38 protein-coding genes (1 of these 38 running past the window's edge) are annotated in these 57,671 nt (G+C 56.9%); 27 read left to right on the top strand and 11 right to left on the bottom strand.

Annotation, left to right across the window (positions count from 1 at the left end):
* Positions 1-204: 204 nt before the first annotated feature.
* Positions 205-1,674 (bottom strand): protein adenylyltransferase SelO, encoded by a 1,470-nt coding sequence (locus C5L39_RS03235; protein ID WP_123047439.1) that lies wholly within the window; start codon positions 1,672-1,674, stop codon positions 205-207.
* 63 nt (positions 1,675-1,737) lie between these two features.
* On the opposite strand from C5L39_RS03235, the gene cobA reads away from it, so the two are divergent.
* From cobA to C5L39_RS03200, 7 genes are all read left to right on the top strand, one after another.
* A complete protein-coding gene (cobA, locus tag C5L39_RS03230) occupies positions 1,738-2,499 on the top strand; it encodes a uroporphyrinogen-III C-methyltransferase (RefSeq protein ID WP_123047438.1) in 762 nt (253 codons plus the stop codon).
* Positions 2,496-4,007 carry an MFS transporter gene (locus C5L39_RS03225; protein WP_245974860.1) on the top strand — a complete coding sequence of 504 codons (1,512 nt, stop codon included), beginning with the start codon at positions 2,496-2,498 and terminating at the stop codon, positions 4,005-4,007. The genes cobA and C5L39_RS03225 overlap by 4 nt, the downstream gene beginning before the upstream one ends.
* Before the next feature lie 86 nt (positions 4,008-4,093).
* The gene (locus C5L39_RS03220) at positions 4,094-5,338 is read left to right on the top strand and encodes a multidrug effflux MFS transporter (protein WP_123047437.1); all 1,245 of its coding nucleotides are present in this window, start codon (positions 4,094-4,096) and stop codon (positions 5,336-5,338) included.
* 690 nt (positions 5,339-6,028) lie between these two features.
* On the top strand, positions 6,029-7,972 hold the full coding sequence (locus tag C5L39_RS03215; protein ID WP_126268721.1) for a hypothetical protein: 1,944 nt from the start codon (positions 6,029-6,031) through the stop codon (positions 7,970-7,972).
* 1 nt (position 7,973) lies between these two features.
* A complete protein-coding gene (locus C5L39_RS03210) occupies positions 7,974-9,494 on the top strand; it encodes a hypothetical protein (protein ID WP_126268720.1) in 1,521 nt (506 codons plus the stop codon).
* Complete coding sequence (locus C5L39_RS03205; RefSeq protein WP_123047434.1) at positions 9,487-10,932, top strand: glycosyltransferase; 1,446 nt, start codon at positions 9,487-9,489, stop codon at positions 10,930-10,932. Before C5L39_RS03210 ends, C5L39_RS03205 begins: the two co-directional genes overlap by 8 nt.
* Before the next feature lie 89 nt (positions 10,933-11,021).
* Positions 11,022-12,635: a glycosyltransferase family 39 protein gene (locus C5L39_RS03200; RefSeq protein ID WP_165857961.1), complete on the top strand. Its 1,614-nt coding sequence runs from the start codon at positions 11,022-11,024 to the stop codon at positions 12,633-12,635.
* 48 nt (positions 12,636-12,683) lie between these two features.
* On the opposite strand, the gene yaaA is transcribed toward C5L39_RS03200, so the two are convergent.
* Positions 12,684-13,412 (bottom strand): peroxide stress protein YaaA, encoded by a 729-nt coding sequence (gene yaaA, locus C5L39_RS03195; protein WP_123047432.1) that lies wholly within the window; start codon positions 13,410-13,412, stop codon positions 12,684-12,686.
* A gap of 32 nt (positions 13,413-13,444) precedes the next feature.
* Between yaaA and C5L39_RS03190 the strand changes: the two genes are divergently transcribed.
* Positions 13,445-15,202, top strand: a complete 1,758-nt coding sequence (locus C5L39_RS03190; RefSeq protein ID WP_123047431.1) for a proline--tRNA ligase — start codon at positions 13,445-13,447, stop codon at positions 15,200-15,202.
* 83 nt (positions 15,203-15,285) lie between these two features.
* Here the strand turns inward: C5L39_RS03190 and C5L39_RS03185 are convergent, their stop codons facing one another.
* Together C5L39_RS03185 and C5L39_RS03180 are read right to left on the bottom strand one after the other, a co-directional pair.
* Positions 15,286-17,262, bottom strand: a complete 1,977-nt coding sequence (locus tag C5L39_RS03185) for an MMPL family transporter (RefSeq protein WP_123047430.1) — start codon at positions 17,260-17,262, stop codon at positions 15,286-15,288.
* 49 nt (positions 17,263-17,311) lie between these two features.
* A complete protein-coding gene (locus C5L39_RS03180; RefSeq protein ID WP_123047429.1) occupies positions 17,312-18,160 on the bottom strand; it encodes a DUF4439 domain-containing protein in 849 nt (282 codons plus the stop codon).
* 38 nt (positions 18,161-18,198) lie between these two features.
* Here C5L39_RS03180 and rimP point away from each other — a divergent pair, with 38 nt between their 5' ends.
* The 10 genes from rimP to C5L39_RS03130 all read left to right on the top strand — a co-directional run bounded on the left by rimP (position 18,199) and on the right by C5L39_RS03130 (position 28,313).
* Positions 18,199-18,753: a ribosome maturation factor RimP gene (gene rimP / locus C5L39_RS03175; protein ID WP_123047428.1), complete on the top strand. Its 555-nt coding sequence runs from the start codon at positions 18,199-18,201 to the stop codon at positions 18,751-18,753.
* Positions 18,750-19,742, top strand: a complete 993-nt coding sequence (gene nusA, locus C5L39_RS03170) for a transcription termination factor NusA (protein ID WP_123047427.1) — start codon at positions 18,750-18,752, stop codon at positions 19,740-19,742. The genes rimP and nusA overlap by 4 nt, the downstream gene beginning before the upstream one ends.
* Positions 19,743-19,883: 141 nt before the next feature.
* Positions 19,884-20,222: a YlxR family protein gene (locus tag C5L39_RS03165; RefSeq protein WP_123047426.1), complete on the top strand. Its 339-nt coding sequence runs from the start codon at positions 19,884-19,886 to the stop codon at positions 20,220-20,222.
* 108 nt (positions 20,223-20,330) lie between these two features.
* Positions 20,331-23,285: a translation initiation factor IF-2 gene (gene infB, locus C5L39_RS03160; RefSeq protein WP_123047425.1), complete on the top strand. Its 2,955-nt coding sequence runs from the start codon at positions 20,331-20,333 to the stop codon at positions 23,283-23,285.
* Position 23,286: 1 nt separating this feature from the next.
* The gene (locus tag C5L39_RS03155; protein ID WP_123047424.1) at positions 23,287-24,081 is read left to right on the top strand and encodes a metallophosphoesterase family protein; all 795 of its coding nucleotides are present in this window, start codon (positions 23,287-23,289) and stop codon (positions 24,079-24,081) included.
* Between the two features lie 59 nt (positions 24,082-24,140).
* A complete protein-coding gene (rbfA, locus tag C5L39_RS03150) occupies positions 24,141-24,578 on the top strand; it encodes a 30S ribosome-binding factor RbfA (protein ID WP_123047423.1) in 438 nt (145 codons plus the stop codon).
* The gene (locus C5L39_RS03145; RefSeq protein ID WP_123047422.1) at positions 24,578-25,531 is read left to right on the top strand and encodes a DHH family phosphoesterase; all 954 of its coding nucleotides are present in this window, start codon (positions 24,578-24,580) and stop codon (positions 25,529-25,531) included. Before rbfA ends, C5L39_RS03145 begins: the two co-directional genes overlap by 1 nt.
* Positions 25,528-26,814 (top strand): MATE family efflux transporter, encoded by a 1,287-nt coding sequence (locus tag C5L39_RS03140; protein WP_123047421.1) that lies wholly within the window; start codon positions 25,528-25,530, stop codon positions 26,812-26,814. Before C5L39_RS03145 ends, C5L39_RS03140 begins: the two co-directional genes overlap by 4 nt.
* 40 nt (positions 26,815-26,854) lie before the next feature.
* Positions 26,855-27,664, top strand: a complete 810-nt coding sequence (locus C5L39_RS03135) for a metallophosphoesterase family protein (RefSeq protein WP_123047420.1) — start codon at positions 26,855-26,857, stop codon at positions 27,662-27,664.
* Positions 27,657-28,313, top strand: coding sequence for a 4'-phosphopantetheinyl transferase family protein (locus C5L39_RS03130; protein ID WP_123047419.1), 657 nt, complete (start codon positions 27,657-27,659; stop codon positions 28,311-28,313). The genes C5L39_RS03135 and C5L39_RS03130 overlap by 8 nt, the downstream gene beginning before the upstream one ends.
* 29 nt (positions 28,314-28,342) lie before the next feature.
* Here C5L39_RS03130 and truB read toward each other — a convergent pair whose 3' ends face one another.
* Positions 28,343-29,236 carry a tRNA pseudouridine(55) synthase TruB gene (truB, locus tag C5L39_RS03125; protein ID WP_123047418.1) on the bottom strand — a complete coding sequence of 298 codons (894 nt, stop codon included), beginning with the start codon at positions 29,234-29,236 and terminating at the stop codon, positions 28,343-28,345.
* Positions 29,237-29,265: 29 nt separating this feature from the next.
* On the opposite strand from truB, the gene C5L39_RS03120 reads away from it, so the two are divergent.
* The gene (locus C5L39_RS03120; protein WP_123047417.1) at positions 29,266-30,231 is read left to right on the top strand and encodes a bifunctional riboflavin kinase/FAD synthetase; all 966 of its coding nucleotides are present in this window, start codon (positions 29,266-29,268) and stop codon (positions 30,229-30,231) included.
* 15 nt (positions 30,232-30,246) lie between these two features.
* Positions 30,247-31,224: a nucleoside hydrolase gene (locus C5L39_RS03115; RefSeq protein WP_123047416.1), complete on the top strand. Its 978-nt coding sequence runs from the start codon at positions 30,247-30,249 to the stop codon at positions 31,222-31,224.
* Here the strand turns inward: C5L39_RS03115 and C5L39_RS03110 are convergent.
* The 5 genes from C5L39_RS03110 to C5L39_RS03090 form a co-directional block, all read right to left on the bottom strand.
* A complete protein-coding gene (locus C5L39_RS03110) occupies positions 31,217-32,728 on the bottom strand; it encodes an HNH endonuclease signature motif containing protein (protein WP_123047415.1) in 1,512 nt (503 codons plus the stop codon). The two genes, C5L39_RS03115 and C5L39_RS03110, sit on opposite strands and share 8 nt — an antisense overlap.
* A gap of 134 nt (positions 32,729-32,862) precedes the next feature.
* The gene (locus C5L39_RS03105) at positions 32,863-35,151 is read right to left on the bottom strand and encodes a 3'-5' exonuclease (protein WP_245974859.1); all 2,289 of its coding nucleotides are present in this window, start codon (positions 35,149-35,151) and stop codon (positions 32,863-32,865) included.
* Positions 35,152-35,217: 66 nt separating this feature from the next.
* Positions 35,218-41,820, bottom strand: coding sequence for a DEAD/DEAH box helicase (locus C5L39_RS03100; RefSeq protein ID WP_123047413.1), 6,603 nt, complete (start codon positions 41,818-41,820; stop codon positions 35,218-35,220).
* Positions 41,821-41,824: 4 nt separating this feature from the next.
* A complete protein-coding gene (locus C5L39_RS03095; RefSeq protein WP_123047412.1) occupies positions 41,825-46,435 on the bottom strand; it encodes an Eco57I restriction-modification methylase domain-containing protein in 4,611 nt (1,536 codons plus the stop codon).
* Between the two features lie 6 nt (positions 46,436-46,441).
* Positions 46,442-49,372 (bottom strand): DEAD/DEAH box helicase, encoded by a 2,931-nt coding sequence (locus tag C5L39_RS03090; RefSeq protein WP_123047797.1) that lies wholly within the window; start codon positions 49,370-49,372, stop codon positions 46,442-46,444.
* A gap of 96 nt (positions 49,373-49,468) precedes the next feature.
* On the opposite strand from C5L39_RS03090, the gene C5L39_RS03085 reads away from it, so the two are divergent.
* The 3 genes from C5L39_RS03085 to C5L39_RS03075 all read left to right on the top strand — a co-directional run bounded on the left by C5L39_RS03085 (position 49,469) and on the right by C5L39_RS03075 (position 53,078).
* The gene (locus C5L39_RS03085) at positions 49,469-50,128 is read left to right on the top strand and encodes a hypothetical protein (protein WP_123047411.1); all 660 of its coding nucleotides are present in this window, start codon (positions 49,469-49,471) and stop codon (positions 50,126-50,128) included.
* Between the two features lie 182 nt (positions 50,129-50,310).
* Positions 50,311-50,580: a 30S ribosomal protein S15 gene (rpsO, locus tag C5L39_RS03080; protein ID WP_123047410.1), complete on the top strand. Its 270-nt coding sequence runs from the start codon at positions 50,311-50,313 to the stop codon at positions 50,578-50,580.
* 251 nt (positions 50,581-50,831) lie between these two features.
* Positions 50,832-53,078, top strand: a complete 2,247-nt coding sequence (locus C5L39_RS03075; RefSeq protein ID WP_123047409.1) for a polyribonucleotide nucleotidyltransferase — start codon at positions 50,832-50,834, stop codon at positions 53,076-53,078.
* 125 nt (positions 53,079-53,203) lie between these two features.
* Here C5L39_RS03075 and C5L39_RS03070 read toward each other — a convergent pair whose 3' ends face one another.
* A complete protein-coding gene (locus C5L39_RS03070; protein WP_123047408.1) occupies positions 53,204-53,893 on the bottom strand; it encodes an AMIN-like domain-containing (lipo)protein in 690 nt (229 codons plus the stop codon).
* Between the two features lie 170 nt (positions 53,894-54,063).
* On the opposite strand from C5L39_RS03070, the gene dapB reads away from it, so the two are divergent.
* The 4 genes from dapB to C5L39_RS03050 all read left to right on the top strand — a co-directional run.
* Positions 54,064-54,810 (top strand): 4-hydroxy-tetrahydrodipicolinate reductase, encoded by a 747-nt coding sequence (gene dapB, locus C5L39_RS03065; RefSeq protein WP_123047407.1) that lies wholly within the window; start codon positions 54,064-54,066, stop codon positions 54,808-54,810.
* Positions 54,811-54,812: 2 nt separating this feature from the next.
* The gene (gene thyX / locus C5L39_RS03060) at positions 54,813-55,571 is read left to right on the top strand and encodes an FAD-dependent thymidylate synthase (protein ID WP_123047406.1); all 759 of its coding nucleotides are present in this window, start codon (positions 54,813-54,815) and stop codon (positions 55,569-55,571) included.
* Between the two features lie 89 nt (positions 55,572-55,660).
* Positions 55,661-56,569: a 4-hydroxy-tetrahydrodipicolinate synthase gene (gene dapA / locus C5L39_RS03055; RefSeq protein ID WP_123047405.1), complete on the top strand. Its 909-nt coding sequence runs from the start codon at positions 55,661-55,663 to the stop codon at positions 56,567-56,569.
* A 2-nt stretch (positions 56,570-56,571) separates the two neighbouring features.
* Positions 56,572-57,671 carry the 5' portion of a ribonuclease J gene (locus C5L39_RS03050; protein ID WP_123047404.1) on the top strand. 1,096 nt of this gene lie beyond the right edge of the window, so only the first 1,100 of its 2,196 coding nucleotides appear in the window; its start codon is at positions 56,572-56,574; its stop codon lies beyond the right edge, outside the window.

Genomic DNA, 57,671 nt, shown 5'->3' with positions numbered 1-57,671 from the left:
GTGGAACCGCCACCCATCGTGTGCTGCATGCTAACGAATAGAGAGCAATCCGAAATCCCTATTTGCAACAGCACCTCAGAGGTCATGATGCTCGAGGCTCCTGCCTAACGAGGTAAACACCGCCAAGAAACCCTCGGCAGATCTGACTGCTTGATTCTAAGCTAGATTCTCCCTCAATCTTCGGCGTGGAATCCTCATCGGCGATTAGGTGCCACAGAAGGTCCGATAAGGGCCGAAATCTGCCGGTGCTGGGTGCGCGTATCGGGTCAGGCTCAGCTGCTCATCGAAAGGGTGGGTCACTACCTCCAGCAGCTGATGGAAGGCTGAGAGATCGCCCTCCTGGGCCAGAGACAAGGCTTCCTCCACCAGATGATTGCGCGGGATATAGCTGGGATGAATGCCACCCAACCGTGTGGCTGAGGGGGAGTAGGTCAACCAGCTGTTTAACCACTGATCTACCTGCTCTTCTGTGCCCGCCGTGTCTTTGGTATCCGCTGCGAGCAGTTCTTTCAGCTGGGTATCTTCTCCTGCCGCAGCAGTAACCAAGCTGCGCTGAAAGCGCGTGAGATCAAGGTTGCCGCCAGAATGGGCAGCCAGCAGCGCTTGGTAGCCGGCGATCACCTCGCGGGCATCTTCTGGGACATCTAGGGCAAAGGCCAACTCACGGCTAGCGGCTGCTTGGCTGCGACTATCGAAGCTATCTAGTAGATCCTGAGCGATACTGAGCGCTTGGTCGGGATCCTCATGGAAAAGCGGGAGCATTGATTCCGCCAGCCGGGCGAGATTCCATCCCAACACCCCAGGCTGATTGCCGAAGGCATAGCGGCCTTGCTGATCAATGGAACTATAAACCTCCGCCAGATCATAGGAATCGAGGAAAGCACAGGGCCCGTAGTCGATGGTTTCCCCCGACAAGGTGGTGTTATCGGTATTCATCACTCCATGGACAAAGCCCAAGCGCATCCATCTGGCCACCGTGGCAGTCTGGGTATCCATAATTGCCCCGGCCAAGGCCAGATACTTGTCTTCGCGCTGCGCCAATTCCGGATAATGGCGATCAATTACTTGATCGGCCAACCGAGCCAGTAGGTCATTGTCCCCATCGAGCATGCGCGCATATTGCATCGTGCCCACCCGCAGATGACTATCAGCCACTCGTACCAAGACCGCGCCGGGCACGACCTGCCCGCGTTGAATTCGCCGGCCGGTAGTTACTACCGCTAAAGCTCTGGTCGTGGGCACTCCGAGCGCTGCCATGGCCTCACTGAGCAGATATTCACGCAGCATCGGCCCCACCGCTCCGCGGCCATCGCCCCCGCGGGAGAAGGGAGTGGGACCGGAACCTTTGAGGTGAAGATCGTGTAGCTGGCCCTCGACGTCGGTGATTTCGCCGAGTAGGAGAGCGCGACCGTCGCCAAGCCGGGGTGAGAACTGGCCGAATTGATGGCCGGAATAGGCCATCGCCACCGGCTGCGCATCCTCGGGCAGTCTATGTCCCAGCAGGAATTCCAGGCCTTCAGTGCTGCGCAGCCAATCGACATCTAAGCCCAGATGCTGGGCGAGCGGCTCATTGAGTACTAAAAGCTGCGGCGACGGGGCGGACTCTGCCTGCCAAGGCACTGTCAGCTCCGGTAGCTGATCGGCGAACATATGTGACAGGTTCGGGGTATCCATGTGCCCAGGCTAATCAAAGGCGGCTGTCGTCGGGATGGCGCGCACCGCCTAGACTGGTCGAGCATGAGCGCAGCTAGCCCGGAGACATCCGAGAATTCTGACCTGCCCGGCGTCACCCTCGTGGGGGGCGGGCCAGGTGCCTGGGATCTGATCACGGTTCGAGGGATGAATGCCCTCCGAAGCGCGGATGTCATCCTCACTGACCATCTTGGCCCCACTGACCAGCTAGAAAAGCTGGTGGAGGTGGCAGACAAAGAGATCATTGATGTCTCCAAGCTGCCCTATAAACGCCAGGTCTCTCAAGATAAGACCAATGAACTGATTGTGGCCCACGCCCTAGCTGGCAAGCGGGTAGTCCGGCTCAAAGGCGGGGATCCTTATGTCTTCGGCCGTGGCTTTGAAGAATTGGCCCATTGCCGCGCCGCGGGCATTTCCTGCGAGGTCGTGCCTGGGGTCACTAGTGCGGTCTCGGTACCGGCTGCCGTTGATATTCCCATTACTCAACGCGGGATGGTGCATTCGTTCACGGTTGTCTCTGGCCATCTACCGCCTGGACATCCGAATTCCTTGGTCGATTGGTCAGCCTTGGCGCGCACCGGTGGGACGCTCTCGGTGATCATGGGGGTGCGCAATGTTGCCGCGATTACTGCCGCGCTTATCGACGCCGATTTAGACCCGCAGACCCCTGCGGCCGTCATCCAGGAGGGCACCACCGAAGGTCAGCGCCAAGTGCGCTGCCCGCTGGGGGAGCTAGCCCAAACGATGGCCGAACACGACATTCAAGCCCCGGCTGTCTATGTCATCGGCGAGGTGGCTGGACTATGAGCGCTCCAATGCCCCACGCGGGTGAACACCGCTATCCAGTAACCGGATCTGCCTTTGGCCTGCCGTTGATGGTGCTGTGTGCGCTGCAGCTGATGGTGGTACTTGATGGCACAGTGGTCAACCTGGCACTAGCGCGGATTCAGGTGGAATTGGGATTAACCGATGCCATGCGTTCGTGGGTAGTGACCTCCTACGCTTTGGCCTATGGCGGTTTGTTGCTGCTGGGTGGCCGCATCGGTGATGTCTTTGGGCGCCGTCGGGCCTTCCTTGGCGGCGTGGCTATTTTTACTCTGGCCTCCCTAGCCTGCGGTCTGGCCACCACTCCTGAAGTGCTGATCGTGGCCCGAATTGCCCAAGGCATTGGTGCGGCCATTGCTTCTCCTACTGCCATGGCCTTGATCGTGGTCACCTTCGCACCAGGTCGACCTCGTAACCAAGCCTTTACGGTCTTTGCTGCAATGTCAGGTTTGGGTTCGGTGATGGGGCTCGTCGTTGGCGGCGCCCTGACCGAGGCCAGCTGGCGCTGGATCTTTTTGATCAACGTCCCCATTGGGCTAGCGATTATGGCCGCAGGTTTGAAAGCACTGACAGTGGTGGGACCGACGGAACGGCTCGCGCTCGATGTCCGAGGTGCAATTTTGGCCACGGCGGCGTCGACACTGTTGGTTTTTGGCCTGGCTGGTGGTGGTGCTGGAGCAGATATCGTAGTGGTTGCCGCCCTGGTCATCGGTGTGGTGCTGTTGCTCGCGTTTTTCTACTCGCAGCGCACGGCGGTCAACCCGGTGCTACCGCTGCATATGTTTGCCAATCGCTCGCGAGCAGCGGTATTTATCTGCCTACTGCTTGTCGGTGCTCTGATGATGGCGATGACCGTGCAGGTGGCGTTGTTCGTCCAAGAAGTGGTTGGCTATGGCCCTTTGCAGGCTGGCTTAGCGTTTATCCCCTTCGCTTTCGCACTTGGTCTGGGGACATTTGCCGCAGGATCCCTGGCAGAGCGGACACAACCCAGGTGGATTATCACTGCGGGTGGATTGATCCTAGTCGCCGGATTCGTCTATGCCTCCCAGCTGGGGGAGGACATCGGCTATGTGCCTGAATTGCTCATCGGCATCCTGGCGATCGGTTTTGGTATCGGCATGGTCTTGATCCCATTAACTCTCTCGGTGGTGGCAGGAGTGGCCCCCGCTGATGTCGGGCCGCTAACCGCTACTGCGTTGGTATCGCAGACTCTCGGTGGGCCACTGGGGCTAGCCGCAGTGACAGCTTTTGGTGAAGCGCGTGCTCGCTCGATCGTCGGAGATGGTTTCGACTCGATTAACCGTGAGGCACTGACTGGTCTGGAACGCACGGCTTTGGCTGCGGGATATACCGATTCTTTGTTGATCTGCGCGGGGCTTTCGGCCCTAGTGGTGGTTATCGCGGTGGTGTTTGTGCGCTTTACTGCCGATGACATTCGGGAAGGCAAAAAGGCTGAGGCTGCCGCCAACACCAATCGGGATAACGCCTAGCGCTGGCAATATATACCGCACTAGGTATGTGGACTATGGTTACTCATCTTAGTTGCTGAAAACCAGAGTCAATAACGAAAGAAGCTATGAGCGCGAGCGTTCCCACCAGCACCCCGAAGGCTCTCATTCCTCCCATGGTCCTGGGAGTCTTGGCATTGTCATCGATGGTGGCACCCCTATCGATCAACATGTACCTCTCTGGCCTGCCACAACTGGGCCGAGATCTGGGGTTGAGTCAATCCGGCGCCCAGCTCACCTTGACCTTCTTCCTGGCTGGCATGGCCATTGGGCAGCTGGTGGTGGGGTCACTCTCTGATACCAGGGGCCGTCGTGGCCTCTACGTGGCTGGCACGATCTTGCTGGTTATAGCGACCATCGCCTCCGCGTTGGCCCCGCACGCCTGGATCCTATTCGCAGCTCGCTTTATTCAGGGCCTAGCTGGTGGTACTGCGGTGGTGTTGGCTCGCGCAGTGGCTACCGACCTAGCTCGAGGCCCAGAATTGGCTCGAGTATTTTCCCTGTTGATGCTCCTTGGCGGAATCGCCCCGGTCATTGGCCCCGTCATTGGCGGGCTGATCGTGGATTCAGTCGGTTGGCGAGGTGTGTTTTGGTTGCTGGCGGTGATCAACCTCGCTATCGCATTAGGCGTGTGGAAACTCGTACCCGAGACTCTGCCGCCAGAAAAGCGTCAAGAAAAGGGTCTGGCCCCCATCCTGAAAAACATGGGTTCACTCCTGCGTGATCCTGGTTATGTGGGTTTCGCCGTAGGATTCATCTTCTCTTTTTCTACGATGTTCGCCTACGTGGCCGCTTCCCCGTTCATTCTGCAGGAATATTACGGCTTCACCCCGGTGCAGTTCTCGATCATCTTCGCAGTCAATACCACCGGCATGTTCATCGTCGCGCTGATCAACGCCAAGATCGTTCGCAGGCTTGGCCCCTTGGTACTAGTGAAAGTGGGAAATACCGTGTTGGCGCTGGCGGCCACTGGCTTGGTTTTGGCTGCGCTTGTCGACGCTAACCGCTGGGTCATCCTGGTCGGGCTGTTCCTGGTGGTCTCGTCCAATGGAATCAACTACGCCAATAACTCAGCCCTGGCGATCTCTAGGGCCGGAGATATTGCGGGCTCTGCTTCTGCCTTTATTGGCTCCGGACAATTTCTCATTGGCGGCATCCTGAGCCCGATTGTCGGTCTAGCAGCTGCCGCAGGGATGTCGCAGCCAGTGGCTATGACCGCCGTGATGTTTGTGACCTCATTGATCGCTGCGCTAGGTGTCCGCAGTGGTGCCCGTGTGCTGGAACGGGAACAGGCGACAGCCAGTCAATCCTGATCAACTCAGCAGATGCAGTTCCTCAACGGATCGAATATCCAGTAGTGACGATTACGGCAATGCGCTGGCACACTGCGGACGGCCAATCTCAACGACCTCGGTGGTAGCGGCCTGGTGTGTTCCTTTGGCTATCTCAGCCGCTACCTTGCAGACGTGTATAGAACTACTGCTTTGGCAGCGACCGAATGGCCAATAGTGTGGTGGGTATTTCGCTGGTATTGATCAGTCTGTGTTGCCTTAGAACTGCCGTCTTTGACCGCGCGCCCACTTAGCTTGCAGTGTCAGGGTGTCAGGAATTCTCACAAGCGCTCGCTAGCGTCGATCACTTCAGCCCGATAGGGCTGCCGCTAGCTTCTAGATGCCAATACTCTTGAGCTGTAACCTAGAGGTTGCTTTCTGCAAGTAAGAATTTTTGTTGGCAAGAATATTGAATGCGTCGATGTTAAGGTACCACTATAACTGGATAGGGAGGAAGCCTGATGTCTTGAGGACCGTCTCTCATTCCCCTGCGTAGTGGTGCCGCGTGGATCTATGTTGGTTCCCAGAACAGGTTTTTCTCGTTCAGATAGATTCTCTATGATTGTCGAACGGGAAACTAGAGCAGTTCTTGAAATGAAGAACAATATCCCTGAACTAGTTTATCGACTTCTTCCTATCTATCACGTGGAAAACTAATAAGATAGGAGCATTATGCGTTCGATATCCAAAATGGCATTAGCAACAACAGTACTTGTTGGTATTTTCCAGATGCCTATGGCAAACGCGCAGGAGAGCTCAGAATTAGATTTCCCTACCCTCGGCCTTAACGAGAACATCTCAATGGCCGGACGTACCGCGACCACAATCTTAACTCTTCCCGTCCCCTCTGGCACTACACCAGAAACATTGACAGGGTCAATGCAAGCTCCCTCAGGATATAATGGTGGGAATATAAAGATCTATCAAGATGAGCAACTGTTAGCTATCACAGAATTAGAAATAGTCGATGGATTAGCTGAGTTTGCGATACCCATCTTGGACTTGAACGTCGTTGGTCAAGAAGCAACTATACAAGTCCGTACTTCTTTAGAATACTCGGACAGTAACTGGTGTCATGATGACTGGGATGATCCAGCAACACTAACAAATCTCTCTATGACCTACGCTGGAGAGCCAGCGCTACCCATGGTCATTTCGGAGTACCTGCCATCGGTGCTAGATCGAATTAGTATCTATATACCGCAGGAACCATCAGAATCAGAATCAGCAGCAGCTATCGAACTATCATCAGCGCTGTCGGCGCAGTACCGTACTCAGAACCCCGAGATAGATTTGATCAGTTTAGCTGCCGGGGAGTCTAGTCCTCGTGCATCGGCAGACGCCTTCGAGCGAAAGTTTGTCATTAGTGATCAAGAAGACTCAGAGGTTGTGCTAGAAAATCCAGGAGCAGATAGCATGTTCTTGCGGATTAGTGGTCAAGGGAATGCTCTGGTTGATCAGGCGCGACTGTTGAGTAGCGAGCTACTACCGCTAGTTAACACAAACTCTGCAGAACTTGCGTCCCACGCTGAGATTCCGCAGTTAGAACCAAGATCGATGACGGTGGAAGAATTAGGTAACTTCACCCTAGAGACAGAGGGAATTGGAAGAACCAGTGTAAACATCGGATTTGATCAGTCGAGAATGGGATCATTCCCGACTGAGTTAGAGGTAAATCTCAGCGGAGGGTATGTGCCACTTCCCGCAGATATGAATGGACAACTGATTTTTCACATCGGAGATACCGTGATTGATCAATTGCCCCTCAATCAAGGCGGAGAGTTTAATCATACTCTGTTGATTCCACAAGATTTATTCTCTCGATTCCCTCAACTTGAAGTTGAACTTCGCAGCACCGGTACCGTCGAGTGCAATGTCACTCAACCTTTGAGTTTGTGGATTGATCCTAAAAGCACGGTGAACACTGAGCTATCGGATACACCAGAAAACGCAGGATTCCTTTCTCTGCCACAAGGATTCATTCCTACTGTCAATGTTGCGCTAGCTGAAGGGGACTTCGCTGATGTGCAGCGGGCAGTGAGCATCATTGATGGTGTTCAAATGTTGGGAACTACCCGGTTACGTCCCGAGCTGGTGTCTTGGGAAGACGCAATAGTGAGCCAGCAGCCGGCGGTGCTCATTGATGCTGGGGGCGAATCCTCAACGGATTTATCGCTTCCAGTAGAAACAGAAAATGGAGTCCTTACGGTTGAAGGAAGCGAAGATGTTATCAACCTGGATCAACTTGAATACGGGGGAATAGAGACTTTCTGGGATGAGGAAAACAGCCGTATGCTGCTGGTCGCTAGCTCAGCGGGTGATCCGGCTGAACTTGATAGAGTCCTAAATTGGCTTGACCAGGACCAAGACCGTTGGTATGAACTCAGCGGCCAGGCTCTCCTGCAATCAGTGGGAAACCTAGGCGATCCTATGGAAGTGACCGTCTCCGCAGCGCAACTAGATCAACAGCCTAGTACCGATAAAACTGCTTGGATTGTAGGAGCTGTACTACTCAGTCTTCTTACCGTCGGAGTAATAGCAATCGTGCTACGTAGCCGTGCACGTAGCCGGGCATCAAAGGCTGAGGGCGACGATCTAAACTTGGAACAACGATGATATGAGTCTTTCCACGTTGTTAAAGCCAACTACCCCCAGTGTGAAGCAGCCGCGCCGCAGCATACGCTACGCGCTGCGTTGGTTAGTGGCTATTGTGCTGGGACTCGTTGCCTTCAACCAATCTGTTGAACGGACAGTGGAATATTTCCACTACGGGGCAGCTGCCTACAGTCTGACCATGCTATTGGCTGTACTAGTTCTGCTAGTTGGTATTGATCGGCAACGAGTTAAACAGTTACCGATTCATGATCGCGAAGTCGACTATATAATTGGCAGCATTGCCATCATCATCTCGATGACCATCGAATGGCAGCTAGTAGCTAGATTTGCTGATTGGTACTTTCTCTTACGTTTTGATCTTTTAGCAGTAGTGGTGTGGACTTTTGGTGCATCGGTTCTATTGTTTGGCACACGTGCAACTCTTCAATATTCACGAATATGGCTACTGCTCCTGGTCTTTAACCCGCCGGTTTTTTTGTTTATCGGACTGATCGCTGGAGGAAATTGGTGGGGTAGCGTCATTGCTAGTGCCATTATTCTGTCAGTTGCTGGTTTTTTGGCTATCGGTGGCAAAACACTCCTGCGACTAGCTTTTGGTCTAGCGGTATTCATTGGCAATATTTTAGTCGCTTTTCCAGTAGTGGTAATCTTGCCAGAGAAGCCAATTCAGACGGCACAGATTCCTGCAGTGATTGTCGTGGTTTTCCTTTTGTTCCTCTCCAATTGGAAATTATTTTCTCGGATAGCCTCTAGGTCAGCTACCAAAGCAACGGCAGGTCACCCAGAAAAGTCAGCGCCGCTTATTTCTCCTACGGTCAAAGATACGAAAATAGCTATTGCGATACTGGCAGTCAGCTCAATCGTTATCGCGGCGTATCCACTTCCTAAGGTGCAGTTCGAGGAGATACCTTCTGGTCCAATTTACAGTTCTACTCCTGGCATCGATGTGCCTGCTGGTTGGGTGCAGCTAGAAGAAGACAATATGAGTTGGGCTAGCACTTTCTTTGGAGAGGGCTCGACTTTGATACATCAGGAGATTGAATCTGATTTTGGGTTAGTTGATAATGATGGAATTAATGCAGAACATCGAGTAGTTGTAGATACTCTTCATTCGGATAGCATCTATCGCATTGAGATGTTCAATAAGCAAATGCTCTATAGCACTATCAATGGTAGGCAGTCTAGACCTATTCAAGTAGACCTCGGTCATGGAGTGACCGGTAGTGTCTACACAATTGTCGATGAAGATAAGTACCAAACGTCCACTAGGTTGGATTTTGATTGGAATCGCGAAGGTGATGTGATTGAATCAGTTTCAATAATCACAGTGGATGAAGCAGTGGACTATTCCTCGTTTCCACAATTAAGCCCATCGTTTAGTAACGTTCTTCTGCGAATAGTGACTATCTTCTTAAGGGGAAATGCTGTCACGGTTGATGAAAGTTCGACGTATCGAAATCTTGAAGTAGTGAGTTCCGTTGGGCGCAGCATCGTTGAGGAAACGTGGAGGGACCATGACTAGCAATATTTTGGCAATTGATGCTCCAGAAGAGCAGAAACGTGCGGCACTTGAAGATGCCATTGATGGTCTCCGTACGCGAGATCCACTAGTTTCCGCGGCGATTGCTTTCACCGGACGGCAGAAGATTCTATTCGCGTCGCTAGCGGTGCTAACTCTTCTCGGACTCATTTTGGCGACTAATTGGATGCTGGTTTTCATCTCGGGAACGATGATTGCAGTTTATGTACTAACCTTGGTAGATCGCATGGTTATGTTTTATCGCGGGCTGGATCAGAACGCTATCCTTCGAGTCAGTGATGAAGAGGCCCTGGCGATACCTGATGAGGATTTGCCAGCCTACACAGTGCTGGTTCCCGCATATGGTGAGCCAGAGGTGATTGGGCAGCTACTAGCTTCAATGCGCTCTATTAATTATCCTGCTGAGAAACTACAGGTTCTTCTTCTGCTTGAAGCGGATGATGAGCCGACCATCCTTGCTGCGGAAGACGCTGGAGTGGATGAAATATCTACTATTTTGAAAGTTCCGGATGCGCAACCACGGACTAAGCCAAAAGCATGTAATTATGGTTTACATTTTGCAACGGGTGAAATAGTTACTATTTTTGATGCCGAGGATATTCCCGACCCACTTCAACTGCGTAAAGTGGTGATTGCTTTCAATAGTCTTCCAGATACTGTTGCCTGTGTTCAATCTCGCTTATCGTATCGGAATCCTCGTCAGAATCTTCTCACAGCTTGGTTTACTATCGAGTATGACGTGTGGTTCAATTTTCTACTTCCGGGAATTATGCGGATGAACGCGCCGGTTCCATTAGGCGGGACTTCGAACCATTTGAAAGCTCCAGTCATTCGGGCTTTGGGGGCATGGGATCCCTACAATGTCACCGAGGATGCAGATTTGGGTGTCCGGATTAAGGCCTTTGGTCATTCCACTGCGGTACTCGATTCAGTGACGTGGGAGGAGGCAAATAGCGACACGATTAACTGGCTTCGACAACGTTCTCGTTGGTATAAAGGATATTTGCAGACATGGTTGGTCTATATGCGCCGACCTGGCTGGCTAGTGAGGGAAATTGGTCTGGTGCCGGCTATCCGTTTCACTGTTCTAATGGCAGGAACGCCGATTATTGCAGTGCTCAACCTAGTTTTTTGGTATCTATCATTGACTTGGATTTTGGGGCAGTCGTCTTTTATCGCCATGATTTTCCCTCCGCTGGTTTACTATCCTGCTTTGGTATCTCTTATTGTTGGCAATGCGGCAATCATGTATATGAATTTAATTGGCTGCCGAGAAGAACGTGATCCGTTTCTGGTTATCGGAGTGTTGCTCTTTCCCCTTTATTGGCTGTTAATGGCAATTGCTGCGGTGAAGGGGACATGGCAGCTTTTGTTTCGGCCTTCCTATTGGGAAAAGACTGCACATGGGCTGGACTCATAATGACTATATTAAGCAAGTCGGAGTCTTTGAGCACCGACAAGACTGCCCCCACTTCAAGCCGAAAAGCTGGCATAGTCCTGTTTTGGAGTATGGCATTGATCTATTTTGGGGCTGGAGCGTGGGTCGCCCTATCTATGAAGTTCTTCCTCGGCGATTCCTTGGGGCGCGTCCAGGAAGCGCAATCGGTGCTATTTGGACGTGACCCGTCTCTTTCCGCAATGGGGTTTGTTTTTACGCCGTTATCTACGCTGGCTGAGATACCATTGGTCGCTGCTACTCCTTTGATCCCAGAAATGACTAGATATGCTCTTGCCGCAGTAGTGGTTTCTGCCTTGTTTATGGCCGGCGCCTGCTACCAGTTATGGAAGATGGCAATCGAGCGTGGAGTTCCGCTCTGGTTTAGCTACGCGGTCGTATTACTGTTCGCGCTGAATCCAATGATTATTTTTTATGGTGCTACAGGCATGAGCGAGGCGCCATTTCTATTCGCTATGCTATGGGCTTGTCGGCGCTTACTTCGTTGGCTTGAGACTGATGATGTTCATGATCTAGCTGCAGCTGGTGTTGCTCTAGCAGTGGCTTTTTTAGCGAGATATGATGCTTTGGTGGTCAGTGTTGCCACCGCCATAGTCGTGGGGATGATCACGTGGAAGCGACGCTCCCACATCACCGCTGGGCTATACAAAGGTTATGCGTTAGTCGATGTGCTGGTTTTCCTTGCTCCGGTGAGCCTGGCTTTCCTGGTGTGGACTATCTCCGGATGGCTTATTACAGGCGACTTAGTTTCCCAGCTATCTTCTAGTTATGGCAACGAAGCTATTATTGAGCAATTAGGAGGCCTGGAAGGTGGAGCAGAGGCATTTTCCAATTCGCTAGTCAGAATACTAATTCTGGCACCATTATTGCCTCTGCTGTTACTAGTTAGTTTGATGTTGTCCATTAGACGGGGTTCGTGGGAGATGGTCCTGCCCGTAGTCTTGATGGGCTCAGCTCTTGCATTTCAAGTGTTCTCGGCGACCACGGGGACAACGTTTGAATTCTTGCGCTTTTTTCTGGTCGCAATCGGGTTGAATGCTGTGCTGCTATTGCTATGTGCACCGGCTTCGGCAACGTTTCGAGCTCGACGTCCGGGGCGCGCGGCTGTCCTCAGTGCCAAACAACCAGCGGTTAGCCCCGGCATTCTTGGAGTGCTAGTGGCTGCATCAGCCGCGAGTATCGCCCTGACCTTTCCTGTATTGGGATCAGACGATTGGGCTCCTCAAGAATATGCACTGCAGCAAGAGCTATCTGGAAACCGAGGCACCAGTTTGGACCAGATCCAACAGCAATCGAGTGAGTTGCGAACATTCGGAACTGAACGACGACTAGCTGATTATCTAGACGTGCTCAATTTGGCAGACGGGGCCGTATTGGTGGACTCTACCTATGGCTTCGCGGTGGTAGTGGCTTCAAATAATCCACGTCAGTTCACAATTCCATCGGACTCCGATTTTATTGATCGATTGGAAGAACCTGCTGAGCAAGGGGTGGAATATATCCTGGCGGTGCCTTCGGAAGGGCGAGGAGCGCAAGATCCCATTAACCTGAGATACCCAACGTTCTATGCAGATGGCGCGGATATTGCCACTTTAGAATTGATCGCTGTCAACGATGGACGTCCTGAGCAGCCTGATTGGCGGCTCTACCGAGTAAGACAACAGTGATGCGATTAGGCCAGATCTAATGGACTCCGGTTTCTGTAGGTCTAGTGGCTAGACCACCAGCGTCAACGCGGTGGGCGAGGTCATCTCCATCTCCAAGCCGGCCTCCGCGGCGATGTCCACCACCTCTGCTGCCGAACTGGCTTCCTGCGGTGATAACGCCAGCACACGGGCAAGTGTTCCCTTGTACTGCTTATTAAAGTGGCTGACCACCTTCCGGCTACCATCCGGGCGCACCGACTCCACGCGCACCACCACCGCATCTGGAACCTTGCCTAATTGTTGGTAAGCACCGGAACGTAAATCAACCACCAACTCCTCGCGCGCTAACTCTTCCGAGATCACCTTCCCCCAGCGCGCTTTCATCGTCGGCGTGGCACCGGTTGTGCTCGGCAATTTGGTTCCCCCAGAGAGCCGATAGCGGGGGATGAGATCCTCAGCTCGAACGAGACCGAACAAAGCAGAACCGACCACCAGGCGCGGCAATGCGGCAGCAGGCAGCGAGGCGGCATCGAGGGCGTCGAAAAGCACACCGGTATAGCGAAAAATAGCGGGCATAGTCGGGCTGGTTATTAGCTCCTGATTAGCCTGCGCATCGCCGCGCAGCTTCTCTGAAATCCCCAGTACACCCAGAGCCTCATTCACCGGTAGTGCAGAGAGATCCGCCAGAATAGATTCGCGCACGGCATTGAGCGCAGGAAAGGCTAATGAGCCCAAATCGAGCGGTCCACAAGACCCGCCTTGAGCTTTGGTTTCAGAAGGTGGCAGCACAATCATCATAGCGATCAGGCTACCGGGTAGAGTTACTTTTTATGATCACACGCCTGTCCTCGCTTTTCCTGCGCACGCTGCGCGAAGACCCCGCTGAGGCCGAGGTCCCCAGCCACAAGTTGCTGCTGCGCGCCGGCTATATTCGCCGTGCCGCCCCGGGCGTGTATTCCTGGTTGCCGCTGGGGCTGCGCACGATGCGCAAGATCGAGACTGTGGTCCGCGAGGAAATGGACGCCATCGGCGGCCAAGAGCTGCTCTTTCCGGCGCTACTGCCGCGAGATCCCTATGAAAAGACCAACCGCTGGACCGAATACGGCCCCTCCCTGTTTCGTCTAAAAGACCGCAAGGGCAACGACATGCTGCTCGGTCCGACTCATGAGGAAATGTTCGTCTCTGCGGTCAAGGACATGTACTCCTCGTACAAAGATTTCCCCGTCACCCTCTACCAGGTTCAAACCAAGTACCGCGATGAAGAGCGTCCCCGCGCCGGGATCCTGCGCGGTCGCGAGTTTGTGATGAAGGACTCCTACTCCTTCGATATGTCTGATGAAGGCCTAGAGGTCTCCTATGCGGCGCATCGCGCTGCCTACCAGAAGATCTTTGACCGCCTAGGCGTGGACTACGCCATCTGTGAAGCCACCTCCGGTGCTATGGGCGGCTCTGCTTCTGAGGAGTTCTTGGCCATCAGCGCCAACGGCGAAGACACTTTCGTCAGCGCTACTGAGGGCGATTATGCCGCCAATGTTGAGGCCGTGGTGACCCAGCCTGGCATTTCTCGACCCATCGAAGGCCAGCCGGAGGCGGTAGAACACGAGACCCCCGATGCCGAGACCATCACCGCACTGGTGGACTGGGCTAATCAGGCAGGCGTGCAGGTCGCCGGCCATGAGGTCACTGCTGCCGATACCCTCAAGTCCATCGTGCTCACCGTGTTGGAGCCAGGCGCAGAAGAACGTGAACTGCTCGGCGTGCTGATTCCGGGCGACCGTGAGGTAGACCTCAAGCGCCTCGAAGCTGCTCTGGAGCCGGCCGAGGTGGCCTTGGCTGAGGACGCTGATTTCCGCAAGAATCCCTTCCTGGTCAAGGGCTATGTCGGCCCGCGGAGCCTGGCAGCCAATGGTGTCCGCGTGCTCGCCGATCCGCGCGTGGTCAGTGGTACTTCTTGGATTACCGGTGCCGATGCTAAAAACCACCACCTGGTGGGCCTAGTTGCCGGCCGTGACTTCGAGATTGACGGATTCATCGAGGCCGCTGAGGTCCGCGAGGGCGATCCCGCGCCGGAAGGCCAGGGCACCTTACAGCTTGAGCGCGGCATTGAGATTGGCCATATCTTCCAGCTCGGCCGCAAGTACACCAAGGCTTTTGACCTGCAGATCCTGGATATTAACGGCAAGCGTGCCGTCCCAACCATGGGTTCCTATGGCATCGGTGTCTCGCGTTTGATGGCGGTGCTCGCGGAGCAGCGCCATGATGAGAAGGGTCTTAATTGGCCCGTCGAGATTGCTCCCTACCAAGTACACGTGGTCGTAGCGAACAAGGATGCCGCTGCCGTTGAGGCCGCTGGCAATATCGCTGCGGAGCTTGATGGTGCAGGCCTCGAGGTGCTATTCGACGACCGTCTCAAGGTCAGCCCCGGCGTGAAGTTTAAGGATGCTGAACTGCTGGGGATGCCCTTCGTGGTGATCTTGGGTCGTTCGTTTGCCGATGGCGTCATCGAGCTGCGGATCCGCGGCGAGCAGACCCTAGAGATCCCAGCCGATGAGGCAGTAACTCGGCTCCTGGAGCTGGTGCGCGGTTAGTGGCGCTGCTTGTTAGCTAGAAAAATCTCCCCCTTTGCCGCGCTGGCAAAGGGGGAGATTTTTCTAAGGCAGTGAGTAGGGGATTAGACCTTCAAGGACTCATCCTCAGAGACTTCATTGGCAGGGATATTGCTATCGAGCTTGGCTGGCCACCAGAATTTCTCGCCCAATATTTGGACTAGGGCGGGGATCAAGATTGTGCGCACCAAGAGGGTGTCCAACAAGACACCGACGAAGATGACGATGCCCAACTGGGCCAACACCACCAGCGGCAGCACGCCCAAGGCGGCGAATACCGAAGCCAGCAAGATACCGGCGGAGGTGATCACACCACCGGTGGCCGAAAGCGAACGCAGCACGCCCTCCTTCGTGCCGACGATCTTGGCTTCCTCCTTAGCCCTGGTGATCAGGAAGATGGAGTAGTCGATACCCAAGGCAACCAGGAACACGAAGGCATACAGCGGGGTCGAGCCGTCGAAACGCTCGAAGCCGAAGATACCGACTGAGATCCACCAGCCCACGCCCAAAGCAGCGACGTTAGTTAGGACCACGGTGGCAGTCATGATCAGCGGCGCCACCACCGAACGCAGCAGCACCATCAGCGTTACCAAGATCAGCGCGAGGATGACTGGGAAAATAACCTGCCGGTCAGCGGCATTGGAGATCTCTGCGTCATAGAGCTGAGCATCGGTGCCACCGACGAGGGCATCGGTGCCGGTGAGCAGTTCGCGCAACTCCGCGGTATCCGGTCCAGCGATCTGGAGAATATCCCAGTCCCCAGCGGGTTCTTGGGGAGTAACCGTAGCGCCGTCTTCTTCCAATGAAGTAGTGACCATCTCTGCCTGTTGGGTGGCCACGATCGCCGGAGTGGCATCTTGATCAGGGAAGGCTTCCTCAAGGTCGGTAGCCGCTGAGATGGACTCGGGGGTATCGATGAACTGATCAGACCTAGTCAGGCCGGTTTCTAGTTGGAAAGCACCGATGGAGGCCGCACCGAGGATCAACAGTGAAACTAAGACCACCGGGATCGGACGGCCCCGGACGAACTCGCCGATCCGGTCCCAGAACTTATGGTTGACGCTATCGCCGAGCTTGGGCACCTTGGGCCAGAAGACCCACCGGCCGAAGAACACGAGGATGCCGGGCAGAACAAACATGGCGAAAATAAAGGCCACGATGATGCCGAATACTGAGGCCATGCCCAAGCCGCGGGTGGTCGGTATGGCAGAAAGTAGCAGACAGGCCACACCAATGACCACGGTCGCACCAGAGGCAAAGACCGTCTTAATGGTCGGCCCCCACGTAGCGGCCATGGCATCGAAGCGACTCTCGTGATTATGGAGTTCATCCCGGTAGCGAGAGATCAGCAGCAAGGCGTAGTTGGTGCCGGCGCCAAACACTAGAACCGACAGGATGCCGGAGGTGGATTCGTTCCAAGCGCCGCCAACAGCATCAAGGATCCACGTGTAACCAGTGGCAGCGACGCGATCGGCGACACCAATTACTAGCAGAGGCAAGATCCACAGAATAGGGGAGCGGTAAGTCACGATCAGCAAGAAGGCCACGATCAAGCCGGTTACTGCCAGCAAGATGAAGTTGGCACCTTCAAACACGCCTGAAAGGTCAGCGTTGATGGCAGCAGGTCCAGTGACCTGGGAGGTGACGTTGTCAGGGAGCCCTTCAGCAGCCTCCGCGCGGATGTCGGTGACCAAGTCGACGTTGTCAGTCAGACCCTCTGCGGGTACCTCAATGGGCACAATCGCGGCGGTCATATCCTCGCTGGGGATCAGCGGGCCACCTAGTTGTTCAGCACGCTGACCAAGATCGGCCATATCGATGGTCGATTCATCAGTGGTGCTGAAAAAGACGATGGCAGCACTGGTGTCTTCGCCAGGGCGTTGTTCGAGGATCTCAGCGACCCTAGTGGATTCAGCATCATCGGGGAGCATATCGGTGGAATTGGAGGGTTGCTCCGCAGCCCCGAGGGCGATTACGCCGATCCCGAATGCAATTAAAAGAAGGGCAAGCCATCGGAAGGCTTTAGCAGTTGAGGCAGTCACGGGATGAGACCTTCCGGAACAGAAGTTGTGGACACCTCAGCATAGACCCTTAATTGCCTGTGAGGAATGCCTCAGTAGCTAGCTCCGAGTGCGCAGTGGCAGCTACCAGCCATTCACGCCAATCTGGCGACTGCGCATCAACGGCAGCAGCGAGCCAATCTTGGGCGAGATCGCTCTCGATCCGGTCGACAAAAGCCTCGGCTTCTTTCGCGGTGCTCAGTTCGTCGATCCCGTTGAACTCATAGCCAGCCTCAGCGACCGGTATCTCACTGTCGCCGTCACTATCATTGTCGTTGGCGATGACAAGGGCCTCACGCAGCGCAGAGATCCGTTGCACATGTGTCTGTGCCAGAGCATCGAGTGCGTCTAAGCGATCGAAGGAGATAAACGCTCGGGCCACACCGAGCCCGTAGACGACGGCGTACTCGCGCTCTAAGAGCAGGCGCGCATCTGCACTACTTCGTTCCGGATCAACTGCGACAGGTAGCTCGGAGGGGGCTTCCACACGGGCTAGATCGACGGCTTGGCGGGTCACCAACGCCACGGATTCCTCAGGCACATCTTCGGCGGCTTCCAGCGTTAGGGCCAAAGATTGCTCAAGATCGATGCCGGTGGCCTGGGTTGGATCGGGAACAAATTCACAAGATTCGGGAATGGTGCCATTGGGAAATACCCCACACAAGCGGATGATCTCAGCTGAGAGCTCATCGGTGTGGCGTTGACGCAGCTCGGAAACTGCGCCGAACTGTTCGGTGTCGAGTGTGGCTTGATCTGCCAAGCTCGCCAATTCCTGGTTTGGCTTGGGGCCAAAGAAATCGAGGGTGTCCTCGATAGTGCAGGAGGCCAACAGCGGCGATACCGCCAGAGCGATGGCGATGGTGGCGAGACGACGGTTCACGAAAACTCACCCTACCGGTCCGGGATAGGCTAAGCGGTATGGCATTCCCCAGCGTCGAAGAACTCAGTCACCTGATCGCTCCTGTCGTCTCCTCTCATGGGCTCGACATCGAAGCAATCAAGATCACTAGAGCAGGCAAGAAATCAGTAGTCTCTATCCGGCTTGATGCCGATGATCGGCCGGACCTCGACAAGATCGAGGTCTTGGCCCAAGAGATCTCCGAGCTTCTCGACGCCGCCGAGGCCGCCAACGAAGTCAATCTCGGCGCCGGCTACACCCTGGAGGTCTCCACCCCAGGGGTTGACCTTCCGTTGACAGCACCGCGGCATTGGCGCCGCAACCGTCATCGCCTGGTCACCCTCTCCCAGGATGGCCAGTCCAGCACCTGGCGCATTGGCGCACTATCGGCCGAGGAAGATTCGGTCATCCTCGTGCGCACCGAAAAGAAACAACGGCTGGTAGAGGTGCACGAATTGGCAGATCCGGTATCTGCAGTGGTAGAAATTGAGTTCGCTAAAACTCCGGAAGCCGAGCTCGAGCTGACCGGACTCGACTTTGAACTGGCCATGACATGGCGAGAGGACCACAAGTGAATATTGATATCCGGGCGCTTGAAGCGATCGAGAAGGATCAGGGAATCGGCGTTGACGATCTCCTCCAGACCATCGCCGGGGCACTGTTGCATGCATACCGCGAGCATCGCGGACCCGCAGAAAACTCCCGGGCTCGCGTGGATTTCGACAAGACCACCGGCTCAGTGACCATCATCGTCTCCGAGCTCGATGAAAACGACGAAGTTGTCTCCGAGTTTGATGACACCCCCAGCAACTTTTCCCGGATCGGCGCGCAAGCAGTCCGTGACGCCATCATTCGCCGCATGCGTGAGGCTGAAGCTGGCCGTGCTTTCGATGCTTACCAAGGCTATGAAGGCCAGGTTGTCTCCGGTGTCGTTCAGCGTGACTCCGCCGCTAACTCCCGTGGCATGGTCGTGGTTCAGCTGGGTACTGAGGCCGACCATCAGGATGGTATTTTGCTGCCCGCTGAGCAGATCCCCGGCGAAAAGCTCGAGCACGGCGATCGTGTTAAGGCATTCATCGTCGGAGTGAACCGAGGCACCCGCAACATCCAGATCAACCTCTCACGCACCCACCCCGAGCTAGTTCGTGGCCTGTTCGAGTTGGAAATCCCCGAAGTTGCTGACGGTTCTGTCGAGATCATCTCCATTGCTCGCGAAGCAGGGCATCGTTCCAAGATCGCGGTTATCGGCCGAGTCAAGGGACTCAATGCCAAGGGTGCTTGCATCGGCCCGCGTGGACAGCGCGTGACCAATATTATGAACGAACTGGGTGGCGAAAAGCTCGATATCATCGACTTCTCCGAGGACCCAGCCGTCTATGTTGGTAACGCTTTGGCCCCGTCCAAGGTCGTCAACGTGGAGATCACCGATGCAGAAGCTCAAGCTGCCCAGGTGACGGTTCCCGATTATCAGCTCTCGCTGGCCATCGGTAAAGAAGGCCAGAATGCGCGCCTGGCAGCTCGCCTAACCGGTTGGAAGATTGACATCCACTCTGACGCTGATTAGAGCTAAATGATCCTCCGGGCAGAGAAAAACTGCGCGGAAGTTCAAATTCAGGTGAAAATGGCGTAAACTCTCACGTGGCCTATGTGAGATCATGCCGTCGAGCCTCGACGGCAGTCTGAGCCAGTCACTATGAGGAGACGAATGACGGAAATCCGCGAACGTGCCACTGGTACATCCCGCGAGATCCGTGTCCGTACCTGTATAGCGACTAGGGAGCGCAGACCCGACACAGAGTTGCTCCGAGTGGTCCTCGATCCCGAGGATCCCACTCGTACCAGGCTCTTGCCGGATCCCTCTCGAAAACTCCCCGGTCGGGGAGCTTGGATTACACCTGATGTGGTCGCATTAGAGCTAGCGGAACAACGCCGCGCCTTTGGGCGGGCGTTCCGGATGTCCACGGCCGTGGATTCAGGTCACGTACGTACGTACCTCGCAGCACCCGTTGCCGGAACCGACATTACAAGGAAGACCGAACACTGATGAGCACATCACAATGAAGCATCAGCGATGAACGTCACAGACATCATCTAGAGGCCGAGAAACCCCTTTCCGGGGCACTCGTCCTCTAGGGAAATCAAGAGGAGAGAAGTGCCCGGAAAGTTACGTGTACATGAGCTTGCAAAACAGCTCGGTGTCACCAGCAAGGATTTGCTCGTCGCGCTCAAAGAGCAAGGCGAATTCGTCAAGACCGCATCATCGACCATCGAACCCCCGGTGGTAAAGAAGATGCGTAGCCACTACGAGAAGAGCACCGGTGCTGCTAAGCCCGCTGCTGCTACTTCAGGTGCCCCGAAGCCCGGTGCCCCTAAACCCGGCGCTCCCAAGCCCGGTGCCCCTAAACCCGGCGCTCCGAAGCCCGGCGCCCCTAAGCCTGCCGCTAAGCCCGGTGCTCCTAAGCCTGCTGCTAAGCCTGCTGCTGCAAAGCCGGCTCCAGCCAAGCCTGCTGCCGCGAAGCCTGCTGCTGCAAAGCCGGCTCCAGCCAAGCCTGCTGCCGCGAAGCCTGCTGCTGCAAAGCCTGCTCCAGCCAAGCCTGCTGGCGCTAAGCCCGCAGCTGCAAAGCCTGCTGCAGCGAAACCGGCTGCTGCCAAGCCGGGCGCACCTAAGCCTGCCGCTGCAAAGCCGGGAGCTCCGGCTCCCAAGCCCGGCGGAGAGCGTCCGAACCCCGCCAACGCCATGCCGCGCCCCATGCCCAAGCCGGGCGGACGGTCCCCGCGAGTGGCCAACAACCCCTTCTCATCCGGTGGCGGAAGCAATCGCCCCGGCCCGCGTCCAGGTGGACGCCCGCAGCAGGGCGGACGCCCCCAGCAGGGTGGCGGACCTCGTCCCGGTGGCTCCTCATCCGGCCCGCGCCCCGGTGGCGCACAAGGCGGAGCCAAGGGCGGCCGCGGCCAGGGCGGTCAGCGCCCCAATGCTGATCGTCCCGGTGCAGATCGCCCGGCACAGGGCGGCGGACGTCGTCCGAGCCCAGCTATGATGCCGACTCATCCGAGCCCCGGTGCAATGCCCCAGAAGTCGGCCGGCGCAGGTCGCGGTCGTGGCGGCTCCGGTGGCGGCAACCAAGGTGGCGGCTTCCGTCCCGGTGGTGGCCCCGGTGGCGGAAACCGTGGCGGTCGTCGTGGCGGTACCGCGGGTGCCTTCGGGCGTCCGGGTGGCGCACCTCGTCGTGGACGCAAGTCCAAGCGCCAGAAGCGGAATGAATACGAGTCCATGCAGGCTCCGAACGTCGTTGGCGGCGTTCGTTTCCCCGACGGTCGCGGCGCGAGCATTCGCCTGCGTCGTGGCGCATCCCTGTCTGACTTCGCTGACAAGATCAACGCCGATGCGGCCGCACTGGTCCAGGCCTTGTTCAACCTCGGCGAAATGGTCACCGCTACTGCTTCAGTCTCGGAAGAGACCCTGAAGCTGCTGGGTTCGGAGATCAACTACGAGGTTGAGGTCGTCTCTCCGGAAGACGAAGATCGTGAGCTGCTCGAGTCCTTCGACCTGCAGTTCGGCGAGGATGAGGGCGATGAAGACGCACTCATGAAGCGTCCTCCAGTGGTCACTGTCATGGGTCACGTTGACCACGGTAAGACCCGTTTGCTCGATACCATCCGTTCGGCCAACGTCGGTTCCGGCGAGGCCGGTGGCATCACTCAGGGCATTGGTGCCTACCAGGTGCCGCTCGTGATCGAAGATCGTGAACGTCGCATTACCTTCCTGGACACCCCGGGTCACGAGGCGTTTACCGCCATGCGTGCTCGTGGTGCCAAGTCCACTGACCTGGCAATCTTGGTCGTGGCTGCCGATGACGGCGTCATGCCCCAGACCATTGAGGCCATCAACCACGCCAAGGCCGCCAATATCCCGGTCGTGGTGGCGGTCAACAAGATCGATAAGCCAGAGGCTTCCCCGGAGAGGATCCGTGGCCAGCTCACCGAGTACGGCTTGATTCCTGAGGAGTACGGCGGCGACACCATGTTCGTCGACATCTCCGCCAAGCAGGGCATCAACATCGAGGAACTGCTCGAAGCTGTGGTCCTGACCGCAGATGCCTCCCTGGATCTGCGCGCCAACCCGGACATGGACGCTCAGGGCGTTGCTATTGAAGCTCACCTGGACCGCGGTCGCGGCCCGGTGGCTACTGTCCTAGTCCAGCGCGGTACCTTGCGCGTCGGCGACTCCATCGTCGTCGGTGGCAACTATGGCCGTGTGCGTCGCATGATCGATGAGCACGGTGCCGATGTCGCAGAAGCTGGCCCGTCTCGTCCGGTCCAGATGCAGGGACTCAATGGCGTCCCCGGCGCCGGCGATAACCTGCTGGTAGTCGAGGATGACCGTCTGGCACGACAGATCGCTGCTCAGCGAGATGCTCGTCGCCGCTCGGCCATGCAGGCTAAGTCCCGCAAGCGCGTTTCCCTCGAGGACCTGGATTCGGTCCTCAAGGAGACTTCGGTGCTCAACCTCATCCTCAAGGGCGACAACGCCGGCTCCGTCGAGGCGCTGGAAGAATCGCTGCTCAAGATCGAGATGGACGACGAGGTCGAGCTCAACATCATCGACCGCGGTGTCGGTGCGGTTACCCAGACCAACGTGTCCCTGGCCGCGGCGTCCAACGCTGTGATCATCGCCTTCAACGTTCGCGCTGAGGGTAAGGCCACCGAGGAAGCCAACTCCGAGGGCGTCGATATCCGTTACTACACGGTTATCTACCGCGCCATCGAAGAAGTCGAGCAGGCTCTCAAGGGCATGCTCAAGCCGATTTACGAAGAGCGCGAGGTCGGCGTTGCCGAAATCCGCGCGATCTTCAAGGCGTCCTCTGTCGGCCTCATCGCCGGTTGTATGGTCAGCTCCGGCAAGGTCCGCCGCAACGCGACCGCTCGGATCACCCGTGACAACGCCGTCATCGCGGAGAAGGCGACCATCCAGTCGCTGCGCCGTGAGAAGGACGATGCCACTGAGGTCTCCGCCGGTTACGAGTGCGGTATGGTCTTGTCCTACCCGAACATTCAGGTAGGCGACAAGATCGAGGTCTTCGAACAGGTCGAGGTCCCGCGCGACTAGCATGAGTCGCACCCTCTGGGTGGTCTCAGACCTCCATGTCACCTGGTCCGCAAACCGTAAGCGCGTTGAGCGCTTGCACCCTGCGGACCCGGGGGACTGGCTGATCGTCGCTGGAGATGTAGCTGAGGATATCGACGTCGTTGTTGATACCCTCGCCACTCTCCGGCGGCGATTTTCGCGTGTCATCTTCACCCCAGGCAACCACGAACTCTTTGCCAAGCGACACGATCGCTTTCGCGGACGTGAGCGCTACCGAGTGCTCGTGGAACTACTCCGAGCGGTCGGGGTTGATACCCCAGAAGATCCGTACCCGGTATTTGGTGGCGTCACTATCGCACCACTGTTTACTCTCTATGACTACAGCTTCCGCGATCCAGGCCATACCGCCACTCAAGCCATGAACGCCGCCCGAACAGCACGCGCGATGCTCGATGACACTCTCTATATTGAGCCCTTCGTCGATGTTGCCACCTGGTGTCAGGAACGAGTGGCCTACTCGCGAAAGCGCCTCGAACAGATCGATGGCCCGACCTTGCTGGTCAATCACTGGCCCCTAGTCGTGGAACCAACCCACGCGCTACGGCAACCGGAGTTGGCGTTGTGGTGCGGGGCTACCAGTACCCGGGATTTTGCTACCCGCTACCAAGCAGTGGCGGTAATTCACGGTCATCTGCACATGCCGCGAGAACTCATCGTCGAGGGAATCCCGCATGTGGATGTCTCTCTCGGCTACCCCTTTGAACAGCGCTATCAGCACCCGCGCGCTTGGCCGCTGCCGGGGCTGCGAATTGCCTGAGCCTAAGCCGGGGTAGACTTTTGCTTTCGAGGAATATTGACGACAAGGAGCCCCCAGACATGGCTGATCATGCCCGCGCTGCCCGCATGGCTAAACGAATCCAGACCATCGTGGCTTCGGCCATCGAAAGCCAAGTCAAGGACCAGCGCTTTGAGCTGGTCACGGTCACTGATGCTCGGGTTACCGGTGACCTGCACGATGCCACTATCTTTTACACCGTCCGCGGTCGCACCATTGAAGAAAAGCCGGACCTAGATGCTGCCGCCGAGGCTTTCCACCGTGCTCGAGGCCAGCTGCGCAAGATCGTCGGCTCGGAATTGGGAGTGCGATTCACCCCGACGCTGGCCTTCCAATATGACGATGTGCCGGAGGCTTCCGCTCACATGGAGCAGCTATTGGCCAGAGCCAAAGCACGCGATGCTGAGCTGGCCAAGCTCAAGGAAAACGCACAGCCGGCCGGTGACGCTAACCCTTACAAGACTGCAGACGAGGAATAATGTCTCTCTACCGGGATGCCATTGAGTTAATTACCCAGGCTGACTCCATCGCCGTAGTAGGCCATGTGCGCCCTGATGCCGATGCCATCGGCTCAGTGTGTGCGATGGTCGCGGGTTTGAAACAACGAGGCAAACACGCGGTGGGCATGATCGGTCAAAACGCCGAGTTTGCCGCCAATCTACTGACTATTCCCGGTGCCGAGGACATCCAACTGACCACAGAACTTGGCCAGGTTGATCTAGTGATCACCGTCGACTGTGGCTCACTTGATCGCACGGGCGCATTAGCTACCCAGATCCAGGAGGGCAGCAACGCCGTCTTGGTCATCGATCATCACTCGTCCAACCCTGGGTTTGGCGATGTCAATCTCCTTGACCTCAAAGCAGAGTCGACCACCACGATCATCGGTCGGCTTTTCGATGAGCTGGAGATCCAGATCGGTAGCAAGATTGCGCATGCCCTTTATGCTGGCCTGCTCACCGATACTGGCAGCTTCCGCTGGGGTAGCTCGGCGATGCACTCCTTTGCCGCCAAATTGATGGCTACCGGCATTGACGTTCGTGAGATCGCCGTGGACATGCTTGATTCTGGCTCGATTGCAGATTTACAGATGATCGGACAAGCACTCTCCGGGGTGAAAGTACACCACGCCGGTAGGCATCAGGTCGCGGTCATTATCGCCGACAATGCGCTGCTCCAGCGTGGTTCGCTCGCAGCGGTGGAGGGCTTGGTGGATGCTGTTCGTTCACTCGATGGCACTGATATTGGGGCGGTACTGAAAGAATCCCATCCAGGTCTCTGGCATGTTTCTCTTCGCTCCGACCTCATGGATGTTTCCCAGGTAGCGGTGGCACTTGGTGGCGGTGGACATATTCCAGCTGCTGGTTACTCGGCCTCTGGCACCGCAGAGCAGGTGTTGGCAGGACTATTGGGGGAGCTGCAAGCTAGGTGAATGTCACCGCCAGGGATATCTTCGCACTGGCGCTGCCCGCCCTCGGGGTGCTTGCCGCGACTCCGCTATATCTGCTTCTCGACACCGCCGTTATCGGCAACCTCGGCTCCTCCGAGCTGGCAGCACTTGCCGTAGGTACCACCGTCCAATCGACGGTGACCACACAGCTGACCTTCCTGTCTTATGGCACCACGGCACGCTCGTCCCGGCTATTTGGCGCAGGGAGACGCAGCGAAGCCATCGCTGAGGGTGTGCAAGCCACGTGGGTGGGGCTTGCCGTGGGCATTGTCATTGCGACCTTGATCTGGAGCTTTGGCTCGGATATCGCCTGGTGGCTCACCGGCGATCGGGAATTGGCCCAGCAAGCCAGTCAATGGCTCTATGTCGCAGCGCTAGCCATCCCGCTGACCTTGGTAATCATGGCTGGAAATGGCTGGTTGCGTGGTATTCAAAACACTCGCTGGCCACTGTATTTCACTCTAGCTGGGGTCATTCCCGGAGCGATCTTAATCCCGATCTTGGTCAGTCACTTTGGGCTGGTGGGCTCGGCGATGGCCAATGTCGCCGGAGTCTCCGTGACTGCTCTTTGTTTCCTGGCTGCCTTGCGCCGCGAACACGTGGGCAGCTGGGGCCCGAAGTGGTCCGTGATGAAACACCAGCTGGTCATGGGCCGCGATTTGATCCTGCGCTCGGCGTCCTTCCAAGTGGCGTTTGTCTCCGCTGCGGCGGTGGCCGCTCGCTTTGGTACTTCTTCCCTTGCCGCGCACCAGATCATGCTGCAGCTATGGAACTTCATCACTTTGGTGTTGGATTCTTTGGCTATTGCGGCACAGACGTTGACTGGAGCGGCACTTGGCCGGGGAACAGTGAGCGTCGCTAAGCAAGTGGGCAAACGAGTCGTGGCCTACTCAACAATCTTCGCCGGAATGCTCGGCCTAGTTTTTGCCGTGTTTTCTCAAATCATTCCGAAGATCTTTACTGATGATCCGGCGGTTCTAGCTGCCATTGCCCAACCGTGGTGGCTGATGATCGTGATGATCGTGCTAGGCGGAGTGGTCTTTGCCTTAGACGGAGTGCTCCTCGGCGCCGGAGATGCAGCTTTCCTGCGCACGATCACCATCGCCTCGGTGTTGATTGGCTTTTTGCCCGGAGTGTGGATTTCCTATGCCGTGGACGGGGGACTGACTGGCATTTGGATCGGGCTGGTGGCGTTCATGATCATCCGGCTGCTGGCGGTAGTCTGGCGTTTCCAGTCAATGAAGTGGGCTGTGGTAGACACATGAGAGATAACTCGATGCCTAAATGTTCAGGGAGGTTCATTCGGTGAGCACCACATTGTGGGCGGTTAGTGATCTGCATGCGGCTGTCAAAGCCAATGCCGGGCATATTGACCAGATCCAACCCACCGATCCTTCCGATTGGTTGATCGTGGCCGGCGATGTTGCCGAACGCACCGACCTCGTGATGCGCATTTTGGGCCAATTGCGCCGACGCTTTGCCAAAGTTATTTGGGTGCCGGGCAACCACGAGCTGTTTTCCCGTTCTACCGAGCGGCGCCAAGGGCGAGAAAAATACACCGAGTTGGTGGAGGGCTGCCGCGCGATGGGCGTGCTCACCCCAGAAGACCCGTACCCAGTGTTTAACGGGGTGACGCTGGTGCCGCTGTTTACTCTCTACGATTACAGCTTCCGCCAGCCGGGGATGACCGTTGAACAAGCCGTCGCCGATGCCCACGCCAAACAGATCATGATGACCGATGAGTTCGCCATCGCCCCGTTCGTGGATATCCGCGCTTGGTGCTGGGACCGGTTGGCTTATTCCATCAAGCGGCTCTCTCGGGTCGAAGGGCCCACCGTCTTGATCAATCACTGGCCGTTGGTGCAAGAGCCGACCTTGAAGATGCGCTTCCCGGAGATCGCATTGTGGTGCGGTACTCGGCACACTCGCACCTGGGCGGAGCGCTACCACGCCCAAGCTGTGATCTATGGGCACCTGCACATGCCTTCTAAAATGGAAGTCGACGGCATTGACCATATCGAGGTCTCCTTAGGCTATCCGCGGGAATGGGAGCGTCACGGTCATCTCAATCCCTGGCCATATCCGGTGATGAAGGTCGGCCAATCGAATGATTGATGCCCAGTTGTTCCCACCTTCATCGAAGTTTTGCTACGTGGTCACAGATCGTGACCACCCGGATCTGCAGAATTACCTCAACTTGCACCCGCTTGAGCAGGCCTTGGTTTCCCGCGCGGTAGATATCCGCAAAGCCGAGTTTGGTGACGCTCGCTGGTGCGCGCATCAGGCGTTGCATGAGCTTGGGCATAGCCCGAATCCGCCGATCCTGCGCGGCGAGCGAGGCATGCCATTGTGGCCGAAGAATGTCGCCGGGTCATTGACCCACACCAAGGGCTTTCGAGCTGCCGTAGTGGCACCGAGTAGCCGGGTGCTCTCCATGGGCTTAGATGCAGAACCCGCAGAGCCGCTGCCGCCTGAGGTGGTCAGTTCGATTGCTCGGCCAGGGGAGATGGCGCAGCTTCTTCGGCTGCGTGCCGGTGGCTTGGATTGTGCTGATCGGCTGCTCTTTTGCGCCAAGGAAGCCACCTATAAAGCGTGGTTTCCGCTGACTCGCCGCTGGTTGGGTTTCGATGAAGCAGAAGTTGATCTACGCGAAGATGGCACCTTCATCGCCTACCTGTTGGTTCGGCCTACTCCAGTGCCCTTTATCGCTGGGCGCTGGATGGTCCGGGATGGCTATGTCATCGCCTCTACTGCGGTGAATTAGCTGGTGGTAGGGCCTGGCTGGTTGCTGGCTTAGAGGGTTGATGGCCTAGCCACAAACACGGTGGCCAACCGCGCGCCCTTTTCCTTGATAAGCGCAATGGAACGGCCCTGCGGATCCACTGCCGCATAGGTGCCTTTCAACCCGCGTGGCTCGAGCCATTTGCCCATCGCTAGTGCGGCAGCCTCTTGTTCGGTGACGTCCAACACCGGGTAGGAACGGCTCAGCGCCTCATCGATGCTCAGTGATAGCTGCGGGGTGGTCTCTAGGCTCTCCAGAGTCAAAGCATCCGACAGCAAGAACGGGCCGACCGCACTGCGCCGAAGTGCGGTCAGGTGCCCGCCCACCCCGAGCGCCTCGCCAAGATCACGGGCCAGGGAACGGATATAGGTACCCGAAGAACAATCCACGCTGACATCAATGTCAAAGAACTCGCCTTCGCGGCGAAAATCTAGCGCGTCAAAGCGGCTCACGGTGACTGGACGGGCCGGGATATCAATATCCTCGCCGTCGCGGACCCGCTCATGGGCGCGCTTACCATCGATCTTGATGGCGCTGACCTTGGCGGGTTTCTGCATGATCTCACCAGTTAAGGCCGCGATGCCGGCCAGTACCTGCTCAGTGCTTATCGACGCCGCGCTGGCTCCGCTAATCACGTCGCCCTCGGCATCATCGGTGCTGGTTGCCGCGCCCAAGCGGATGGTTGCTTCATAAGACTTGGTGGAGGCGACCAAGTGGGCCAGAAACTTCGTGCCGCGTTCAATACCCACCACCAATACCCCGGTGGCCATGGGATCAAGTGTCCCAGCATGGCCTACGCGGCGGGTAGAAAAGTACCTGCGCAGACGCGCAACCACATCATGAGAAGTCATCCCCGCTGGCTTATCCACCACGACGAGTCCCGAACCAGCCAGTGCATCAGTCATAGGGGAAGTCTATGCCGTATCCTTAAGCCGTGATTGTTTGGCACGGAATTGAAGAAGTCCCCGCTGACCTGAAGGCATCGGTGGTGACCATCGGCGTTTTCGATGGGGTCCACCGCGGACACGGCACGTTGTTGGCCGAAGCGGTTAGCCAGGCGCGTGAACGTGAGGTACCCAGCGTGCTGGTGACCTTCGACCCACACCCGATGGCCGTTTTCGCCCCTGAGTGGGCGCCACTGTTGCTCACCTCGCTGGAGCAACGCCTTGAGTTGGCAGGTGAGATGGGCATTGATGCCGTCTTGGTGGTTGATTTCAACCATGAGCTGGCCGGGCTGGAACCGATTTCTTATTTCGCCTCCCTGGTAACGGGTTCCCTGCGGGCGCGCGCTGTGGTGGTGGGGGAGAACTTCACCTTCGGCCGCGATGCTTCCGGTACCGCTGAGACCATGCGTGAACTGGGAGCCAAATACGGTGTGAAAGTCACCGTTCTTGATCTCTTCCATGATGAAGGCGTGCGGATCTGTTCCTCGAGCATCCGGCAGTTCCTCAGCGGCAACGACGTGGAGCGCGCTGCCTGGGCATTGGGCCGGCCCTTCACCGTTCGCGGCCAGGTCGTGCGCGGCGCTGGCCGGGGCGGCCGGGAGCTGGGCTATCCCACCGCCAACCAGTACTTCGGTGACCGGGTGGCTATCCCCGCCGATGGAGTTTATGCCGGCTGGTTTACCGTCCGTGGCCAAGAGTCGCTTGATGGGGACATGGAACCGGGCATCGCCTATCCGGCGGCCATCTCGGTGGGCACTAACCCCACCTTCGGCGATACTCGCCGCAGTGTGGAATCCTTCGTGCTCGACCACACTGCGGACCTCTACGACCGAGTAGCGGATGTGTCCTTTGTGGGGCATGTGCGCGATATGGTCAAGTTCAACTCCGTCGATGAGCTCCTCGGTGCCATCCACCGAGATGTTGAGACCGTCCGGCGGATTCTGAAAATCGACTAATCTCTGGGAGCTACCGTGCGCACCAAGATCATCCTTGACCTGGATACCGGTATCGATGACACCCTGGCCTTGACCTATGCCTTGGGCTCGCCGGAACTGGAGTTGATCGGAGTCACCGGCACTTATGGCAACGTCACGGTAGACACTGGTGTGCGCAACTCCCTGGCCATCCTCGAGCTCTTTGGCTATCCAGAGGTACCTGTTTATCCCGGAATCACCCAGGCACGGGCCAAGGAGAGCTTCGAGGTCTTGGAGATCTCGGAATTTATCCACGGCCACAACGGCATCGGCGAGGCCAGCTTGCCTGAACCTACTGCCAGTGCGCGCACGGAAAGCGCAGTGGAGTTTTTGGTGGACTCGGTGCGTGCCTACGGCGATGAGTTGATCATCGTGCCCACCGGACCATCGACTACCATCGCGGCAGCGATAGAGGCTGATCCTTATTTCGCAGCCCATGCTCGGATCATCATGATGGGCGGGGCTGTGAGCGTGCCGGGCAATGTGTTGCCGTGGGCGGAAGCCAATATCAACCAAGACCCAGAGGCTGCTGATTTGGTTTTCCGCCAAGCCCAGGATGTCACCATGATTGGTTTGGATGTCACCCTGCAGACCTTGCTCACTACTAAACAGACCCAGATCTGGCGGGACTTGGGCACTGTCGGCGGGCACTTCTTGGCAACAGCAGCTGACTATTACATCAAGGCCTATGAAGTGACCTCCCCGCATCTGGGAGGCTGTGGCTTGCATGATCCGTTGGCCGTAGCGGTGGCAGCCGATCCCAGCCTGGTTACCTGCCTGGCCACCAACCTCAAGGTAGATCTCAGCGGACCGACCCGAGGCCGCACCATCGCCGATGAAAGCCGTCTCAATAGTTCGGTGAAAACTGCGCAGGTAGCTCTCGAGGTCGACCAAGAGCGCTTTCTGGAGGAATTCATGGCGCGGCTGAGTACCCTGGCGGCAGCAACTCCGGCCCTTGAGCGCGGGCTTAACTAGCACGATCGAGCAGGGTCGGCGGATCAGGTGGGTGGCCCGCAGGTGTGGGGGAGTGTTCCCTTTGCCGGGCCCGAATCTTCGCACCGGCAGAATACTCGTGCAATTGAGTATTATTTGCTTCAATCGCTCCACCGCCAGGCGGTGACCAACCGACTCGGCCAGTAGCTGGATCGGTAGCCATATGCCCCATTCCACCTTGACCATCATGCTTATCGTTGTTATCGCCATGATGCGGCGGACACAATAAGGTGAGGTTTTCTATGTCAGTCAGGCCACCTGCTCCCCAAGAGGTGAGATGGTGGACCTCCGTGTTGATCATGGCGGCGTCACAATTGCCGCAGGTGCATAGAGCTTCCCGGGCAAAGAGGGCGAGCTTTTGATACATGCTCGCCGAGCGGAGCGAACGGCCCAGGGCCAATGGCTTGCCAGCAGAATCATGCAGGGTAGCGATATCAAACTTGGCAGCACCTAGTGCCATGAGATCGAAGGGGCTCAGCAAATCACCGGAGTTGGCAATGAACTTCGAGTCAGCGGACATGGTTTCTACGTCTTGGACAGTCATACTGACTACCACTGAGCCAACCCCTTGCCGGTTCCGAGCAGCATCTGCAGCGAGATGCCCATCCAAGAGGACATTGAGCTGATCGGCGGCCCGGACACTGCGAGAACGCTTATCTTGGTCCTCGGGCACAGAAGCATTAACGCCGGCCCGAAGACCAGGTGCCAAAGCAGCCTTGAGCTTGGCACTGAGATAGGCAGGGAGACTGCCAGAGATTCGAACATTGCCATCCTCATCAGCCTGGCCAATGTGTAGGAAACGCTTCTTTTGGCCAGCCAACCGATCACGGGTGCCATCTGCTTGACGGCCTGCCACGTTGGCTTTGGTGATCTGTGCCCGCAACCAGACCCGCAGATCCTCTGGGGCGCGCGATTGAGCTTCTACTAAAGCCCGGGCATGCAAGGCTGCGTAGCTGGGGTTGGAATGCTCATTGAGCCCGGCTAATCCGGTCCGAATGGTTTGGTGCTTCTCTGTGGAGACATGCTTTAGGGCTTGTTTTCGCGCCTGTAATTGGGCTTGCTTATCTTTCTCTGCGCGGCGGTGTTCTTCTTGGCGCAGTAGCTGTTCGCGGTGCAGTCGTTGTGCTTCTGATTCATCAGGCTGGCGGCTCGGAGTAGGCAGGGCAGTAGCCACAGGTGGGCTAAAGAGATCCTCGCCCCTGCCCATCCGGCCATAAGCTTCCTGCCGGGAGAGCTGAAGCTTTTTGATGAGGAAATCGACTGGGCGGGTAGAACCTACATGACGGCCTGCGTCTGAGCGTTCGCTGACCCAAGCAAAGGCGGCGTCGAGAAAGGTCTTTTTAGCCACAGTCTCTTCCAAGCGGACGAAGGCATCGCGCACATCGTCGAAAGCTACCTCTGCCGGATCAGACATCAGGGAAGTGAGCTCGCCCAGGGCACGATCGATGCTCTCGACGAGTTGTTCAGCCTGCTCTTTGGTACCCATGGGACCCCCTCCCTGGTATCGATTATATGTTCTATTATAACCGACCTGTCGGATCCCTCAACTCCCCAGATAGAACAACCGTTCTATTGCCCCCGTTTGTAGTGAGGTCCGAAACACCGCCAAAGACCAGCCACTCAAGCAGGCAACAGCGTCGAGGGGCGATCACTAGTAGTAATCATCAGCGCGTCCCTAGCTCGCGAAGCTGCCACATAAAGCAGCGCTCTTTCTCGCTGGAGAACATCCGCAACCTCGGCTTCGCCCAATCCATGCAATTGATAATCCCGCGGCATCGAATTCTCGTTGACATCGAGCAACACCACATGGGTAAATTCCAGCCCCTTGGCGCTGTGCATCGTCATCACCGAGACTTCCGCTTCAGCCGCCGCGGTGGCCTGACGGGTCTCTACAACGTTGAGCCCTGCCTCTCTGAACTGGGCCACAATCTGCTTGACTAGGAACTTCGTCCGCGTCAGTACGCCGACATGAGCGTCGGGAGATTCCTCCAACCACTGCTTGATCTGCTCGATCGCCAAAGAGCGTTCCTCAGCCAGGTTTGAAGCGCGAGCAAGGATCGGCGCAGGGCCTTGACGCGAGGATCGATAACCAACGGTCGAATCAAGTTCATCGGTGCTGCCGTGCCATAGCTGGCCGTCGAGAATGGCCACGGCATAGTCGAGGTTTTGCGCAGTGGTGCGGTAGTTGAGACTCAGCCGTCGAGAAGCGCGACCCCGAGTGGAGATACCAAACCGGCTCAGCACCAACCGCTGACCGTAGATGCGTTGGTGAGAATCTTCCGCCAGGAAGATGTCATTGGGGCCTTCCGCCACACAGGCCCGCAAGAAACGCCAATGTCCGGCGTGGAAATCCTGCGCCTCATCAATGATGACGTGGTCGAAGAGCTTGGGCTGGTCGCGATTGGTCAGAACCTCCGCAGCCAGCACTGCCAGCATGGGCCAGGTGAAACGATCCTGAGATACGCACTTTTTAGTAAATACCTCCATCACCTTCCACACCGCCTTGCGTTCCCGACGATTGAGGCTGGTGCCCCGACCTGGCCGCGGAACCCGAAGATAATCGGCCTGCTGCGTAATCCCGCCAGCTAACACCACGGTCGAGTATTCCTGAGAGAGGAACTCCGGGTTGGCCTTCTCGGGGACTAACTCCACGGCGGCCAAAGTGAGCGATTGCTCCCAGATTTCCTGTTCATCCCGGCTATCTAATGGGCCTGGTCGCACGCTAGCTTCTATGCCCAGGACTTCCTGGACTGCAGCGGCAAGCTCGTCGTTGCGGGCATATTTGAGGACTCGGAAAACCAACGAGTCGATGCCGGAAATCCACAATCCCGGAGCCCCTTGCGTCGAAGCTTCGGGAAAGCGCGGATTAAGCACATTCATCTGAGACTTCAGAGATTCCGACAGCGTTCTCGTATAGGTAGTCAGCAGCACCCGCGGGCTGTGCTGGCCAAGCGTGGGGGCCTGCCCGCGTCGGGTGACCAGTTCGTTGGCGCGGTGAATAGCCACCACTGTTTTCCCCGTACCGGCACCGCCAAAAACTCGACCAGAGCCGCTGAAATTAGCATCAATGACTGCCTTCTGGCTGGGGTGGACAAAGATCCGCCAGGCATTGAAATCTCTGGTCTCGATGATCGCTTTGAGCGCGTCCTCATCGGGTGCATAAGCAAATTCCATCGCTGCCGCTGGAGTGTGCAAACCTTCGAGGAGTACCTCATCGGACTCTTCCGGCTGCTTCGTGGCGAGCGTATCTTCAATGCTTAAGTCGTGGCGGACCTGTTCGATACTGAAACCTGCCACCAGCGAGAGAATCGCATCAAGCTCCCATTGCGGGCTATCTGCCAGCAGTGAATCCAAATCGCGTTCATCATCGACGGCAAAGACCACTGCGGTAGCCACCGGAGAAATACCCAGTTGCTCTTCTAAGATCGCCTGGGTCAGTCCCGCCTCAGTGAGCACCTTTCCCGGCGAATCGCTTATCGACACCGCCGGAGCCACAGCATCCACAGAGTCCACGGTGTCCACAACATCCGTAGCATCTGCAGCAGCTTCGGCCACCGCTGCCGCCGCGATCTTCTCCGCTGCTAACTTCTTTGCCCGAGACTCCACCTCCGCGGAGATATCTACACTAGATAGCGCACTCGGTGTTTCCGCAAAACTCAATTGAGTAACGCCGCTGACTGGGTTCGAGCGCATCGAAACCGTCGCCGCGAGCTCGTAGGCTTCATCGTGATTACACACATCGATGAGCACGAAGTGCTTATCGTTATGCCCGGTGAGCTCGAACATCACCGCGCGGTACTGCTTATTGATCCGCCCGGTACGCACGCGCTTATCGCGGCTATTGTTGATCGGCTCCACATGCAGCGATGGATTGGTCGGATCAGCCATCAGCTTTTGCATAAAGGCCATGATTGGCTTGTCTAGCCCGTCTCGGACCGTGAACCTTTTGTGGAGCGTTAGTTGTGCCATGGTGTCCTAGTTCTCGTTTTCTTCTGTGCCAGCGACTGCTTGGAAACTAGCCGGTAGGGGACCGTCCACGATTAGGGAGACATCGACCGGGGTCCACTGAGTATCGGTCAGATCACTCTCTCCACCAGGGTAGACAATGGCTAGCTGCTGCTTGGTCCACGTCGCGATGGTCATCACCGAAGAGATCTCCTCACCGGTGCTATCTGGCAGGCTGATCCCGGCACGAGCCAGCTTCTCCAACGCGCTATGGACTTGTGGCTCATCATCGAAGTCGGCGATGACCTCGTGCCAGGGGTCAGGGTTGGAATGTTCGGTCCGAGCGGAATGGAAAGCGGGGGACAGCGCGCCGTCGATAAGCGAATCAATTCCATATGCCTGCCAAGAGGTATCTGCCAATGCCTGGGCATCCTCGGGGTAGACCACCACCAGGTTTCGATCGGACCAGGCGACGATGGTCATTACCGAAGCGATTTCCTCACCGAAGCTACTAGGGGCAGCCACTCCCGCCAGGGCGAGCCGTTCTAGGGCAGCCAAGACCTGCGGTTCATCATCGTATTCGGCTATTGCCTCCTGCCAAGCGCTCGGCAGTGCGGCCTCATCCACGCCAACATCAGTGTGCTTATCGACGCCCGCTTCGATCACCGTCGCCTCTACCTGCGACGTGCGCTCACTAGTGATCCGGGCGTTGTCGGGGTGAAGATAGAACAGGTTGGCCAGGGATAAGAAGAGATTCCAGGCCGCCTGGTTAATCTGACCGCCATCCGACGATAACTGCAGGTGCGACTGCTGTCCCACTAGTGTGACCTCGACCCCATTGAGGTACTGTGCCCGGTTATCAGATGCCCCAGTCACTGCGTGCAGGGCTACCGCCAATGAGATCTTCTCCCATTGCTCAGGTGCTGGATCTGCCAGCACTGCCAATAACTGGCTGAGGGGATCAAGAATAATCGTGCCCAAACGCGCACTCGCCAGATTGAGCATGCTGGCGATCTTGGGCTGCAGCGGTTGTTTGAACCACACCGGGAAATCCGGGACCGCATGCGCATCGGCTGCGCGATGTTTCTCAATATCTGCCCAAGTCATCGACCACGGCAGAATGCCCTCGTCATAGAGCCGATTGCGCTTGAGCACATCGCCATGCACTCGCTCATTGACCTGAGAGATATGGAAGGCCGCACCATCAAGAAAGATCGCAATATCGCGGAGATTGGGATCATCCGTATCCAAGTAGAAATCCGGCCGAGTATGGCCGAAATCAACCTGCTCACGCATCCGCCAGGTATGCGGCTGCTGCGGGAAAGAGAACGTCCATTCCGAACGCCCACCACGGACCTGCTTAGTTAAAGCCACATCCCGAGTGCTCAACGTCGCCCGGAACTGATTGAGAAATAGTGCCTCCAATTTGCTGCGACTACTGGTCTCTGGTTTGTGCTCGATGATATTGGCCGACCAATGATCAACGAGTGGATCGCGGTCCTCACCAGGGTGCAGGTCATCGCACAAGAGCTTGGCCAAGGCAGCTTCTGCCGCAGCCCGAGAAGTCGATTCTTCCTGCCCACGCGGGGCATAGGGCAGCAAACACTCCGGGCAACTGCGTCGATCGTCCAAAGCGCACGCACAGTCGCGGACCCGGGTATAAGCCTTAGTGAGCAGACTGCGCACATCCTCGACCTGGGTAAATTGCGTGAGATAACCAGTACCACCCGGTACCTGGTCATGCAGCAATAGTGCATCAGAGGCAGTATCGCCCGATCCCAGACGCACCGTAGCCACTTCCAAGTGAGTGGGATCCCCGCCCAACACCTCCTTGAAACCCAACTTGATAGCAGCAATCACACTGGGCACCGTGAGGGTATCGGCCACCGTGAGTAACTGTGGGAGAAATAATCGCACACCCTGCGTGCTCAACGTCCGGCCCAGTGCGAAGGCAATCGTTTCCTCTTCGGCTGCCGTGCGCAGCCGGCACCACGGCCGGTGATCCTGCCAGCGATTGCTGCCTGCCTCAGAATCGATATGCCCACAATGCCGACATACCCGAAACAGGGGAGCATCGCTCTCTTGAGCAGCGAGCATCCGCTTCTCACCCGGGCCCTTGCCCAAATTCAACCAGCGCAGCTCCACCCGGGGCAGATGTTGCACACCGAAACCAGACCCCGAGAGATACCAAGATTGACCAGCTCCGCCCTCGGGCACCACCGCGCTGAGGGTGCTGTGGAAACGCATCTGATTGCGGTCATCCCGACGATCATTAATTGCAGACCTGGTCTGCTCGACCTCGGCAAAGACCTTCTTCATCTGCACCACATCGATGAGCTGATTGAGATCAGCAAACTGCGGGTCCCCACATTCTGGACACGCCCCCGAGATAGCCTTAGCCGCCGGGCTGGTTGCCTCGATTCGGGAATAAGAGCACGACGGGCATAGCCGCCATTTCTCCACCGTGGAGCCTTCCGCACCCAATTCCACACTGTCGATAGTCGCGGCAATCCCTTGGGCATAAAAAGTCGCGCCAGGTGCCAACTCAAATAGAGCAGAGGAAATACCGCGGGAATAATCCACCCGCCGAGTATCAAACTCCAAGGTATCGGGCTGCATGAACGTCACCGATAGCTGCAGCTCCACCGCATCATCAAGCAAGGTGAAGTTAGGCAGCAGGCCATAGCGTTCCATCGAAGAGATCCAATAATCGCCATTGACGGTCTCTGAGAGTTGCTTACGGATAAACCTCAAAGCAGCCTTGGTCGAGCGAGCCTGAGCCTTGGTGTCATCATCAGCACCGGGAGCCTGCTGCTGCTTGTGCAGCTGCTGATCGCGTGTTTCCAACACCGACTGCTTATGAGTCAGCTCCTTTTCCAGGTCATTCCATCGCTGCCGGGCCTCAACGAGATCTCCCGACAAACTCTTCGGGCCCTGTCCACTGGCCCAAGAACGCAACTCAGCTAGTACCGCGTCACCTGTGTGGCCCTGGAGAGTAGAACAAAACTCATCGAGTTGATGATCGAGGCCGCCCTCAATCACGTCTGTCAACACATCGATAACCGTGACCGCGGAAGAAGAGGGCGAAGAGAAAAAGACATCGCGTGCACGCGAAGGACTAGCCATCTTCTCGCTTAACCGAAGTCGGTCCAGCAGATATGCAGTGAACTGGCGATGCAAAATCTCCTGAGCAGAAAGGAAAGCCGCAGGAGCAGCCACCGAACCAGCAATCATGCTCAGCGGTTTCTCCAACGCCGGCAACGCCATCCCGCGGCCCCGGATCAGCGCAATGATCAACGAGTTGCCCGTGAGACGACCAGCACGGCCCACCCGCTGGAGATAACTAGCCACCGTATGCGGCAAAGACGCCAGCATCACCGTGGATAGATCACCGATATCAATACCCATCTCCAGCGTAGGAGTGGCAATCAGAACATTGGGAGCATCAGGGGAATCGGTCTGCTCAGCCTTAAACTGCTGCTCAAGACGGAAACGATCCTGATCATCCAATAAACTCGTGTGCTCACGAGAGACCACCGTGCGGGTGTTCGTCGTGGAATACAACCGGCGGTAGTAATTGCCTTCAACACCGACCACCTCATGGGTACCCAAACAACCCGTACTAAGACACGGCGACCCGACCAAGACCTGGCGCACATGCGCAGGCACCCCCAGCCGAGAACGGCAAACCCCGCATTCCAATGCCTCAGTAGTCTCCTCAGCCAGCACCACAATGTTGTCTGGTGAGAGGAAAAAGACTGTCGCAGCAGTGGAGGTTTCTACTGAACCTAGGACTCCGCGCCGGGCCAATTCCTTCATCAACGCGGTCACCGCAGTAGCAGCGTCATGGGTGGTAATCCCCAATGCCCGGGCGCTCCACCGCGCGAAAGTACCGCGGGGGCTGGCCGTTGGCATCGTCGAATCCGCGCCCTTGGCAGCCCTCTTTAACGGTTTTCCCGCGCGAGGAAACTCCGGTGCGCCACCCTTAGCGAAACCGGGCATACCTTGAGCGCGAGAATTACGCCTATTTAAATGAAAGGCATTGCAATCATCGTGGAGATAAGCTCTAAACCACTTGTGGTTAATGCCGCCGCGAACTCGAATGATCTCGACGATGCCCCAGGCCCACGCCAGCGAATCGACCGTGTCTAGCGGCAGCGTAATTCCCTGCAACGCCGCATCAGCGGCGGCATTGAGAACTGCATCATCAACATCAACACTGGCGGTGAGCGTGCCCGTAGAAACCAACGAGCGGGCCAGATCGGCCCGATCACCGAACTCTAGAGCCACATCTAAGGCCAAACGATCGGCAACCTTCTTGGCCGCTCGACGGCGTTCACCAGCGGTAGCACTGGGGGACCAATAGGGTTGGAAACCCGGAAACTCAGCGATCTGTGGGGGAAGAAGCTCATAGCGTGCGCGCGGATCATCCTTGGCCATCGTCAAGAGCCGATCTGGTAGCGAAGCCAACGTAACGGCATCGCTTCCGACGGCTTGGCGCAAGAGAGTACGTAGCGCGAAGGTGCGTGCTCTGGCCTGAACAAACCCGGCCCGGTGGGCAGCATCTTGCACCGAGTCAGTAAAGACCAAGGTCTTTTTCTCCCGGTCGGAGAGTGATTCCAGCCCAAAGAGATTAGACAGGGCCACTGAGAGCAAGGTGGCCACCGAGGATCCGAGATAGCGAATAGCATCGGTTTCCCCACATGATGGGCACGCGCCAGCATCAGCCAGCTCATCTTGGTTGTCCCCGGCATAAGTCAATACCGGCACCACTAAGCCACTGTCCAAGGCCTCATCAGTCGGTTGACTTGAACTCATGGCAGGCAGACGCATATCCAGCCACAACACCCGACTGTCATCATCGGTAGCGCGCCCGCGTCCGGCCAGGTTCTGAACTGTGCCATCGAGCCCACCGCGCAGCTCCGGGGTGGCATCGATGAGCGGGCGCTGGCGCTTGGCCGCCGTCATCGAACCGCGGCGGATATTCTGGGGATTGATCTCTGGGGAATCATCACCCGGCTGGAGAGCAATCATCCATCCTGAGCGCCCACAGTTGCGGCAATAGCAGGCTGGCAGCCACGCATCAGCAGCATCTGGGTTAGCTTCCCGCGGGCCATCATCAGACCAACGAAAGAATGAATCAGTGGCATCAGAAGAGACCACTCGGTCGATGCGGGAAAGCTCACGAACCCACAGGTGAGTCTCCACCCCGGGAAGCTTCTTTCCCTCCCAGCCACCGCGGATTCTGCCAAACTCAGCGCGCAGATAGGCAATCTCGGTCAGAGTATGAGCCAAGAATTCGGCGGCACCATCGCCCGGCAGCCGCTGGGTTTCCTGGTCCAGAATCAATTCCACCAAGCTTGGCCCATCGGCCGGACTGTGTTTGGCCATCGGGTGAGCCTGCGCAGCATGCTCTAACACCGCAATCGTCAGTGGATGTTGCGCATAAGCTGCCAGCGCAGCAATGAGGTCAGTGCTCTGGCAGCCATAAACCTGGCGGCAGAAAACCTCATGCACGCTATCTTCCAGTGTGCTGCCCGCACTGATCAGCTGGGCAATCTCGGCATTGATCTCAGCGATCTCTGCCGCCGTGGGCAGATCACGTCTCCTCTTAACCGGACTACCCACAACATCAGCGACCGTAGCCTGCCACTGGGGGATGGTCTGCTTCGTCTCACCGACGACCGCATCAACCGCTAAGCGCTCGCCGAAGATGGTGTGGGCGAATGCCAGCATGGAGGAAGAATCCCCCTCACTGCCCAAGGTCGCGGACGTAGCCACCGGAGTGACTGCACCTAGTGGTTGGTCTTGGGCTAGTGGCAGCCCAGCCAGAAAATTAGCTGGCTGGTGCTTTTTCAGCATCAGCCCCAATCGACGCAACAACAAGGCCACATCAGTGCCTTGAGCACCGTCATAAGTATGGAACTCATCGAGCACCAGATACTGCAGGGAAGTGGCAGACTTTTCCCACATCCCGCGGTCAAGCTCTCGGATGAGCAATTGGTCGAGCATTTTATAGTTGGTCAATAAAATATCCGGCGGGGAGGCCCGAATAGTATGCCGATCAGTGATCAAGGATTTAGCCGTGACCTTGGTGCCAGATTTACCAGCCTGATCGCCGGTATAAATACCGGCAGTGACCCCAGCCAACTCTGGATGAGCGCTGATCAATGACGCCAAACGCTCAGCCTGGTCATTGGCCAGTGCATTCATGGGGTAGAGCAATAGCGCCTTAATCCCCGGTCCCGGATTACGCCGGCAATGATCAAGAATGGGATAGAGGAATGACTCAGTCTTACCTGAACCAGTACCAGTGACCACCAACGTGGGATCAGGCCGCCGCGGAACTCCATCACGTACTGAAGCAAGACGTTCGAAGGCTTGAGCCTGGTGGCGGTAGGGGACAAAATCCTTGGGCAGCCAGCCCAACAGCCCTTGCCAGTTAGTTGCCGGAGCATAGGGCAGACGAGTGCGCACATAAGGTCCGTGGAACATGCCGGAATTAGGCGCAGTGAGAAACTCCGCCAACCGTCCCGCAGTAGTGGCATCTGCCAAAGAAAAACTGGTGGTCAGATATTCCGTTAGACCATCTTCAATATGTTCGGCAGCATGGACCGGCAACAGGCTAGACATTGAGCTAGATCATCCCTTGATATTTGGCATAGGCAGCACGCAGATCGGCCTCTCGATCAAGCACCCGGAAGGGATACTCGAAGGTATAGGACACCTTAGATTGCGGGTGAATCCAAGTGCGATCTTGCTCGCTGAGTTGGGCATCAGCTTTGAGCTTCTTCTGAAGCTTGAGCACATCTTTGGCCACCTTGCGGCCGTGTGCATCAAAGTGATCTTCCTGGTCATAGCGGCGCATCACTGGGAATTGGGTGCGATAGATCATGCACAATTCATCCGCACTAATCCCTAACGACAACGCCACAATCGCATCGATCTCTATCTGCGCTTGCCGACGTTGTTCATCCAGCCGCAACGGAGTATCAACCGTCCATTCCTCCCCCGTGATCTCTTCCCAAAGCGGAGCATAGGCAGAGGTGAGGCAGTTGAGACGGAGGTAGAGACGAGCTGCCCGATCTGCCCAGTTACCTGAGAGATCAAAAGGCATTCCGCGAACTAAGTCGTTGAAGATATGCCCCGTTCCAGCTGACCTCACAAAATAATCAGCCAGAATACTACTCATCACTGCGCCAATAAGTGACAGTGCTGGAAGATCATTTGGGCAACGACAAGAGTTCACAGCATGAATATGTTTAGTCCCCGGAGGAATGATCGCTGGGTATAGAGTTCGAAAACCCGTGGTCGCTGCGAATTCCCGCCATGCAATCCGGAAGGTCGACGCCACCGGAACCTTCTCACCGTCTGCGCCCCAGTATCCGTAGTCGGCATCATAAGTCGGAATATCTCGGTTGGACAGATAGGCAGTCGCCGGAATGAAATCCTCCGGCATGGCCTCCAAATCGACCTCAGACCAATCTTTATTACTCTTCATCGTGGCATTAGGTTGCTTAACCATCGGTGTGGAGACCCCGAGGTGCGGCCCCTGAAGGATGACATCTGCCCAAGTATCTGGATGTTGCCAAGACGAGTCGAAGTAGCCTGCTTTTTTATCTGCTGTTTCATGCCAACCTGAGGAGAACTCCAGCCCAAGAGACTTCATCCGAGGTGCCTCCGATAGCTTCTTCAACACCGCTGCGGCCTGAGAGTTGACGGTGTAGACCATACGAGTCTCCAGCAGGGGAGTTTTGGGGTCTTCCAGGATTGATTTCCATACCTTGAGTTCATCTTCATTGACGTTGATGATGCGGTCTCGGTGGGGGCGCAGATCCCAATGTCCTGCGTTGTCTTTGAATCCGGGCAGTTCGCCAGTGCCGTTGTGGTGGAGTGAATCAAGGGCAGTTTGCGGGTGGTAAAGCGAGGTTGCGTTGAGGAAATTCGCATTTGTCCGAGGGGTTGAATAGACGTGAATACCGTATGTGACGTGATTGTCAATGTCGAAGAGCTTTAGCTCATTGACGAACTGCCAGTGACGACGGAGGCGTCGATAAGCACCGCTTCGCAGCGAAGCAGCTTTCTTCTCCGTGAAATGGGATTCAGGATGGATCAACGAGACCACGCCAGAATCAGCAGCATTAGCCCAGGTGCGTTCCATGAACCCGCGGTAGAGGTCAGGTTGTTGGCTTTTTAGATGCGGGTAGCTGGATAGATCACCTAGCACCGCAGCAGTGGCTACAGTCTCGCCAGTGCCTTTGACCACGGTGGTCTTTGACTCAGGATCTCTCCCAGTAAGTAATTCTCGCCGTTGACGCTTTTGCGCCTGGGTCGGCTTATGCGCGAGGTTAAACCACGGATCATGCTCCGAAAGCAGGGCATCAACGTCGGTCCGGGGACGAACCCACGGCGGATTACCCACCTGAAGGTCAAACCCACCACGCGACATCACCGAGGCGAAGTCTAGATCCCAATGGAAAAATGCCTGCTCTTTGGCAATCTTGCGGGCTACCTTCAACCACGGGTGGAGTTGATCAAGCTGATCTGCGGGCTTAGCCATCGAAAGCTCGATGTCGAATTTCTCAGTGGTGTCTAGTTCCTCCCACTGCAGACTAAATCCCAGTAGATACTGGCCCTTAGTCTTGACCTTGCTGGTGGTAGAAGAGCCGATGATATCGCGCAGAGTGAAGATCCACTCGTCGATATCCGGCAGGTTTACCGCCACGCCGTGTTCGACTACCACCTCAGTCAGCGGCCAGAACCACAGCGCGTTCCAGGCATTCATCACTAGCCGCAGGCGCTGGTAGGCACCATCGGCGTTGCGGAATAGCTCAGCCTCGATCTGCTGGCGGCCGATATTCTTGGCGGTTTTTTCGGTGTCTTTACCCCAAAGGTCAATATCCCTTCGGGCTTGATCTTCCGCGATACGCAAGCGCACCAACGCCAATTGCCAGAGGCGTTCTACCTGATGAGAGATGCCCTGTAGCTGTTTGATCTGTTGGGCAGTTAACCCCTTCTGGAGGGATTTGCGCCAGGCTTTAAGTGCTTTTTGCTCATCGCCAACGATATCTTTGAGGTCTTTAGCATCAGCCGTAGCCCCCCAGCCGTTGGAAGGCACCAGGAAGTGATGCACCCGGGAAGTCATTTTCGTTTCGACTTCTGGGTTATCGATGGCAGAGGCGAGAGTTTGTACTCCATCGCGCCTTGGTACCTGGGCGAGGTAGTTGCGGGTCTTGAGATCCTTGGTGGCGAACGTAGCCCGGCGCGTACCAATCAGCGAGTTGCCGTGGCGTAGGTGTAAGCCAAACCACGGGGCTTTAAGGTCTGCGGTCATGGTATCCAGCCAGAGAGAAATCTCGGCCAACTCCACAGCCGTCTTGTTCAGGTCCACTCCGTAGACTTGGTGAAGGGCAATATAGGCCTTGACCTTTTGTAGCTCCACGGTGCGTTCAGCTGCTGGAACCTGGCTGTCTAGCTCCCGCTCACGCAACTTGAGATAGAGCTCAGCTAATTGACGCACTGCTTCTACGGCGAAGGCACCAGAGCCCATCGCTGGTTCACAAATACTCACCGAGAGCACATCATCGGCGCTAGTTAGTCGACCTTCTTCCTGCAATACCTCGATAGCCTGACCGACAGTGAACTCCGTGAGCACCTGCGGACTATAGAAAGAAGCAGAGCGCTCCCGGTCGCGGGAGGATTGCCGGAACACGAATGCTCCAGCCTTATGCCGACGGTTGACCTTCTCTATCCCACCTTCGGCAGATTCTTGGTCAATCTGGACAAAGCAATCACCGGGTAGGCCATCGACTCGGTGCTCGGGCACAACCCACGAGCCCTTGGACGAATCCCCCTTGGGAGCTACCTCCAGCAAGTCTTCCCGGGCAATGAAGCCGGTATAGGACATCAAGCCCTCATAGACCTGACCCAATTCAGTCACCCCGAGGGTGGCGTAGGAAATAAACCCACGCTCTTGACCATTGCGCTGCCGAGTGAGCAATAGGTGTTCGAGCACGCGGTGCAGAGCATGGTTGGACAACCCGGAGCTATCAATAATCGAGGTAGCGGATGGCTGGAATAAGTCAGCGGAGAGGTTTCGGAACTCCAGACCTTCCTCACCAGCGGAATTATCATGCTCAGGATTGCTCTGGTTATGAGGATCATGGCCATGATCGACCAAACCGAACAGCAGATCCAAGCTTTGATAGAGGTGTGTTCCGCGCCGGGCTCGATCAGTTACCGGCTCGGAGAGAATCTGATCGCGCAGGCGGGAGAGCCCATAACCCTCGTCGTACTCCTGGGCACCGGTGGGCAGGATGTTGAGCTCAGGGGAAGCTTCGGCAAACAGCAGGAACAAGATGCGGTAGAGATAACGCAAAGACTGCTTGGCTAGTTCGTTGCCATCAATGTTCTCGGTGGGCAGCTGCTGCTGGCGGTGACGGTCCAACACATCATTGCCGATAATCTCGATGGAGGCTTTGACCGCACCACGTAATTCTTCAGAGACCTTGACAGCATGTTCGCGGGATTGCTCGATGGTCTGGGCCCACCAAGAAGTGCCATCGGCGGCCCGTTCGGTGTTTTCCCTCATCAACGAGACAGCTACCCGCTGCATCTCACCCTTGGATTTAAGGTCATTGCGCTCAATCGCTAGACCCAGATCAATAGCCAGGAAGCGGCCCAACGGCCAACTCTCACGCTCAGCGAGGATCACCCACGGTGCGGCAGTAATCACCACCATCGTCGGTGGGTTTTCAGAGAGGAAGATCTCGCTGACCAACTTGGCAGCAGGCATGGAGACAACTTTGTCCCCGTGGGATACCTCGCCGCGAGTGCTGGTAGTGAAGACATCTTCTGGCCCAGAAATAGGATCAGCAGCGATCACCGTGACACTAGAAGTGGGGGAGGCAATACCCATGAAACTCAGCTGCTGTTCGCCGCGTTCAACAATGAGCTTGCTGGTCTGTCCATAGCCAAGAGCATCACTAATCAGCCGATGAGTCTTATCAACCTGCGTCCTAGCATCAGGCCCATTGGGATCAAGCGTAGACAGCGCTAGCTGGAGATCATGACGCGCGGCGGTGAAACGGAGGAAAGGCGAAGCACCAGACTCTTGAGCTAGTTGGTTCCACTCCTTGATCCGATTAGCTACTTGCTTGCCAAAAGACTCTCCCTTGGTCTCATCGGTGGTCAGGTAGTGATCACTGATCCACTCCTCGACGTTGACGATGGAATCGAATGCTGCCATGACTGATTAACCTTCCTGTCCCAGTTGCGGGATAACCACCAGAAGCGGCCGGATGAGAGTTCTTTCGGGGGTCATTGATTTAAGGAGTGAGCGCTCTTGATCGATGAGGGGAGTGCTGCGCTTAATCGCCCTAGTACTAGCGCCAGAGTGGTGGTGTTGATCCCACTGCTCGGCTCGCTGGGACCAATGCTGAGTTCGCTCTTCGGCTTGGGTTCGGGCATCCTCACGAGTGAGATCCATGTGGCTGGTGGCTTCGGTGACAGCAGCGCTCAGGAGTGCCTTCAGATCCTCCGGAACAGTGGTTGTTCCCGTGTTGATTGCATTCTCACCTAGCCCTACGGCATTAAGCCAAGCAACCGGATCTGGGATGGTCTCGGCGCTGGCCCGAGGTATGCCTTCAGGTGCGTTCAGACCGAATTGCCCAGCGGTGGCAGTGATAAACGCGCGGGTGACCACTTGACCACGAGAATTGGTCAAAGTTCCCATCAATAAAACGGTGGGCTTAGCTACCTCGCCGGTTACTGCTGGAATCTCGTTTCGATTCATCGAGGACAGCGCTCGATCAGCTGCCCAATCCGACACTGGATGTAGGGGACCAAGGTAGTGCGCCTTGGGCCACGACTTCTCCGAATCTCCTTCTCTAGCTGCAGTGAGCTGCTGGTTTCCTCGGCTGAGCGTGGTCGCCAACATGAGATTTTCCTTGACCTTGCGATAGGAAAGATAGTCCTGCGGCAGGATATCCAACCGGCGGCGCAGATCCTCTGTCGGAGACAACTCCACGATCGCATTGCTGTGTTCTAAGAAATCCACCCCACCCTTATTCAACGAGGCCGAAGGCACGTTGTGGAAGGCCTCGTTGAGAGCGTCACGCAAATAGTCCACTTCTTGGGTATAGATACTGTCCCAAGCAGCTGTCGCCTGCTGATCCTCGATGCTTTCTGAAGCCTCCACCTCAGATAGGGAGAGGTCTTCAGTCAAAGTGTCATTGAGAGAGGCCAGCAACGCATCAATATCGAGGCTGTTATCTTCTACCTGCTCATCGGCGTTTTCGCGCCGGGCATGCGCACCGCTGAGGACTTCTTCTGGGGTGGCTACGGTTTGGTCGAAATCGCGTTGGCCCTGGAGCACCTTGCGGATCGCATCTTCCTCCCCACTGACACTGTGTTCACCCATCAAAGAGGATGCATCACCGAGCATGGAATGAGCCGCATGTTCGCGATCCATCAGCTTGGTCAGCACATGGAGCTCACCGATGGTGTCAGTACCCGCTGGGTCTAGGAGCAAGGTAGTGATTTGTGGCTGCTCGGTTTGCCCATAGCGGTCGATGCGACCATTGCGCTGCTGGATACGGATCAACGACCACGGAATGTCGTAGTGAACCAAGTTGTGGCACTGAGAATGCAAGTTCACACCTTCCGAGGCGACATCACCAGTAATTAGGATGCGCAGCTTGGTATCAGTTCTTTTGAACTCATCGATCAAACTCATTTGTTCGGTGTCAGAGAGCCCACCGTGCATGATTTTGACTGCCCCTTTGGGCATTTTCAGGTGCCGGCTGAGGTTGTCTTGTAGCCAATGCAGGGTGGCTACTCGCTCGGAGAAAATAACCACGCGGTTGGCAGAGCCCTTCTTCACCCCAATTGCAGCCAGATAATTCACCAAGGCCGCGTATTTTGCGGAGTTTTCTGGGGTGACCTTGCTGTTGAGCTCCGCTAGGTGCTCAAGGGCTTGGCGTTCTGAACTGGGGCCTGGAGTAATCCGAGACAGGCGACCTGCGACGGTTTCGGCCAAAGCAGCAGGGGAGGAGAGATATGCCTTGGTCAATGTCCACGGAAAGAGCCGATCCTTAGATACTGCGTTGGAACCAGGATGGGTCCAAGATTGGTGGAGTTCACGGGCCACCGCATTTTCCTCTGGGGAAGCATCGACCGGGATATTGTGTGGCTCTAAGCGCTTAGCCCACTTTGAACCGACGACCTGGGCAACCTCTGGCGTGTTGCGGTGTCGGCGGATGATCAACCGCTTAGCGGCGTCAGCATCAATGCGGCCATCGGGCAGCACCGACAGTGGATCGAGCAGCCGCAGAATCTCTTTGAAGGAGTTCGGATTACCGTTGTGCGGGGTAGCCGAGGCCAGAATCAACGATTCAGTGGTCGGCGCCAGCGTGCGGGCCAGCTCATTGTTCTTAGTGCCAGCATTGGTGGCGTTGTGGATTTCATCGATTACTACGGCATCCCAGCTGACCTTTTCCAGCTGTGCCCGGTATTTCGGTGATTTTAACGTATCCATAGACACGATCACCCGCGGATAGTAAGTAAAAGGATTTCGGGAGGCAGGTAATTTTTGCCTAACCTGCTGAATGCCGACAGAATCCAGTCGAACCAACGGAATAGAAAAGCGAGTCCATAGTTCCTGTTGGAACTGCTCCATCACGTGCTTTGGAGTAACCACCAGGATGCGTTGTCCGCGTCCGCGTCGGATGAGCTCGGCCAAGATCATGCCGATTTCTAGGGTCTTGCCCAGACCAACGGCATCAGCCAAGAGGATTCGCGGCCGGGTGTTCTCCGCCGAGAGGGCACGTCGTACTGCTGAGAGCTGGTAATCCAGTGGGTCAGCGAGCATTCGTGTAGCTACCGAGAGCTCTCGCTGATAGAGCGGTATCGGAGTCTGCCGCAGTGTGGACTCAATCCACAAACGAGCATGGCGATAGCCAGGGGAGTCATCGGGAGTGACTTCTACTTGCGTGGGATCAAAGACCCGCACCTCATCGAGGGCAGTATAAAAAGTAGCGGTGCTATCTCGTACATAATCAGATAATCCTCGCACCTTGAGGCGAAAACCATCAGTAGATCTAGCAACCCCAGTTACTAGCCACTGTTCATCGCGGACCTCTACGGTCACGCCGGGCGAAAGCTGATCGGTATTGGTGAAAGACATGAGAATTAGATTAACAGCCAATACGCTCACGCTGGACCACTAACCTGCACATACGTTCGCAATACCGGGCCGGCTTTTATTACTAGACTGGCGGATATGAATCCAGTTGGAATGTCTAAAGATCTGAGAACTAAATCTCTGTTGGCGTTCTACTTTGGTGGTGCTGTGGCGCGTGATCTCAATTTTGATCATGTGGACACTATTCGGAATGTTTCTAAGCGTGCCTACCGGGATGTTAATCGGACGATGCATGGCATTGGCGCTCTCAAGAATGCTGATGCCTTACGCGCGGAAATATATGCCTCGGTAATCAAGTTTGTGGCTGGGCTGGAGGAGTTTTCACACAAAGAACTCGGACCGCACACTCAGGAGGAGTTCAATCAGCTACATCGCGCGTGGTGTCTTGAAGCGATTGAAACTTTCTCCCGGTTTCCACATCACCAGCGGCCAGATTTTGGTCTGCACTACGGCCAAGCTCAGAAATGGCTGAATATGACACTGAAGTACCTAGCAGTGTTGGACCATCCTCAGGTGCGCTATGCCTATCCCTACCTCCACGTGCCGCTAGATTCGGTGGTATTCCGAATGGCTGAGGAGGATTTGAAGGTCAAGGAACCTTCGCTCAAGTGGTCAAGACTTGGTGAGAAAGCCTATCTTGCTTATCAAGATGAGCTCTATGCCGCGGTGAATGCTGATAGTACAATCACTAGATCAGTGATGGACTGGGAAGCTGAATATTGGATCAAGGGACTGTAATCCCTTGCAACCTCCACACCACGCCCAGGGATTTGGCCCAAGCACCTGCCAGCAGGTAATATCCGACGAGGCTTATTAGCGACTGCGGTCCGCAGCAGTTGCGCCACACCGAAGCTAGAGATTCTCTCAAAGCATCGGACTTACATTTCATGCGGTCTGAAAAAACGAAAGAAGCTTAAATCATGGCTCTTACTTCCGAGCAGAAGTCTGCAATCCTTTCCGAGTACGGCGTCCACCCGACCGACACCGGCTCTCCCGAGGCTCAGGTTGCAATGCTGACCTACCGCATCAACTCCCTGACCGAGCACCTCAAGACCCACAAGCATGACCACCACTCCCGTCGTGGCCTGCTTCTGCTGGTCGGTCGTCGTCGCAGCATGCTCAAGTACTTGGCTGCTACCAACATCGATCGCTACCGTGACCTGATCGCCCGCTTGGGCCTGCGTCGCTAATTGCGTCACCGAGCACTGTTAGTGCTCGCTTCACCCGCTGCATCTTCCCCTTGGAGAAGATCGGCGGGTTTTGTCGTTTTTTTAGGTGCTGGGGAAGCTGGGGGAGTTGGGGTTAAAAGGGGGCCGTCGATAAGCGGCATATGGTCTGGGTGTAGGTAGCTGGTAGGGTGGGAATTCGTTGTATCTAATGGACAGCACTACCGGTGGCACCGATGATCGCCGAAGATGATCTCTGAGGAGAGAAAATACATATGAGCAGTACCCCCAATGTGGCATTCAACGTCGATGAAGATTTCGGCGTCACTGAAGCAGTAGCCACGATTGACAACGGTGATTTCGGTACCCGCACCGTTCGTTTTGAAACCGGCCAGCTGGCCCGCCAGGCTGGTGGCTCCGTCACCACCTACCTCGATGATGACAACATGATGCTGGCCACCGTTACCGCATCCAACTCCCCGCGCGAGGGCCTGGATTTCTTCCCGCTGACCGTTGATGTGGAAGAGCGGATGTACGCCGCTGGTCGCATCCCCGGTTCCTTCTTCCGCCGTGAGGGTCGTCCCTCCACCGATGCGATCTTGGCTTGCCGTCTGATCGATCGCCCGCTGCGTCCGACCTTCGTCAAGGGTCTGCGCAACGAGGTCCAGGTCGTCATCACCGTGATGTCCCAGGACCCGGAAGATTACTACGATGTCGTTGCTATCAACGGCGCTTCCGCTGCCACTCAGCTCTCAGGCCTGCCGGTCTCCGGGGCCGTCGGCGGCGTGCGCATCGCCCTGTTGGTCGATGACAAGCACCCCGCCGGCCAGTGGGTTGCCTTCCCGACCCACGCTCAGCGTGAACTGTGCATCTTCGAGATGGTCGTCGCCGGCCGTATCGTCGAGCGCAAGCAGGGCCGCCGCAAGGTCGAAGATGTCGCCATCATGATGGTGGAAGCTGGCGCTGGCAACAACGTCGTCGATCGCGTCAAGCAGGGCGCTCCCGCCCCGACCGAGTCCACTGTTTCTGAGGGCCTGGAGGCTGCCAAGCCGTTCATCGCCACCCTGTGCAAGGCTCAGGCCGGTTTGGCCGAGCGCGCTGCCAAGGAAACCCAGGACTTCCCACTGTTTCCCTCTTACACCGACGAAATCTTCGCCGCTGTGGAGAAGAAAGCCAGCAACAAGCTCACCCAGCTGCTGACCCACAAGGGCAAGCAGGAGCGCGATGACGCTACCAACGAGCACATGGTGCAGGTTGAAGAGCAGCTCCTCGAGCGCTTCGAGGATGCCTCCAAGCAGATTCGTGCAGCCTATAACGCACTGATGAAAAAGATCGTGCGCAACAAGATCCTCACCGAGGGCTTCCGTATCGACGGCCGCGGTGTCGCTGACATCCGTGACCTCGGCGTCGAGGTCGAGCTAATCCCGCGCGCACACGGTTCCTCGCTCTTCGAGCGCGGCGAGACCCAAATCCTGGGTGTGACCACCCTGGACATGCTCAAGATGGTCCAGCAGATTGATTCGCTGTCCCCGGAGACCTCCAAGCGCTACATCCATCACTACAACTTCCCGCCGTACTCCACCGGTGAGACCGGCCGCGTGGGTTCGCCCAAGCGCCGCGAAATCGGCCACGGTGCACTCGCCGAGCGCGCATTGCTGCCGGTGATTCCTTCCCGCGAGGAGTTCCCCTACACCATCCGCCAGGTCTCTGAGGCTCTGAGCTCTAACGGCTCTACCTCGATGGGCTCGGTTTGTGCCTCGACTCTGTCGATGTACAACGCTGGTGTGCCGCTGCGCGCACCGGTGGCTGGTATCGCCATGGGCTTGGTCTCCGGCGAGATCAACGGTGAGACCGAATACGTCGCACTGACCGACATCCTCGGTGCTGAGGACGCTTTCGGTGACATGGACTTCAAGGTCGCAGGTACCTCCGAGTTCATCACCGCCCTGCAGCTTGATACCAAGCTCGACGGCATTCCTTCTAAGGTCCTGACCGAGGCTCTCGAGCAGGCTAAGGAAGCCCGCACCGAGATCCTCAAGACCATGGCTGAGGTCATCGAAGCTCCGGACGAGATGTCCGCACTGGCTCCGAAGATCACCTCCGTGAAGGTCCCGATGGCTAAGATCGGCGAGCTCATTGGCCCGAAGGGCAAGACCATCAACTCGATCACCGAGGAGACCGGCGCCGATATCTCCATCGAAGATGACGGCACCGTCTACGTCTCCGCTGCTACCGGCGAGTCTGCCAATGCCGCGATCGAGCGCATCAACTCGATTGCTAACCCGCAGCTGCCCAAGGTCGGCGAGCGTTTCTTGGGCACCGTAGTCAAGACCGTGCCTTTCGGTGCATTCGTGTCCTTGACCCCGGGCCGTGACGGCTTGGTCCACATCTCCAAGCTCGGTGGCGACAAGCGCATCGAGAAGGTAGAAGACGTGGTCAACGTTGGCGACAAGATCCAGGTCGAGATCGCTGACATCGACAACCGCGGCAAGATCTCGCTGGTTCCGGTCGAAGAGGACTAGTAGTTCTTAACTCTTAGGAGTGGCAACGGCCCGCCTGGTACTTTCCCTTATCTGGAAAGCCACCAGGCGGGCCGTTTTTTCTATTCTTGACTGTGCCTGTGAGCTAACAGGCATACGTAGAAGGTTTACTCAGCGACGAAATCAATGACTAGCCGGGCGGGATCTTCCAAAAAGGTCACGGAGTAGGGAAGGACTCGGTCCATGCCGATGACGTATTCGCTACGAGCTTCAAACAGGCTGGAGTAGACAACTTCATTGATAACGCCTGCACCAGCGGTAGTCTCATCCGCCATTTCATCTGCGGATTCCTCATTGGGGTAGGGGGTATAGAAGATCGCGACTTTGAGGGCGATCTCGCCGTCGACCTCAACGGGGAAGCCAGAGGCTTGTTGGATGGGGTTATCGGTGTAATAGGTATTCCAGCCTGGGGTGCCAGTGCCAGATAGATCAAATACCACTCGGTCAAAGCCTTCATGGCTGCCGACTCGCACGCCGGTGACCATCCAGTCGGAGGCACCCTCAGAGGAGTTTTGCTTGCCTGCCAAGCTCGCCTCCCCGAGGGCAGAAGCATCGGAAGCGCTGGTAGCCGAGGTGGTAGTTTCCGAGAGCGTGTCGGTAGCGCTGGCAGATGGCAATGGCGCGGGGGCTGCGGTGGAGGTAACCGTCAGCGGTGCTACCGAGCTGGGGGCGGAATTAGCTGCCGAAGCAGTGCCGTCGCGCCCATCATCGACGCTCGTGCAGGCGCTGAGGACCAGCGAGCCGGCGGCCAAGGCTCCGACAGCGGACAACCGATGGAGGTGGGTGAGAGTGCTCATGGTTTCCCACGTTAGCGGTTGTCGGCTCAACATCGGCAGAATTGGGGAGGACAAGGCGGTGAGTGGCGCCTGTGCGCAGGCAGGGGCAAAGCGACCGTCGAGAAGCAGGGGGCAAGGTCCACGGCCTAGACTGGCAAGCTGGTAGCAAACATCTGACACAGGAGGAATGCATGACGATCAAGGTTGGAGTTCTCGGAGCTAACGGGCGAGTGGGATCAGCAGTATGCGATGGCGTGGAAGCCGCGGATGATCTGGAACTAGTCGCACGTATTGATAGCAGTGATGACCTGCACACCCTGGTGAGCTCTGGTACCCAGGTGATTGTTGATTTCACCACGCCAGATGTGGTCATGGACAATCTTGAGTTTTGCATCAGCCACGGCATCCACTGTGTGGTTGGCACCACCGGTTTTGACGCCGATCGCTTGGCCACCGTGGAGTCCTGGTGCGCGGCTGAAGGCGCGGGCAACCTACTTATTGCCCCGAACTTTGCTATCTCTGCGGTACTGGCGATGACCTTTGCTAAGCAGGCCGCTAAGTTCTTCGACTCCGCTGAGGTCGTGGAATACCACCATCCCAATAAGCTGGACGCACCTTCTGGCACCGCAGTCCATACTGCCCACGGCATTGCCCAGGCACGTAAAGATGCTGGTCTTGGTCCGATTCCGGATGCCACCACGCAGTCGCTCGAAGGGGCACGAGGTGCGAATGTTGATGGCGTGCGCGTACACGGAGTGCGTATGACCGGCATGGTTGCGCACGAAGACATCATCTTCGGCACCCAGGGCCAAACCCTGACTATCCGCCAGGATTCCTATGACCGCACCTCCTTCGTTCCCGGAGTGTTGGTGGGCGTGCGCGGAATCGGCTCCCACGACGGACTGACCGTGGGACTCGACGGCTACCTGGAGATCTGATCGTGGCCAGAGCCGTCGAACTTGACGTTCAGTTGATCGCAGCGACCTCGTTTACCCCACCAAACGGGGTGGATTGGGTGGCCGATGAGAGCGCCTCCGATGCTGAAGCCTTGGTGGAGTTTTCCGGGCGTGCTTGTTATGAGTCTTTTAATAAGCCCAACCCGCGCACCGCAGCCAACGACGCTTATCTTCGCCACATCATGGAAGTTGGCCACACTGCGCTGCTGGAGCATGCCAGCGCGACCCTGTATATCCGCGGGCTATCGCGCTCAGCCAGCCATGAGTTGGTCCGGCACCGGCACTTTAGTTTCTCGCAGCTATCCCAGCGCTTTGTCCACCCCGATGATGCCGAAGTTGTGGTGCCGCCGCTGATCAACGAAGACCCGCAGCTGCGTGAATTACTACTCAATGCCGTCGATGAGACTCGGTTTGTCTACCAAGAGCTGCTCGACGCCCTCGAGGAAAAGCTGCAGGATGAGCCCAATGCTCTACTGCGAAAAAAGCAGGCCAGGCAGGCTGCTCGGAGCATTCTGCCCAATGCCACCGAGTCCCGCATCGTGGTCAGCGGTAACTTTCGCACCTGGCGACATTTCATCAGCGCGCGTGCCACAGAACATGCAGATGTAGAGATCCGGGCCTTGGCAGTTGCCTGTTTGCGCCGTTTGACCGAGCAATCCCCAGCGCTGTTTTCTGACTTCCAGATCACCACGCTAGATGATGGTTCTGAGATGGCTGTTAGCCCCTATGTCGCAGAATTCTAAGCAGGGGCTCATGGGTTGTTAGGCAGTCCTAGCTAGACGCGTGAGGGCAATGCGCCGGAAACTACCGGGAACAGGTACTCTTAACCACCATGAGTACAGGTTTGACAGCGCAGACCGGAGCCGAACACTTCGGTACCGTCAGCGTCGCCATGGTCACCCCTTTTGACCGTGACGGCGCCCTAGATATTGAAGCTGGACGGCACCTCGCCGCGTATTTGGTTGATAATGGCCTTGACGCGTTGGTTCTTGCGGGAACCACGGGGGAGTCTCCGACGACTTCGGTTGCTGAAAAACTAGACCTGCTCAAAGCAGTGAAGGAAGAAGTAGGCGATCGCTGCAAGCTGATCGCCGGCGCTGGTACTAATGACACCGCCGCCTCCATAGAGCTGGCACGGGCTTCCGCTCAGGCAGGCGCAGATGCGCTTCTAGTGGTCACCCCGTATTACTCGAAGCCCAGCCAGGAGGGCGTCTTCCAACACTTCTCGGCAGTCGCCGGGGCCACTGATCTTCCCGTGTGCCTCTACGACATCCCCCCGCGTTCGAGCATCCCGATTGCCGCGGATACCATCCGCCGCTTGGCGGAGATCCCCAATATTTTGGCGGTCAAGGACGCAAAGGGCAATATGGCCGAATCCGCTGTACTGATGCGGGAAACAGGTCTGGCCTGGTACTCCGGCGACGATCCACTGAATATCCCTTGGCTCTCACTGGGAGCTACTGGTTTCATCTCCGTCGTCGGCCACGCCGCACCCCGTGCCCTGCGTGAGCTACACACAAGTTTCGAGGAAGGCGACCTCGCCCGTGCGCGGGAAATCAACGCCACTGTACTGGCCCCGCTGATCTCCGCTCAGGCACGCCTGGGTGGAGCCAGCATGGCTAAATCAGCCCTGCGCTTGCAGGGCATCGAGGTTGGAGACCCGCGTCTTCCAGTCGTCGCCTGCGATGAGCAGGAGATTGCTGGTCTCCGCCGTGACATGGAAAAGGCTGGAGTCCTTTAAATATGACTGAATCCCGTAATCGTCCCCGGAAGGTCACCCGCAAAGCGGGTCCGCCGGAGGCCAACAGCGGAGCTGAGAACAACACCGCAGCTGAATCGCCGGTCTTCCAAGCACCTACCACGGAGACGAACGGCGGCAGCCCGAAGGCAGCCGCCGACACCACGGGGGCTTCTGCAGCACCCGAAAAGAGTGAGAACAACCGTGGTGGCGAGAACAACCGTGGCGGAAACCAGGGCGGAAACCAGGGCGGAAACCGCTCTCGTAACGGCAGCAACAAGCGTGGCGGCCGCGGTGGCCGTGCTCGTAACAACAACTCTGAGCGCGGCGGAAACCAGGGCGGAAACTCCCATGGTGAACGCGGCGGCAATCAGGGTGGCAACCGCAACCGGAACCGTAACCGCAATGACCACAACGGTGGCGGTCGACGCAACGTCGTTAAGTCCATGCAGGGCGCGGATCTGACCAAGCGTCTGCCGGCCCCGCCGCCTGCACCTAGCAATGGCCTGCGCATCTACGCTCTCGGTGGTATTTCCGAAATCGGCCGCAACATGACGGTCTTCGAATACAACAACCGTCTGCTCATCGTTGACTGTGGCGTTCTCTTCCCCTCTTCCGGTGAGCCGGGTGTAGACCTGATCCTGCCGGACTTCGGTCCGATCGAAGATCACCTGCACCGCATTGACGCACTCGTGATCACCCACGGCCATGAGGATCACATCGGAGCTATTCCGTGGCTGCTCAAGCTGCGCCCGGATCTGCCGATCTTGGCCTCGCGCTTTACTCTCGCGCTGATCTCGGCCAAGTGCCAGGAACATCGCCTGCGCCCGAAGCTGATCGAGGTCAACGACAAGTCTGACGAAAACCGTGGACCGTTCAACATTCGGTTCTGGAATGTTGACCACTCCATTCCGGACTGCTTGGGCTTGGCTATCAAGACCGGCGCCGGCTTGGTCATCCACACCGGTGACATCAAGCTTGATCAGACCCCGCCGAGTGGCCGTCCCACCGACCTGCCGGCACTGTCTCGCTTCGGCGATGAGGGCGTCGACCTGATGCTGTGCGACTCGACCAACGCCACCACCCCGGGTGTCTCCGTCTCTGA

The sequence above is a fragment of the Corynebacterium alimapuense genome (genome assembly GCF_003716585.1).
Lineage (GTDB): Bacteria > Actinomycetota > Actinomycetes > Mycobacteriales > Mycobacteriaceae > Corynebacterium > Corynebacterium alimapuense.
Note: the sequence above shows the minus strand (reverse complement) of the source record. Positions and strands in the feature narration are given on the sequence as shown.

What these genes read in the sequence shown, in the direction of transcription:
- C5L39_RS03235 (WP_123047439.1), bottom strand. Translation starts at nt 1,674, where the DNA reads ATGGATACCCCGAACCTGTCACATATGTTCGCCGATCAGCTACCGGAG.
- cobA (WP_123047438.1), top strand. Translation starts at nt 1,738, where the DNA reads ATGAGCGCAGCTAGCCCGGAGACATCCGAGAATTCTGACCTGCCCGGC.
- C5L39_RS03225 (WP_245974860.1), top strand. Translation starts at nt 2,496, where the DNA reads ATGAGCGCTCCAATGCCCCACGCGGGTGAACACCGCTATCCAGTAACC.
- C5L39_RS03220 (WP_123047437.1), top strand. Translation starts at nt 4,094, where the DNA reads ATGAGCGCGAGCGTTCCCACCAGCACCCCGAAGGCTCTCATTCCTCCC.
- C5L39_RS03215 (WP_126268721.1), top strand. Translation starts at nt 6,029, where the DNA reads ATGCGTTCGATATCCAAAATGGCATTAGCAACAACAGTACTTGTTGGT.
- C5L39_RS03210 (WP_126268720.1), top strand. Translation starts at nt 7,974, where the DNA reads ATGAGTCTTTCCACGTTGTTAAAGCCAACTACCCCCAGTGTGAAGCAG.
- C5L39_RS03205 (WP_123047434.1), top strand. Translation starts at nt 9,487, where the DNA reads ATGACTAGCAATATTTTGGCAATTGATGCTCCAGAAGAGCAGAAACGT.
- C5L39_RS03200 (WP_165857961.1), top strand. Translation starts at nt 11,022, where the DNA reads ATGGCATTGATCTATTTTGGGGCTGGAGCGTGGGTCGCCCTATCTATG.
- yaaA (WP_123047432.1), bottom strand. Translation starts at nt 13,412, where the DNA reads ATGATGATTGTGCTGCCACCTTCTGAAACCAAAGCTCAAGGCGGGTCT.
- C5L39_RS03190 (WP_123047431.1), top strand. Translation starts at nt 13,445, where the DNA reads ATGATCACACGCCTGTCCTCGCTTTTCCTGCGCACGCTGCGCGAAGAC.
- rimP (WP_123047428.1), top strand. Translation starts at nt 18,199, where the DNA reads ATGGCATTCCCCAGCGTCGAAGAACTCAGTCACCTGATCGCTCCTGTC.
- C5L39_RS03165 (WP_123047426.1), top strand. Translation starts at nt 19,884, where the DNA reads ATGACGGAAATCCGCGAACGTGCCACTGGTACATCCCGCGAGATCCGT.
- C5L39_RS03155 (WP_123047424.1), top strand. Translation starts at nt 23,287, where the DNA reads ATGAGTCGCACCCTCTGGGTGGTCTCAGACCTCCATGTCACCTGGTCC.
- rbfA (WP_123047423.1), top strand. Translation starts at nt 24,141, where the DNA reads ATGGCTGATCATGCCCGCGCTGCCCGCATGGCTAAACGAATCCAGACC.
- C5L39_RS03145 (WP_123047422.1), top strand. Translation starts at nt 24,578, where the DNA reads ATGTCTCTCTACCGGGATGCCATTGAGTTAATTACCCAGGCTGACTCC.
- C5L39_RS03130 (WP_123047419.1), top strand. Translation starts at nt 27,657, where the DNA reads ATGATTGATGCCCAGTTGTTCCCACCTTCATCGAAGTTTTGCTACGTG.
- truB (WP_123047418.1), bottom strand. Translation starts at nt 29,236, where the DNA reads ATGACTGATGCACTGGCTGGTTCGGGACTCGTCGTGGTGGATAAGCCA.
- C5L39_RS03110 (WP_123047415.1), bottom strand. Translation starts at nt 32,728, where the DNA reads ATGGGTACCAAAGAGCAGGCTGAACAACTCGTCGAGAGCATCGATCGT.
- C5L39_RS03105 (WP_245974859.1), bottom strand. Translation starts at nt 35,151, where the DNA reads ATGGCCTTTATGCAAAAGCTGATGGCTGATCCGACCAATCCATCGCTG.
- C5L39_RS03100 (WP_123047413.1), bottom strand. Translation starts at nt 41,820, where the DNA reads ATGTCTAGCCTGTTGCCGGTCCATGCTGCCGAACATATTGAAGATGGT.
- C5L39_RS03095 (WP_123047412.1), bottom strand. Translation starts at nt 46,435, where the DNA reads ATGGCAGCATTCGATTCCATCGTCAACGTCGAGGAGTGGATCAGTGAT.
- C5L39_RS03090 (WP_123047797.1), bottom strand. Translation starts at nt 49,372, where the DNA reads ATGTCTTTCACCAATACCGATCAGCTTTCGCCCGGCGTGACCGTAGAG.
- C5L39_RS03085 (WP_123047411.1), top strand. Translation starts at nt 49,469, where the DNA reads ATGAATCCAGTTGGAATGTCTAAAGATCTGAGAACTAAATCTCTGTTG.
- rpsO (WP_123047410.1), top strand. Translation starts at nt 50,311, where the DNA reads ATGGCTCTTACTTCCGAGCAGAAGTCTGCAATCCTTTCCGAGTACGGC.
- C5L39_RS03075 (WP_123047409.1), top strand. Translation starts at nt 50,832, where the DNA reads ATGAGCAGTACCCCCAATGTGGCATTCAACGTCGATGAAGATTTCGGC.
- C5L39_RS03070 (WP_123047408.1), bottom strand. Translation starts at nt 53,893, where the DNA reads ATGAGCACTCTCACCCACCTCCATCGGTTGTCCGCTGTCGGAGCCTTG.
- dapB (WP_123047407.1), top strand. Translation starts at nt 54,064, where the DNA reads ATGACGATCAAGGTTGGAGTTCTCGGAGCTAACGGGCGAGTGGGATCA.
- dapA (WP_123047405.1), top strand. Translation starts at nt 55,661, where the DNA reads ATGAGTACAGGTTTGACAGCGCAGACCGGAGCCGAACACTTCGGTACC.